The organism is Parafannyhessea umbonata, assembly GCF_012844235.1.
In the GTDB taxonomy this organism is placed as follows: Bacteria; Actinomycetota; Coriobacteriia; order Coriobacteriales; family Atopobiaceae; genus Parafannyhessea.
Window position 1 is genome coordinate 57,672 of sequence record NZ_JABAGR010000004.1, and the last position, 57,671, is coordinate 115,342.

The window sequence follows — 57,671 nt, forward strand, 5'->3', positions numbered from 1 at the left end:
TTGCAGGTTACACCGCTGAATTGACAGAAGAGGTAAACATGCTCCAGGAGCACATCAGGAACATCGCAATCATCGCGCACGTCGACCACGGCAAGACGACGCTGGTTGACCAGATGCTGAAGGCGACGCATGCCTTCCGCGAGAACCAGCAGGTTCAGGAGCGCGTGCTTGACTCCAACGACCAGGAGCGTGAGCGCGGCATCACGATTCTTGCGAAGAACATCTCCATCGAGTACAAGGGCGTGAAGATCAACGTGATCGACACGCCGGGCCACGCGGACTTTGGCGGCGAGGTGGAGCGCGTGCTGAAGATGGCCGACGGCGCCGTTCTGCTGGTGGACGCGGCCGAGGGCCCCATGCCGCAGACGCGCTTTGTGCTTTCGCACGCCATCGCGGCGAACCTGCGCATCATGGTGTGCATCAACAAGATCGACCGCGAGGGCGCGAACCCCGAGAAGGCGCTGAACGACTGCCTCGACCTGATGATGGACCTGGGCGCCGACGACGACCAGCTTGAGTTTGCCATGGAACACGTGGTGTACGCGTCTGCCGTGAACGGCTACGCGCGCCTGGATCCCGATGACGGCAACATGGACATGTACCCGCTGCTTGACATGATCGTGGACGCGCTGCCCGCGCCGGACGTGGACGTGGACGGCCCGCTGGCCATGCAGTGCGTGACCGTGGATCACTCCGACTATGTGGGCCGCATCGGCATCGGGCGCATCTACTCTGGCACCATCCACGCGGGCGACAAGATCCTGGTTGTGAAGAACGACGGCTCGCGCGCCATGAGCCAGGTGAAGCAGCTGTTCACGTTTGACTACCTGGGCCGCAAGGAGTGCACGCAGGCGGAGGCCGGCGACATCGCGGCCGTGGTGGGCCTTGACTCCACCGACATCGGCGACGTGTACACCGACCCCGAGAACCCCGTCGAGCTCGACCCGATCGAGATCGACCCGCCCACGCTCTCCATCATCTTCGAGCCCAGCACGAGCCCGCTTGTTGGCCGCGAGGGCGACATCGTTGGCGGCCGCCAGCTTAAGGAGCGCCTGGAGCAGGAGCGCGAGAACAACGTTACCATGCGCATCGAGGAGACCCCGGACAAGACCGGCGTCGAGGTTGCGGGCCGCGGCATCCTGCACCTGTCCGTCCTGATGGAGCAGATGCGCCGGGAGGGCTTCGAGTTCCAGGTTGGCCGCCCGAAGGTCCTGTTCAAGAAGGACGAGAACGGCAACAAGCTCGAGCCGATCGAGGAGGCCGTCGTCGAGTGCCCGAACGAGTGCTCCGGCAAGGTCATCGAGGTGTTTGGCAACGCCGGCGGCACGATGAGCAACATGAGTGCAGGCATCCAGCAGACTCATCTTGAGTTCCACATTCCCACGCGCGGCATCATGGGCCTGAAGACCCGCATCATGAACGTGACGCACGGCGAGGCCGTGTTCTATCACAACTTCCTGGAGTACGGCCCGTTTGCCGGCGAGATCGGCGGCCGCCAGAACGGCGCCATGATCTCCATGTCGACCGAGAAGGCCGTCGCGTACGCCCTGGGCACCCTGCAGGAGCGCGGCCAGCTGTTTGTGTCGCCCGGCGACGACTGCTACGAGGGCATGCTCGTGGGCGAGCGCTCCAAGCCCGGCGACATGGTCGTGAACGTTGCCCGCACCAAGCAGCTGGGCAACCAGCGCTCCTCCACCGCGGACATCGCGGTGCAGCTGACGCCGCCTAGGACGTTCACGCTCGAGGAGGCCCTGGAGTACATCATGGACGACGAGCTGGTCGAGGTAACTCCGAAGAGCGTCCGCATGCGCAAGCGCATCCTCTCCGAGACGGAGCGCCGCAAGTGGCGCGTCAGGAATGGCCTGGTGAACAAGTAAGGCCTGCGATAGACAGGACGCTGCGCGCGCAGGGCTGCGACAACGCGAGAGACAGGTGCAAGACTTCGCCGCCGAGAAGGGCATGGGGCTCTTCTCGGCGGCGTCTTCGTGAGTGCGACGATGTTCGGGCGGCACTGATGGGGCCGCGCTAGGAGCGCTGCCGCTTGTTGCCGACGCTCTGCGGCGAGGGGGCGTACGGGGCCGCATCCTCGGAGACGTCGTCCTCGATCTCTATCCTGTCGATCACGCGCGTGCGGGGGGCGTGCGCCTGGCCGGGTTTGGGGCGCGCGTCGTCCGGGGAGGGCTGCTGCACGTAGGTTATCTGGTAGCCGTCGCGCCCCTCGAACTTGCGAAGGATGCGCCTGGAGTTCTCTCTTCCATCTTCCTGCGCGAGGTGGTAGATGACGCGAACCTTCTTCTTGACCACGGGCGCGAGGTCCACGTTTGCCGGGGAGAGTATGTTGAAGTGCAGCGACAGCCGGCGCATGAGGATGACGACGGAGACGCTGATGGCCGTGGCCCACTCGCCGGTGACGTTGGCGTGGATGACGAGCATGTAGAACGCGATGGAGCCCGCGACGGCGCAGATGGCATAGAAGTTGCTGCGCTGGAAGATGCGTGGCGTGTTGCCGAGGAAGATGTCGCGGAGCATGCCGCCGCCGACGCCGGTGACGGTGCCCATGAGCACGACGGCCCACGGGTTCATGTGGTACACGATCGCCTTGTCGGAGCCGGCGGCCACGAACAGGCCGACGGAGATGATGTCGACCCACTCGATGAGGTGCGGGAACCGCGTGAGCAGGCTGGGAAACAGGAAGCCGCCGCACCCGACGAGGACCGTCATGGGGATGGCATACGGCGAGTTGACCATGTAGACGTCGTTGTGCTGGATGATGAGGTCGCGGATGAGGCCGCCGCCCAGGCCGCCGAGCATGGCGAGCACGATGAAGCCCACGAGGTCGAGCTTGCGCTCCGTTGCGACGAGGACTCCGGAGACGGAGCCTACCGCCACGGCGGACGCGTCGAGCCATGCGGGGATGGCAACGGCGGTGACGTCTGGCCCAGAGGAGGATATGAGCTCGGGAATCACGTTCTTCTCCCTGCGTTGTTGGGTGCGTATCGATGCGAACTACGAATATAGCCGTTCTTGTGCGAGGGGGGTGCCGGCGCACCTTGCCGGGCGCTCGGGCGGCGCGGTCTGCCGCGCCTGGGTTCGTGGGCAAAAATTGTAGAAATAATGGGCTTCACACAAGGGGGCAAAGTAATGTATACTTGCTTCCGCGGTTTTGAGGAGAGTTGTCCGAGTGGCCGAAGGAGCACGATTGGAAATCGTGTATACGCCTAAAGCGTATCCTGGGTTCAAATCCCAGACTCTCCGCCAGAATAGTCCTGTGGCGCCTTCGGGCGCCACTTTTAGATAGCCAATACCCCACGGAGGGGTGGCAGAGTGGTTGAATGCGGCGGTCTCGAAAACCGTTTACCCGCTTCGCGGGTACGAGGGTTCGAATCCCTCCTCCTCCGCCATTAGATGCTTTACGGGTGGAACCTTGGTTCCGCCCGTTTTTTATTGAGCGCAAGAGTACCGCACGCTCTAGATCACATCTGCCTTGCGCGCATCTTGACAGTCGAGCGCGCCGTGCAAAGATGTAACGAGTCGTATGCGACAATCATTTGCAAGCGAGCCTCGCTGCCGGCCAGCAGGCCGAAAGGAGACCGATATGAGTGCTCAGAGGGAAGCGTACTACTCCAGGTCGTGGGCGCTGCTCACGCGCGACAAGGGCTGGTGGAAGGTGCTGCTGGTCGCGGGCATAGCGAACTTCGTGCCCATCGTTGGGCCCCTGGGCGTGTTTGGCTACGCGCTGGAGTGGGCGAGGCTCACGGCGTGGGGCGTGGACGCATCGCCCAAGCAGAAGGGCGTCCGCGTGGGCGAGTGCATCAAGAGCGGCTGGCGCGGCTTTGTGGCGTGCCTGGGCTGGCTCGCCGTGTGGGAGGCGATCTCGCTTATCCTTATGCGGCTGACTCATAACGACGACGTGATGAACCTGCTCGTGTCCATCGCCTCGCTCTTCGTGAACGTCATCCTGTGCGTCGTTGCGCTCCGTGCGGCCGTGTACCAGAGCTTCAAGGCGGGCTACCAGGCAAATCGCCTGTGGGACATGCTGAAGGCGGACTTTGGCGGCATCGCGAAGATCACGGGGATCACGACGCTGGCATCGCTTGTCATAGGCTTCGTGCTGAGCGTCGTTGGCCTCGTGGCGATGATGCCCTCCGTCGCCCACGTGATCGGCTTTGCGGTTTCGGCCGGCTCCTCCGCGGACTACCGCGCGTTCGTGAACGTGCTTGCGGACGCGATTGCCGGCATCTTCCCCCTGGTCATGTTCATGGCGTACCTCGCGAGCGTAGGTCAGGCCTTCGTCACGTTCATCCAGGTCACGGCCGTTGGGCTGTGGATGAGGAACTTCAACGTTCCTGCGTGGGGAGCGAGCGCAGACCCGCTCCCGGCCTCCGTCGCCACCCTTCCGCAGCCGCAGAACCCCGCAGACCCCGCGGAAGGCGACGCCTTCGTGCGGCAAGGCGCCTCCACTCCGGCTACCTCGCAGCAGCCTGCGCCCGCGGCGGGCGAGAAGAACGAGCCCGCGGGGCAGGAGGGCTCAGCCCAGAATACGGAAGGCGCAGGTGACGACGGCGTGAAAAGCCTGCCCGCCTCCGGCGACACGTACGATTCGCCCCGATTCTTGTAGAGTCCGTGTCGAGGCCTGGGTGAAGTGGCCTCGCGTTTCTCGTCTTCAGGCGTTTTACGTGCACATACGTATCCCCGGGCAGGTATCTGCAGCCCGGGGATATTTTTCTGCAAGCACCGCCTGCTACGCTTCTTGTGTGGGGAACGTATGGGGAGTCGCGTTTGAGGCGTGATGACGAAGAGTTTGGACGCATCTGTGTTACGATACCAAATCGACCTTTCCTGCTCCGGATGCACCTTCACTAACCGGAGCCGTTAGCCCAGAGGAGGTGACCACATGAAGGCTTATGAACTGCTGTATTTTGTCGATCCCGCGGCCACTGAGGAGGCTCGCGCCGGCGCCTCCAAGCGTATTGACGTCGCTGTCACCGAGAACGGCGGCAAGATCGACAACGTCGAGGACTGGGGCAAGCGCAAGCTCGCCTTTGAGATCGACAAGCTCACCGAGGGCGACTACACCCTCGTCGACTTCCACGCAGACCCCGCTCAGATCGCCGAGCTCGATCGCGTTCTCCGCATCAACGATGCGGTGAAGCGCCACATGATCGTGCGTCGCAACGACAGGGACTAGTTTTGGAAGTGTGGACGTGCGCGTCCACGGACGAGAGGCGTAAGCAAGCATGAGTATCAACAGGGTGAACATTTCCGGTAACCTCACTCGTGACCCGGAGCTGCGTTCGACCGCCGGCGGAACCCAGGTTCTTACCTTTGGCGTTGCCGTCAACGACCGTCGTCGCAACCCGCAGAGCGGCGAGTGGGAGGACGTTCCCAACTACATCGACTGCGTCGTGTTTGGCAACCGTGCCGAACCGCTCTCCCGTTTCCTCTCAAAGGGCATGAAGGTTGCCATCGAGGGCAAGCTTCGCTGGAGCTCCTGGGAGCGCGATGGGCAGAAGCGTAGCAAGATCGAGGTAATCGTTGATGAGGTCGAGTTCCTCTCGCCGAGGAACGGCGGCCAGCAGGGCGGTGGCTACCAGCAGAACAACGGCGGTAACTACCAGAACTACTCTGCTCCCGCACCCGCTCGTGCTCCCGAGCCCTCCCGTCCCCCCGTCCAGACCCCGCCCAGCGCGGACATCTACGACGAGGACATCCCGTTCTAGGATTCAAGAAGGCGGCCAGCGAAAGCACGGTCGTCGTAAGAAAGGCAAAAAGACATGGCTAAGCAAAGGCAAGTTGAACAGCGCCAGCCGCGTCGCAAGTATTGCCAGTTCTGCAAGGAGGACGTCGAGTTCATCGACTACAAGGACACGCAGCTCCTCCGCAAGTACATGACCGACCGTGGCAAGATCAAGCCCCGTCGCGTCACTGGCGCCTGCACGCAGCATCAGCACGACATCGCGGTCGCTATCAAGCGCGCCCGCGAGATGGCACTCCTGCCGTACACCGTCACCGTGGTTTCCAGCCGTGGTGGCCGCAACCGCGGCTAGGTAGCCTCTAGAGAAGGACGCAGCTCTTTTGAACGACACTTCCGAAAACGGTCGTCCGGTGGCTCCCGAGGGGTTTGACGGCTCCAAAGGCGCGCACGACGCCCGAGAAGTGGCGGAAGGACCGAGTTCCACCCAAGGTGGTCTCGCCTGGATTCTGGTCGGCGCGGCATGCATGCTCGTGGGAATCGATTTCGCGTGTGTGCTCGTTGCGTACGGAATCGGCCTTTCGGAATCGAACGGGAAAGGGGCCAGGCGGACGGCGTTTGTCGTTGCCTGCCTCGCCTCCATCCTCGTTTGCGTTCTGGTCGATCCCAAGCAGATACCCTATGTGCTCATCGGGTGTCTGACGGCCTGGGTCTTCTCTGCAGACGGTTCGGATGCAGAGGCCTCCACTGGCTGGAAGTGCTTTGCCGTCGCGGCGATAGCGCTTGCGATGGCAGGTACCGACGCGGTGTTCGCCTACCTGAACAACACGTCTCTTCCCGCCGCCATGGACGGCGCGATACGGACGTACGCGAGGGAGGCGGGACAGTCTGCGAGCGCGAACATGCGCGAGCAGCTGACCGCGGTGGTGGCGTTGGCCAAGACCTACTGGCCGATGGCGTTCCTGAGCAACGCCATCGTCGAGGCGCTCTGCTCTCACATTGGCGGGAGCCTCGCGGCAAGAAAGAGGAACGCGCGCACCAATCGCACGTTCTCCTTGTTTGACGTGCCGGCATGGGTCGCGGTGCTCTTCATCGTCGGGGTTGCGGCGAGCCTCCTAAGCTCGCAGCTGCCTGCCTGGTCCTCCCAGGTGAAGATGGTGGGGGAGAACGTCCTCACGGCAGCCAGGGTGGCCCTGTTCCTACAGGGCGCGGCCGTGGCGACGTGGTACACGAAGAAGGCTGGCTTCGGCCCCATAACGCAGGGACTGACGCTTGTTGCGGCGTTCTATCTTGAGGTGTCATTCTTGTTAGTGAGCGTTGTGGGATTGGTCGACGTAGTCGCGGCGAACTTCCGCGGCCTTCCGCGCAAGCGGGGGAATGCGCGGCCAAAGGATCCCAAAGTGAGCAAAGAGTCGGCCTAGGCCGACCAACAAAAGGAGTTCCCATGAAAGTCATCCTTCTGGGTGAGCTCAGGGGCAAGGGCGGCGAGGGCGACATCGTAGAGGTCGCTCAGGGCTATGCGGAGAACTATCTGTTCCCCCAGAAGATCGCTCAGCCTGCCACCCCGGGCAACATCAAGCAGCTTGAGGAGCGCCGCCACAACATCGAGAAGCGCGAGGAGAAGCGCATCGCCGATGCCAACGCGACGAAGGCCAAGCTCGACGACCAGACAATCGTGATCGACGCCAAGGTTGGCGAGAACAACCAGCTCTTCGGCGCCGTTACCGCAGCGCAGATCGCGGACGCCATCAAGGCCCAGCTCGGCGTCGAGGTCGACCGCAAGCGCATCGCGACCGGCGGTGCCATCAAGACCGCCGGCGCCCACGTCGTCGACGTCAACTTCTACCGCGAGATCGGCTCCAAGGTCACCGTCATGGTCGGCACCCCCGTCGAGGAGGAGCCTGCCGAGGAGCCCGAGGCCGAGAAGGCCGAGGACGCCGAGGCCACCGAGGCACCTGCCGAGGAGTCTGCGGAGTAGCGTTCCCGCACCCAGGCCCGATTGACGGCCCTAGCAGGGGATTTCAACAATACTTGCAGGTAGAGGGGTTGTCGTGAGAGCCTGGCCAGCACATACGTGCGCCATACGGGCCGCCCGAACATGCTTTCGTTCGGGCGGCCCTTTTCTCGCCGCGAGGGCATAACGCGCCGTCTACCTGCAGAAATGTCCTGTTTTCGCAGGTAGAGGGTGGTGTATGGGGAGCCAGGGCATTTCTCGCCCGGAGTCCCGCCTTGTGAGGAGAAATGTTGAAAACGCAAACCTCGAAAATTTCCCAAATTTGTTGAAAACTAAGAAAAGTGAAGAAAGGCCCGCTCGTGGCGCCTAGCTATCAACAAATTGGGTCGTAGCCCCCGATGGTGGCCGCAGACGGGCTTGACAAATCTCCGAAGGCTTCACTCAACCTCAATCTGCGGACGGACGGCTACGTTCTAGAATGAGTGGACCGTGGCAATCAGACGAGGAGCGCAGGGACATGTCCGACAACCAATACGACAACTACTCCGGCTCCGGAGGTCCGCTTCCGGGTGGGGGCGTGATGCCGCAGGACCTTGCCGCCGAGAAGAGCATCCTCTCGGCGATGCTGCTCTCCCAGGAGGTGCTGCAGGAGTGCCTCGTCGCGCTGAACGAGGACGACTTCTACCTCTACTCGCACAAGGCGATATTCCGCGCGATGAACGAGCTGTTCGACCGCGGCCAGGTGGTGGACCCCGTATCCCTTGCGGACCACCTCAGGAGCACGGGCAACCTGGACAAGGTCGGCGGGATGGCGTACATCCTCGACCTCAACACGAACTCGTTCTCGCTCGCGAGCTGGCAGCACCACGTCGAGATCCTGCACAGGGACGCGACGCTGCGCGCCATCATCGACGCCTCCTCCAAGATCACGGCGCTTGCGTTTGACGCGCCGGAGGACACGAAGGAGGTCGTGGACACCGCGGAGAACCTGCTCCTTGGAGTCACGAACCGCGAGATCGGCGACAGCTACTCCACGCTCACGGAGGTCATGGGCGACCTCTACACCGAGCTGGGCGAGATGTGCCAGAACCCGGACGGCACGCTGGGAGTCTCGACGGGCTACCCGGGAATCGACGCGTGCCTGCAGGGCCTGCGACCCGGGCAGATGGTCGTCATCGGCGCGCGACCCGGCGTAGGAAAGACGTCGTTCGCGCTGAACCTCGCCGTCAACGCGGCGGCCGCGGGCGCGAGCGTCGCGTTCTTCTCGCTCGAGATGAGCAAGACCGAGATCGCGCAGCGCCTGCTGTCCGCGCAGGCCAAGATCCCGCTTTCCGCCATCCGCGGCGCGAAGATAAAGGACGACCAGTGGGGCACCATCCTGGACGCGACCCGCGACCTTTCCCAGCTGGACATCCTGATCGACGACACGCCCGGCACGACGGTGACGGAGATCCGCGCGAAGGCGCGCCGCATGCTGAAGGACAAGCCCAAGGGCATGGTCATGGTCGACTACCTGCAGCTGCTCTCGCCGCCGTCCGGGGGCCACCGCGCGGACAGCCGTGCGACCGAGGTCTCGGAGATGTCGCGTGGCATCAAGATCATGGCGAAGGACCTCGAGGTGCCCGTCATCGCGCTGTCGCAGCTGAACCGTCAGGTAACGGACCGCAAGGGTCAGCGCCCGCAGCTGTCCGACCTGCGCGAGTCCGGCTCCATCGAGCAGGACGCCGACATCGTCATCCTGCTTGACCGCTCCATGACCGAGGAGGAGGCCGCGCGCGACGACCGCCCGGACATGAACGTGACGGAATTCATCATCGCGAAGAACCGCTCCGGCCCGCTGAACATCGTGCCGCTCATGTTCCTGCCCGGCTCCACCAAGTTCGTCGAGGTGGACACCAGGCACGGCGACTAGTGGCCCGGCCATCCGTAGAGATGCGTTGAGAGTCTCAAACATAGGTAACGAGAAGAACGGGAAGTCCTTCTCGTGGCCTATACTGAGACTGCCGGCGCCACGGCGCCGCGACACGTGAACATGACCCGACAGGGAGGATGCAATGCCTGCAACAGTTCTGGTTGGCACACAGTGGGGCGATGAGGGCAAGGGTAAGGTCACGGACCTTATCTCCGGCGACTACGACGTCGTCTGCCGCTACGCCGGCGGCGCGAACGCCGGCCACACAGTCATCGCGAACGGGCACAAGCTCGCCCTGCACCAGGTTCCCTCCGGCGTGATGTACAAGGGCACCTATCCCGTCATCGGCAACGGCTGCATCGTCGACCCGGAGGTCCTGCTCGGCGAGGTCGACGTGCTCGAGGGCCAGGGCATCTCGTGCGCAGACCTCAAGATCTCCGGCAACGCGCACATCGTGATGCCGTACCACAAGGACCTGGACGGCGCGCACGAGAAGAAGCTCGGCAAGAACCTCATCGGCACCACGAAGCGCGGCGTAGGCCCCTGCTACATGGACAAGATGAACCGCACCGGCCTTCGCATCCAGGACATGCTGGACGAGAAGATCTTCCGCGAGAAGCTGGACGCGGCCCTTGCGTACACCAACCCCATCCTCGAGAAGGTCTACGACCTCCCGACCTACACGGTCGACCAGATCTGCGAGTCGTACCTGCCGTTTGCCGAGCGCATCCGCCCGTACATCGTGGAGAGCTCGCTCTTCCTGAACGAGCAGCTCGAGGCCGGCAAGAACATCCTGTTCGAGGGCGCGCAGGCCACCATGCTCGACATCGACCACGGCACCTACCCGTTCGTCACCTCCTCCAACTGCACCGCGGGCGGCGCGGTCACGGGGTCCGGCGTCGGCCCCACCCAGATCAAGCGCGTGCTGGGCGTCGCGAAGGCGTACCTCACCCGCGTGGGCTCCGGCCCGTTCCCGACGGAGCTGTTTGACGAGGTGGGCGACAAGCTGGGCGAGGTCGGCCACGAGTATGGCGTGACCACCGGCCGTAAGCGCCGCTGCGGATGGTACGACGGCGTCGTCGTGAACTACGCCGCCCGCGTCAACGGCCTCACGGACCTCGCGATCACGAAGCTGGACGTCCTGGGCTGCCTGGACGAGATCAAGGTCTGCGTCGCGTACGAGTGCGACGGCAAGCGCTACACCACCGTGCCGGAGCACCAGAGCGTCTTCTATCACGCGAAGCCCGTGTACGAGACCCTCCCCGGCTGGAAGTGCGACATCTCCGGCGTTCGCAACTTCTACCAGCTCCCGCGCGAGGCGAAGGACTACGTCGACTTCCTCGAGCAGCTCGCGGGCGTGCGCGTCTCCATCATCACCGTCGGCCCCGATCGCGACCAGACGATCGACCGCTACTGGAAGTAGGCCAGCGTGACCGCCAGCACTTCCAACAGAAAGTTCGCGATAGTGTGCGATAGCGCGTGCGACCTCCCCCTCTCCACGCTGGAGAGGGCGGGGGTCGCCCTCGTACCGCTCATCGTGCGCATGGGGCACGAGCAGTACCGCGACTGCCTCGACATCGACACCCCCACGTTCTACCGCGAGTACACCAAGCACCGCGGCCAGATCAACACCTACTCGCCGTCCGAGGTCGACTTCCTGACCGTGTACCAGGCCCTTGCGGAGCAGGGGTGCGAGCACATCGTCTCGCTGCACGTCTCGTCCCAGATGAGGGACGTGTGCGAGGTCGCGCGCAGCGCCGTCTCGAAGGTGCAGGGCGCGCGCGTCACGGTGATCGACACCCACGCGGCCTCGGCGGAGTACGCGCTCGTGTTCGCGCGGCTCGTGCTGGACAGGAACGCCGGTATGGACTCCTACGAGGCCGTGGAGCGCGCGCAGGCGTTGTCCGCGGCGTCGCGCATGCTCATGGTCCCCACGGCGGACGCCAATCCGTCAAACGGCATCGGCCACAAGCGCGGCGGCATACTCGGCCACATGAGCCAGCTGCAGCGCCGCGCGCTCGGCGTGCGCGGCCTCGTCAAGATCACGCCCGACGGCCAAGCGGAGGAGATCACCACCTCCTCTGACACGGCGCGTCTCGCGGGCGTGCTCGCGCGCACGCTCAGCCGCTACTCCGCAAAGGTCGGGCCCATCACGTACGCCGAGGTCTACTCCGGCGACCCCAAGGTCCTGCAGAAGCTCGAGAAGCCGCTCGACACGAACGAGTTCGAGTCCGCCTGCGCCACGCGTCTCAGGGCCAACCCCTCCACCTGCGCCCAGATCGGCGTCGGCGCCGTGGGAATCGCCTATGCGCCCGCATCGCTCATCACCGCCGAGGAGGCATCCTCGATCCTTCAGGCACGTCAGGCCTAAGGCCACATTCACGTCTAGCCCAAGGAGGGCACCATGGCTTCACAAGACCACAAGGTAGACATCCTGCTCCTAGGTTCCGGCGGGCGCGAGCACGCCATGCTGGTCAAGCTCGCCCAGTCCCCGCGCGCCGGGAGGCTGTTCGTGGCGCCGGGCAACGGCGGCATGTACCAGCTCGCCCAGAAGGTGGACGTGGACCAGAACGATCCTGCCGCGGTCGCGCGCTTCGCCCGCGAGAACGGCATCGGCCTCGTGGTGATAGGCCCGGAGGCGCCGCTCGTCGCAGGCGTGGCCGACGCCGTGCGTGCGGAGGGCATCCCCGTCTTCGGTCCCAGCGGCAAGGCCGCGCAGATGGAGGGCTCGAAGAAGTTCGCCAAGGACGTCATGGAGCGCGCCGGCGTCCCCACGGCCAGGTACGAGTCGTTCACGGACGAGGCCGCGTGCGCGGAGTACGTGCGCAAGGTCGGCGGCCCCATCGTCATCAAGGCCGATGGCCTCGCCGCCGGCAAGGGCGTCATCGTCGCCCAGACCACCGAGGAGGCCCTCGACGGCGTCCACGAGTGCTTCAACGCGTTTGGCGACGCGGGCTCCCTCGTCGTCGTCGAGGAGATGCTCGAGGGTCCGGAGTGCTCGCTTCTGGCCCTCACGGACGGCAAGACCGTCGTGCCCCTCGCGACCTCCCAGGACCACAAGCGCGCGCTCGACGGCGACCGCGGCCTCAACACGGGAGGCATGGGCGTGTACTCCCCGGTGCCCATCCTGCTGCCCGGCGAGCTTGAGCAGATGGTCCAGATAGAGGAGAAGGTCGTGGCGGAGCTTGCCCGCGAGGACAACCCCTACAGCGGCTGCCTGTACGGCGGCTTCATGCTCACGAAGGACGGCCCGAAGGTCCTCGAGTTCAACGCCCGCTTCGGCGACCCCGAGACCCAGGTCGTGCTGCCCCGCATGAAGGGCGACCTCGTCGAGTGCTTCCTCGCGTGCGACGACGGCACCCTCAGCCCCGACATGGTCTCGTGGGACGACGACTGGGCCGTCTCCGTCGTGCTCACGAGCGCCGGCTACCCCGGCTCCTACGAGAAGGGCAAGCTCATCTGCGGCATCGACGACGCAAACGCCATGGACGGCGTGACCGTCTACCATGCGGGCACCAAGCTCGGCGAGGACGGCGCCGTGTACACTAACGGCGGCCGCGTGCTCGACGTCACGGCCGTGGCCCCCACGTTCGAGGACGCCCGCAACAAGGCGTACGAGGCGTGCGACAAGATCTTCTTCGAGGGCAAGACGTACCGCCACGACATCGGCATCAAGGCGATCAAGGGCCGCGCGAACCTGTAGCGCGCGCCTGGGTACCATGAGCGTGTAGGCCAGCAGTCGCGGCGCCGCGTGGTGCCGCGACTTTTTATCCGGGAGGCAACGCATGTCCAAAGACGAGAAGAATGAGGGCTCTGACGAGGTAGACGTCACGCTGGACGAGGACGACGACGCGCTTCTGGGCGAGGAGCACCTGGTGGCGCTCGACGACGGCACGGCCGGCGCCCTTGACCACGCGATATCGAGCATGGCCGAGGGGGTGGACGCCCTGACGTACGACGGCGACAGGAGCAGGCACGACCACCACTCCGGCGCGCCGGAGCGCAGGCACCTGGTCCTGGGCGACGACGACCCGCGCGACGCGGACCTGAGCGAGCACGTGCTTGCGGAGGACGTGGTGTTCAAGGGGCGCGTGTTCAACATCGACCGCCTGCGCGTGCGGCTGCCGGACGGCGCGGAGGCAGACCGCGACGTCGTGCGCCATCCCGGCGCCGTCGCGATCGTCGCCCTCACGGACGACGGGCGCATCTGCCTCGTGCGGCAGTACCGCTCCGCGCTCGGCCGCGTCACGGTCGAGATTCCCGCCGGCAAGCTCAACCCCGGCGAGGACCCGCTGGACTGCGCGGAGCGCGAGCTTGCGGAGGAGACGGGCATGCGCGCCCAGAAGATGGCGTTTCTCACCACGATCGCCACGGCGGCGGGGTTCGCGGACGAGCTCATCCACATCTACATGGCGACGGGCCTGACGCTGGCGGAGTCGAGCCCGGACGCGGACGAGTTCATAAACGTCGACCTCGTGGACCTGTCGGAGCTGGTGGACGCCGTGCTCGACGGCAGGATCGAGGATGCGAAGACCGTGGTGGGCGCGCTCATATGTGATGCGGTTGCGCACCGGCTGTCCCCGCAGGGCGCGGACGCGCGGTAGCAATATACTTAACGGGATTGATTGTAACGGGACCGATTGACGGGGCGGGCGTGGCCCGCGGCAGGAAGAGGCTTCATGGCAAAGTTGGGGGGAAAGGCTCGCAGGCGGGGCACCCTTGACGCCGCAGACGCGGAGAAGCTCTTCTCGACCGTGGACGAGACGGGCCACACCAACGAGGAGACCGCGGCGCGCCAGCGCAAGATGCGCAGCCAGGGGCGCCATGGCGTCGACGTGGACCCGCTTTCAGACAAGGACCCCTCCGGCTCGAACGTGGGCGAGGTCATGACCCGCACCACGACCATCTTCCTCGTGGTGTTCTTCCTGGCCGTCGTCACGCTGCAGGTCTCCTGCGGCGTGGTGCGGCGCGTCAGCACGCGCAGCCTTGGCAACGACGCCAGCATCTCGAGCGTCGTCGCCGCGATGAGCAACGGCGTGGAGTGGGGCAACGGCTACACGCAGTTTCCGGAGGACTTCTCGGTGCAGGAGGCGGACGAGAACTCCCACCGCATCGAGGTGACCGTGACGGACACGAGTTCGTCCGACGTGCTGGGCGTGTTCTCGACCTCGCAGATCCAGGCGGCCGCGCTCGCGACGAACGCCCTCATGAACCCGGACATCAACACCGTCATCTACAACGTGAACGTCCACGTCAGCAAGGCGGGCAAGATCCAGACGTCCAGGTTCTTTGGCTACCTCAAGCCCACGGGCGAGCAGAAGACCCTCATGACGTTCATCTGGACCAAGACGTCGACCGCGCAGGGCGTGCGCTTCAACTGCTCCATCACGGGCGTGGACTCCGCGACGGAGAAGCAGCTGCGCAAGTCCATCACGAACGGCGTGCTCGACCAGGTGTTTGGCCCGAGCGCGGACGACAAGTCCTCAAGCGGCGGGGACGGCGACTCCGGCGGCATACTGGGCGTGCTGACCTCCGGTGCCGACGGCAAGTCCACGGGGGACGCCCCCACCACGGACGACGCCTCGAGCGCAACGGGCGAGAAGGGCGCCTCCGGTGCGGCGACGGGCACGGGCGCTGGAAACTGACGCTGCCGAACCTATACTGTCTGTAGCGACCGTCGGCGCGGGAGCCGGCTGGCGGACGCCTTCCGAAGAGACGAACACGAGACCTTGGAGGTCAAGCATGGCAGAGCAGCCTGTCGTCGGAATCATCATGGGTTCCAAGTCGGACATGCCGGCAATGGAGGCGTGCACGAAGGAGCTGGACGAGCTGGGCGTTCCCTACGAGCTGGTCATCGCGTCCGCGCACCGCGCGCCCGCGAAGGTGCACGAGTGGGCCTCGACTGCGGCAGACCGCGGCATCAAGGTGATCATCGCGGCGGCGGGCAAGGCCGCGCACCTGGGCGGCGTCGTCGCGGCGTACACGCCGCTGCCCATCGTGGGCGTGCCCATGAAGACCTCCGACCTCGGCGGCATGGACTCCCTGCTGTCCATGGTGCAGATGCCGTCCGGCGTGCCCGTGGCGTGCGTCGCCATTGGCGGCGCCAAGAACGCGGCCATCTATGCGACCCAGATCCTGGGCGCGACCATGCCGGAGTACCGCGAGAAGATTGTGGAGCTGAAGAGGCAGATGGCCGAGGCCTAGGCAACGCGAAAGCCGTGCAGCGCGAGGCGCCCGTTTGTGGGCGCCTCGCGTCGTTTGTGGCCGAGCCCGGTCCAAACGTGCAAGAATGGTGCGTTGGAAACGAAGGCGGCGGTGCCTGGCGCCCCGCCGAGACCTTGGTAGGAGTGACGATGGGAAAGCACACGCGAGCTCAAGGGCCCGAGGGCACGGCGCAGGCGCCTGCCGCGGCGCCGGCGATGGAGCACGGCGCCGTGGGCTTCGAGCCGCTGACGCCCACGCGGGGCGCCGCGACGGCCGCCCGCGACGGGCACACCGCCAAGGCCGTCGCCCGCGACGGGCATGGGGCGGCCGGCGACCAGGGCCGCCCAAGGCGCAAGCGCGGACTGCGCAACGTCCTAAGCACCATCTTCCTGGTGGTTGGCATAGCCCTTCTCGCCACGGCAGGATACCTGTACTTCCACGCGCAGAGCGAGTACAGCCACACCCGGCAGAGCAACGAGAAGCTCCAGAAGGTCGCCAACGTCCAGGTGAGCGAGGACAACGGCGCGCCGAAGATAGACTTTGCTGCGCTGGAGGCCGTGAACGACGACATCGTGGGCTGGGTGGACGTCGTGGGGACGAGCATGAGCTTCCCCGTGTACCAGGGCAAGACGAACAACACGTACCTGCGCACGTCCGCGACGGGCGAGTACAGCGTGGGCGGCCAGGTGTTCCTGGACTGCAAGAACACGAAGCCGGGCATGGTGGACGCCCAGTCGCTGATCTACGGGCACCACCTGAACGACGGGCAGATGTTCGCGCCGCTGGACGACCTCAAGAAGCAGGAGAACTTCGACAAGGTGAAGACGGTCTGGTACGTGGACCGCAACAACAAGGCGTGGGAGCTCGAGCCGCTGCTGCTGTACATCATCAAGAGCGACTACGACGACGACCTGCGCACGTTCACGTTTGCCTCGAACGACGACTTCCACGCATACCTGAACAAGACGCTCGCAAAGGCGGTCGCGAAGCGCTCGGACGCGCAGCAGATCATAGGTGGCACGAGCCACGTGCTCACGCTCGTGACGTGCAACTACGACTTTGGCCACGGCCGCGCCGTCATGCTGTGCGTGCCAAAGAGCGAGGCCGCGGCGGCGACGGGCGCGTCTGCGCAGGACGCTTCGGCCTCCGGCACAACGGACGGGGCCTAAGGGGGCGGACGTGCCGTCTGCCTGCGGGCGCGTCGCGTAAACAATGTGCGCGTAAAGCGCCGCGCACGCGGCGCCGCCGTTGGAACTTGATAGACTTGAGACATACGCTGCAGCCGGTGCGCGGGGCCAGCGCCCTGCGCAACACACGGAGGAGAAGAGCATGGAGACTCAGCCCAAGCACATTACCTACGCCGACGCCGGCGTGGACGTAGACGAGGGCGCACGTGCGGTGGACGCCATCAAGGCGGCCGTGAAGGAGACGAACCGTCCGGAGGTCATTGGCGGCCTGGGCGGGTTTGGCTCGTGCTTCAGCATGAGGGGCTTCAAGGACATGGAGGACCCCGTGCTCGTATCCGGCACCGACGGCGTGGGCACGAAGCTCGCGATCGCCCAGCTGCTGGACCGCCACGAGACCGTGGGCGAGGACCTGGTGGCCATGTGCGTGGACGACGTGGTGCCCATCGGCGCGGAGCCGCTGTTCTTCCTGGACTACGTCGCGATCGGCAAGCTGCGCGCCGAGCACGTGGCCAAGATCGTGAAGGGCATCGCGAACGGCTGCAAGAAGTCCGGCTGCGCCCTTGTGGGCGGCGAGATGGCCGAGCACCCCGGCGTGATGGACCCCGACGACTACGACCTGGCCGGCTTTGTGGTGGGCGTGGTCGACCGCCCGAAGATGATAGGGCCGCACCTGGTGCACGAGGGCGACGTGATCCTGGGCCTGCCGAGCTCCGGCATCCACTCCAACGGCTACAGCCTGGTGCGTAAGGTCGCCATCGAGGGCAAGACGGTCGAGGAGCTCGAGACTCCGCTGCCCGAGCTGGGCGGCGAGTCCCTTGCCGACGCCGTGATGCGCCCGACCACGATCTATGCGGGCGGCCTTGTGGCCGCGCTGAAGGCCGGCGCCCCCATCCACGCGATGGCGCACATCACGGGCGGCGGCATCACCGAGAACCTGAACCGCGCACTGCCGGCGGACGTGGACGCCGTGGTGGACCGCGGCGGCGCCGACGGTCCCGCGTGGGACGTGCCGCCCATCATCGACTACTGCGTGAAGGCCGCCGGCCTCACCCCGGACGAGGCGTACAAGACGTTCAACATGGGCGTGGGCATGAGCATCATCTGCGACCCCAACGACGTGGACGAGGTGTGCGAGGACCTGGTGGCGCAGGGCTTCGCGCCGTTCGTGATGGGCGAGTGCGTGAAGGGAGAGGGCAAGGTGACCTACCGATGAGCCAGGAGCGCAGGTCCATACGGCTGGGCGTCCTCATCAGCGGCAGCGGCACGAACCTCCAGGCCATAATCGACAGGATCGCCGCAGGCACGCTCGACGCCGAGGTCGCGATCGTCATCTCTTCTCGCCCCAGCGCGTACGGACTGAAGCGCGCGGAGGCCGCGGGCATCCAGACCATGACCCTGAGCAAGGAGGTGTACGCCGACCCGATCACGGCGGACGAGGTGATTGCCTCCACGCTGGTGCGCGAGAAGGTCGACTACGTGATCATGGCGGGCTACATGCGCATGGTGCACGCGCCGATTCTGCGCACGTTCGAGAACCGCGTGGTGAACCTGCACCCGGCGCTGCTGCCCAGCTTCAAGGGGGCGCACGCCATCCAGGACGCGTTCGACTACGGCGTGAAGGTCACGGGCGTGACCGTGCACTTCGCGGACGACAAGTACGACTGCGGCCCCATCATCGCGCAGCGCGCGCTGCCCGTGCAGGAGGGCTGGGACGTGGACACGCTCGAGGCCCACATCCACGAGATCGAGCACGAGCTGTACCCCGATACCATCCAGCTTCTGGCAGAGGGCCGCGTGCACGTGGAGGGCAACAAGGTCGTGGTCGACCCGTCGGCGGGCGCATAGCGAGGCGCGTCAGGCCGGCGCGCGCTGCACACGCCCAGCGCGTGCAGACAGACGAAAGGCAGATGCGAGAGCAGGGCGTCCCTACCAGGACGTCCTGTTTTCGTCCGTGACGGCAAGCGTCTGGTGGTCCACCAGGTAGAAGCCCACGAGCTCCGCATCGCCTTCGCCGTTGGGATACGTGCGCTCCAGCACGAGTTCCTGCGCCGTGCCGGAAGGCTGCTCGGACTCGCCGTTGTCTTTCAGCACGTACTCGACCACGACGACCTTGCCGCCCGCGGTCTGGTCCTGCGTGCCCAGACTTGCATATGCATGGCCCTTTGCGTCGAAGGAGAGCGCGGGCTTGCTTGTGCCGGGCACGACGCCCCTCTTTTGCAGATACCTTGCGACCGCGCGCATCTGGTCTTCGAGCGCAGACGAGATGGCGGATTCTGACGTGTCAGTATCGGACGTGACGGCCGAGCTTCCCGCGGACCCCGTCGCGGACGTCGAGCTATCGGTCGTGCCAGAGCCGGAGTCGCCGCCGTTTGCAATCGTCTCGCGCCATGCCTTCGCGTCATACACCTGTGCCGGCGACCACTCTTGCATCACAAAGGGGTCGCGCGTGCGCCAATACGTGGTGAGGCGGCTCGAACCATAGCTTTCCTCCGTGTCGATCGCGAAGTAGTCGTACGGACGCCCATCGGCAGAATCAAGTCGCACGCCGCGCACGATGACGCGCTCCGTCCCATCCGTTGCGAAGAGCGTCCCGATCGCGACAACAAGCGCAAGGCACGTGACAGCCACGACCACAAGGCACGAGCCCACGACTTGCGCGACCTTGCGCCCGCGCGTTTGCGGCGCATCCCGGCGCGTGCGCCACCGGGCGAGAAGAACGACGCCCACGATTGCGAGCGCCACGATGGACGACGAGGTCAGCAGGCCAGCGACCGTCTGGTATCCCACGTGCAGGCGCCAGCTGCCCGTGGCGTCGACCCCGGTGACGACGCCCGCGAAGAAGAGGCAGTGTGCCAGCATGACGGAGAGTGCGACCACCAGAAGCGGCTTGCGGCGGCGTGGCTGCAGCGCCCTTGCACAGGCATCGTGCAGGGTCGCGTCCTCGGGCGCGCGGCCGTCAGCCGTGGATTGCGCCCAGCCAAGGACCGCGTCTTCGGGCGGGAAGTCCGCGTCCTTCTCGCCTGCGATTCCTGCGTAGCGGATTGCCGCGTCACGGGCGTCTTCTTGCAGCTGTATTGCCGTGACGGTCTGCAGCAGGTACAGGAGCTTCAGGCGGTCTGGGTTCAGATGGGAGGTGTCTACGCGCAAGAGGGCGTCGCCGGCAAGATGGGGTTGCCCCCTGAGGATGTCTAGCCGCGCAAGAGCGAGCAGGAAACGCGGCGTGGTGCTTGCGGAGCGGCGCCCCCTGCGGAACGCGCGCAGCACGTAGTCGTGGCGCGCGTCTGGCGCAAGGCGAAGCGACGCGCGACCAAACGCCGCGCCGGCGGCATACTCGAGGCCGCGCCCGAGGATGAGCGCGGCAAGCGTGACGCACAGGACGGCTATGATTGCGGCACCAAGCGAGGTGGCTGACAGCCACGTGTTCGCGCACCACGCGAGCCCGGCAAACGCGAGCGCTGCCGCCGCGACACGCAGCAGGGCGAGCGTGGCAAGGGCACCGTCCGCAAGCCTGCGACCGCGGGGCTCGTACGGGTAGTCGCGCGGGAGGGGAGTGCCAAGGTCGTAGGGGCTTGCGGTTGCGCGTGCGCCGCTTGCGGCTGCCTTGCGCGCATCTTCCCGTGCGTCGCCACCTCGCATGACAGAACCTCCCGCCCCTTGTGCCGGCTACAGGCCCCGTGGGGGCTGCGGCGCCAAGCCCGCGTCCTTCTCGCCCGGCGCGGCGTCCTCGCGGGCGTCTTGCGAGCCGGGCGTGCCGTGGGCCGCGTGCCGCTTGCGCCGCTTGGGGCACGGTGCGGAAAGGCGGCGCCCACCGTCAAACGTGATGTCGCCCCAAGCATACAGGAACGGGATGGCCGCGATAAGGCAGATGAGCGCCTCGAACAGGGCTCCTGCGTCGCTGAGGGGCGTGTCCCACGCGGCGTGGCTCAGCAGCGGGGCGAGCACGAGCAGAAGCCCGCGCAGGCGTCGGCGCTGGCAGAAGAACAGCCAGACGGCGACGGCCGCGAGCGCCGTGTACGTCCAGTGCGAGACGAGCGCGCCCGAGACGCGGTCTCCGAGCGTGACCGCGACCGCGGTCTCGTACCCGTGGTGCGCCGAGGCAACCTGGTCCACTATGTAGCCCAGGTCCTCGTTGAGCTGGAAGCCCATGCCCACGCACATGCCGCCCACGAGCCAGTCGCGGCCTCCGTGGCGTCCGGCAAGGCCCAGCACCGCCAGCACGGTGAGGAGCTTGAGCGTCTCTTCCACCAGCGGCGCCTCGACGGCATCGCCCCACGTGCTGACGAAGGCCTTGGACGTGGCCGCGCGCAGCAGCACGTCGGCGGCGTCGTTGAGCTCGCCGGCGATCCAGCCGGGGATGAAGAGTCCGCTTGCGAACGCCAGCACCACAAGCCAGCGCGGTACGCCCGCGCGCATGCGCGTGTAGCGCACGAACACAAAGAACGGCACCAGGTACAGAAGAAGGAGCGAGAAGCACAGGAGCATGGTCTGGTAGTGCTCCGCGAGCTGCGACGCGTGGTGGATGGTTCCGCGGTCCATGTCGCCGAACATGGCGAGCGGTCCTATGAGGAACAGGAACACGAACGCCGTCAGCCCCACCCACCAGCGGCGCCTGTGGTAGCCAAACGGGTTGCGACTGAGCGTCGCGTTGCTTTCTGGTGCCATGAGAATGCCTCTTTACGTACGAACCGCCAAATATCGGCCCCGGGGACGGGGCCGAAGAAAGGCTGGCACTTTGCGGGGGCATGGGCAATGCCCGCGCGGCAAATCGTCGCAATAATGATGAAATCGCCACGCCGGGCCTAGCGGCTGGCGCGTGCCTGCCGCGCGCGGCGCTGCTAGCGCCGAACGAGCGTGATGACGCTTTCCACGTGCTTCGTGTGCGGGAACATGTCCACGGGCACCGCGGACTCCATCGCATAGCCGTGCTGGCGGAGAAGTGCGAGGTCCCGTGCCTGCGTCTTCACGTTGCAGCTGACGTAGACCACGCGGCTGGGAGCGAGGTGCGCCACGCCCGCCAGGAACTCCGGCGTGGAGCCCGCGCGCGGCGGGTCCATCACCACAACGTCGAACCCGGCGTCGCGACCCTCGCGCGCGACGCCCTCCATGTAGGCCGTGGCGTCCGCGCGCACAAACTCGCAGCTGTCTGCCAGGCCGTTCGCCCTCGCGTTGCCGCGCGCCATCCGCACGGCGCCCGCCACCTGCTCTACACCCACTACGCGCACGTTAGCGCCGGCTGCCTGCGCCTGCGACGCCGCGCAGATGCCGATGGTGCCGCACCCGCAGTACGCGTCCAGCACTCGCATGCCACCGCTCAGCCGCGCGCCGTCTATGGCCAGCTGGTACAGGACCTCCGTCTGGCGGGGGTTCGTCTGATAGAAGCTCGTGGGCCCAATGCGGAACGTGCAGCCCAAAAGCGCGTCCTCCATGGTGCCGGGACCCATGAGCGTGCGGCACTCGCGTCCCAGGATCGCGTTGGTGCGGCGCTGGTTCACGTTCAGCACGATGGACGTGACCTCTGGGTGCAGCTGCGCCATGCGGCGCACGAACTCTTCCTCGCGCGGCAGGCGCTGCCCGTTTGCCACCACGGTCAGCAGCACGTCGTCCGTGGCGTACCCGCAGCGCACGACGGCGTGGCGCAGCGTGCCGCGCCCGCGGTCCTCCTGGTACGGGCGTATGCCCAGCTCCTGCGCCACGCGCGCAACGTCCTCCAGGATGCCGCGCGCCCTGGGGTCCTCCACCAGGCAGCTGCCGCACGCCACGATGCGGTGCGTGCCCGCGCTATAGAATCCAGAGCGCACGCGCCCGCCCTTGCCGGGCGCGAACGGCGTCGCCGCCTTGTGGCGGTACGCTACGGGCTCGTCCATCCCGCGGATGGCCGCCACGCGGCACCCGTCCTCGCGCGCCATGCCGCCCAGCAGCCCCTCCACCAGCTCCTGCTTGCGCCGCAGCTGGATGGGGTACGGAACGGCAAGCCACTCGCAGCCGCCGCACGACTTTGCGATGGGGCAGGTGTAGGTCTTGTAGCCCATGTAACCTCGCGAACGTACGTGGTCCTTGCGGGCGCGTGCCCGCGTTCTTCTCTGCAATTGTAGCGGCGCGCCGGGTTAGGGGGCCGCGGCCTTGCCCCGGATGTGTGCGGGCCGTGCGCCGCCGCCATCGCACCGCTTAGGAACGTTTTGGGGCATCTTAAGGTCGCGTTTGGTAACCTGCAGGCCAACTATTGGATAATTCCACCATCTAACCTGGACTCTAGAGGTTCCGGTACGCGGCCGCGGGCGTGCGGCCCATTTGCAAAGGAGGAGTGATGACCGAAGGATGTGAGGAGGGCGTCGCACCACGAAGCCGCGTCATGCGCGCGGCGGTGGGCGCGGCGCTGGGCCTTGCGCTCGCGCTGGGCTCGGCGGCACCTGCGCTCGCGATACCCGCGTACAACCAGCCGGTGAGGGTCGCGCAGCCCGATGGGTCCACCGCGAGCATCACGACGCACGGGGACGAGTGGTTCCACTACGCCACGAACTCCGCCGGCGTGGTGGTGCAGCGGGACCCGGACAGCGGCACGTGGCGTCAGGTGGTGGGCTCCGGCTCCGGCCTTGCGCTTGGGTCTGACGCGCAGGCCGCCGCGGACGCCGGCGCAATCGACGCAGACGCACTTTCCGGTGACGCGGCCCGTGCGGCGTACTACCAGCTGGGCGGCCACACCTACTCTGGCAAGACCGGAAGCGACGCGACGGCGTCCCAGCCCATCACGGTTTCGGACGTCCGGAAGACTCAGGGCACGACTGCCCCGACCGCGCCGAAGAAGCTGATGAGAAGCGCCGCCCCCAAGGCGAGCACCTCGCTTCCGCTCCTGACCATCGTGGTGGGCTTCAAGGACGAGCCCTACCGCGACGACTACGACTGGAACAAGACGTTCTTCACGGGCGAGTACAGCGTGTCGTCCCTGTACGCCACCTCCTCCGAGGGCAAGTTCACCTGGCGTCCGGCGGAGGAGTCCAGCGCCTACGGCAACGGCGGCAACACGAACTCCGCCGACAGGGCGAACGACGGCGTGGTTCACGTGACGCTAGACCGCGACTACGGCAACCCCGACCCGTTCACCCCGGGCGACGCGGACTACATCGCGGACATGCAGGAGGCCGTGAAGGCTGCGGCCCAGTACGTGGACTTCTCGCAGTACGACACTGACGGGGACGGAAAGGTCGAGGCGAATGAGCTTGGCCTGGGCGTCGTGTTCGCCGGCTACGAGGCCGCGACGAGCTCCATCCCCGAAGGCCACCACGGCATATGGTCGCACCAGTACTCCTTTACGGAGGAGACGGGCGCCCCGTATGAGGTGACCTGCGCAAACGGCAAGACGGTGGGCGTGGACCGCTACATCGTGCAGTCCGAGAGCGAGTCGATGGCGGCGGGAGAGGAGCACCAGAGCGGCATTGGAGCCCTTGGCCACGAGCTCGGCCACTTCCTGGGCATGCCGGACCTCTACTCCACGACGTATGACAGTGGCGCGTGGGACAACTATTCCACCATGTACCTCTCCATCATGGACTACGGCTCGTACGGCAAGACCACGAGCGGCGAGTACCGCCCGACGTTCTTCGACCCGTACGACCGCTACCTGCTGGGATACGTCACTCCCGAGGAGATCACGAAGAGCGGTACCTACACGGCGACGTCCGAGACCGACCCGGCGGGCTACAAGTGCTACATCATCCACGTGAGCGACGACGAGTACTACCTGATCGAGAACCGCCAGTACGCGTCGTTCGACGCCGGCATGGAGCCCATGTACATGAATGGCGACAACACGATCAAGAACCCGACCGGCGGCATCGTGGTGTGGCACGTTGACAACGGCATCGCGACGAAGTGCGGGTATCCCGGCATGACAGGCGTCGAGGCCGGCCTTGCCAACACGGTGAACGTGAAGACGCACCGCCCCGGCGTCATGGAGAACTACTTCGAGTGGTCCGCGGGCTCGCCGAACCTGTACGCGCCGTTCCTGAACGCGACGGAGCACGCGGCGTACGGCGCGAGCAAGCTCTCGCTCTACAAGGGGTCCGACGACCCCGCCGCGAAGACGGACACCGGCATCAGCGTATATTCCACCGACGAGGGCTCGACCTCGATGAAGTTCGTGGTCAGCTTTCCGATGTCCATCACGAAGCAGCCGGTGGGCGCCGAGTACAAGGTGGGCGACGCGGCAACGCCGCTTTCCGTCGAGGTGGCGAATGCGACCGGCAGCGTGACCTTCAAGTGGGAGAAGTCCACGGACGGCAAGACCTGGGCTGGCGCCCGTCCCGCGGCGAAGGCTCGTGACGCTGCCGACGGCGCCACGCTGGTGCCCGACACGTCCCATGCCGGCACGACCCAGTACAGGGTCACCGTCACCGACGAGGGTGGCCACACCCTGACGTCCGATGCGGCGACGGTGAAGGTGACGTCGAGCCTTGAGGTGGTTGCCCCGAAAGACGTCACCTACGACGGCAAGGAGCAGCGTCAGCCCGTGACCGTGAAGGATGCGAAGACGGGCGACGTGCTTGCGGAGGGCACTGACTACACGCTTGCGTATGGCGGCGACCTGACGAACGCTGGCCAGGTGACCGTGACCGCGACTGGCAAGGGCAACTACGAGGGCGACGCAACGGCGTCCTACCAGATAAAGAAGGCTCCGCTTACGGTGAGGACCGAGTCTGCCACCACGACGCGCAACGGCAAGGTCCTGACGGCGAAGGGCACGATATCCGGCCTCGTGAACGGAGAGAGTGCGACCCTGAATGTGACGGGCGGCCAGAAGGAGGTCGGCACCTCCCAGAACACCGCGACGGTCGTGTGGGACGGCACGGCAAAGGAGTCCAACTACGACGTGACGTATGACATGGGCACGCTCACGGTGAGAAGTGCCGACGAGCCGGCACCGAGCGCCTCTGGCAAGACGCCGTCCGCGCCTGCGGGCAGGGCCACGTCCGTGGTGAGCAGGGCGGCGAGTGCCGTGCGTTCCGTGCTGCCGAAGACCGGCGACGCCAACAGCGCCGCGATGCCTGCGGCGCTTGGCACGCTTGGCGCGCTGGCCGTGGCGCTGGGCCTCGCGCGTCGCCATCGCGAGCGCAGGGGGTAGGCGCGACATACGCGTCGCCGGAGGCTCGCGCCTGACGCGGAACATGCGCGAGTAGCGGGGAGGGCTGCCTAGGCGACCCTCCCCGCACCCGTATGGCGCGAAGGGAACCGCGGGCGCGCCGCGGGGGAGCGCCCGTGATTTTCTCGCCCGCGCGATTTGTGGTGGCTGAGGCAACATTTGTTGCCAATCGTGCGTGTGTGTACGTTGCATGGCGATTTGGGTAGTAGTAAGCTAGGCAAAGTTTTTGAATGGGAGTCGAAAACTGGGGCAGTGCCCGGGACTCCCGAAGGAGAGGAAGTGCCTATGCAGTCCAAGATCGCGCACGCTGCGGAGCGCAAGGCCTTCAGCGTGGTGCTCGACAAGATCATTGCGAGTGCCTCCGGCGAAGACCGCGAGAAGAACATCGACCACCTGATCGACATGGCGGAGAAGCTCCTGAAGGACACCTCGCCCGGCGCCATCCGCGGCCTGAGAAAGGGCCTGCGTCCCGGCTCCAAGTGGGAGAAGTTCCTGTTCAGCGTGATTGACGAGACCGACCCCCACGTGCTGAAGACCGCGATTCTTAACGGCGGCTACGAGGCGGCGTTCCGTGGCCTGCGCAACACCACCGCCAACGCGGACAAGTACCAGTGCAACGTGCCCTGGATCATCCTGTTTGACCCGACGAGCGCGTGCAACAAGCACTGCGTGGGCTGCTGGGCCGCCGACTACGGCAACCGCCTGAACCTGACGTATGACGAGATGGACAGCCTGGTGAGCCAGGCCGAGGACCTGGGCACCCACCTGTTCATGCTCACGGGCGGCGAGCCGCTGGTGCGCAAGGAGGACGTGCTGAAGCTGGCCGAGAAGCACAGCACCAGCCTGTTCAACATCTTCACGAACGCGTCACTGGTGGACGACGCCTTCTGCGAGAGGGTGCAGAAGCTGGGCAACATCGTGTTCAGCGTGTCGCTGGAGTCCTACGAGCCGAGCGTGAACGACGGCCGCCGCGGCGACGGATCGTTCCAGGAGGTCATGGACGCGTTCGACCGCATGCACAAGTACGGACTGCTGTACGGCACCTCCACGTGCTACACGCGCGCGAACACCGAGCGCGTGAGCTCTGACGAGTTCTTCAAGCTCCTCATCGACAAGGGCTGCCGCTACGCCTGGTACTTCCACTACATGCCCGTGGGCGAGGGCGCGAACGCGGACCTCATGCCCACCGTCGAGCAGCGCGAGTACATGTTCAACCGCATCCGCTGGGTGCGCTCCGTGGGCGACGAGGGCTACCCGATCTTCGCGATGGACTTCCAGAACGACGGCGAGTTCGTGGGTGGCTGCATCGCCGGCGGCCGCGTGTACTGCCACGTGAACGCCCGCGGCGACGTGGAGCCGTGCGTCTTCATCCACTACTCCAACGCGAACTTCAAGGAGAACGGCAACTGGCTCGAGTGCCTGCACCAGCCGATCTTCCAGGCATACCGCGCGCACTACCCCTGGAACGACAACCTGCTGGAGCCGTGCCCCATGCTCGAGAACTCCGGCCTGCTGACGCAGATCGTGGACGAGGCGGACGCGAAGTGCACGGAGTACGTGACGCCGGAGTCCGCGGCAGACGTGTGCGCTCGCACGAAGCCGTATGCGGAGGCATGGGCGCCGAAGGCCGAGGAGCTGTGGCTGAACATGTATCCCGACGGCAAGAAGCACTACGAGGACGCCATGTCCCAGGAGAAGATCTCGGTCAAGGCCAAGGTCATCGCCGAGGAGGACGCCCAGAACGAGGCCGTCGTCGACTAGCGACGCGCCTGCCTTAGGCGTGCCGGCATGAACCCCGGGGGCATCCCCAGGGGAGAAGAGCAACGCACGGGACCCGGTGCCAGACATGGCGCCGGGTCCTTCTCGTCTGGACGCCCTTGGGCGGCGCCGGCCGTGCGCGGCGTTACGCGCGGTGTGCGGCGATTTAACACGTCGCTATCAACTCCTGTAGCGCCTCGGTAACATGCGCGCGGGAAGCTTGTGCCGTACGATGCGACCAGAGCGGAGGCAGCATGGCAGACGGCGTAGATTCCCTCATGTACGACCTCGGGGCCGGCAAATCGGCCATTCGCGAGGTGTTCGAGCAGACCATGGAGCTCAAGCAGCAGGGCGTGACCGACTTTTGGGACTACTCCATAGGCAACCCGAACGTGCCCGTGTCGCCGCAGGTGACGGAGGCCATTCGCGAGGCCCTTGAGGAGTACGAGTCCGTCGACCTGCACGGATACCCGCCAAACAACGGCTACCTCACCACGAGGCAGGCCGTGGCCGCAAACCTCAACCGCAGGTTCGACGCGCACGCGCGTGCCGGCGAGATTGCCATGACCGCGGGCTGCGCGGGCGCCATAACCTCGACCATCGCCGCGACCACCAGGGCCGGCGAGGAGGTCATCATCCCCACGCCGTACTACGCGGAGTACCGCATGTGGGTGCAGGCGTGGCACTGCAACGTGGTGGAGGTCCCCACGGAGCCCGAGACCTTTCAGCTGGACATCGACGCGATCGAGGAGGCCATCAACCCCAAGACGCGCATGGTCATCATCAACACGCCGAACAACCCCACGGGCGCCGTGTACACGAAGGACTCCATAATCGCCCTGGCCGCGCTGCTGCGGCGCAAGTCGAAGGAGCTGGGACAGACCATCTACCTGCTTTCCGACGAGCCGTACCGCGAGATCGTGTACGACGGCAAGCAGAACCCGTGGATTGCGGCGTACTACGAGAACACCATCGTGTGCTACAGCTGGTCGAAGTCGCTGTTGCTTGCGGGCGAGCGCGTGGGCTACGTGTGGGTGCCCGGCACCGTGCGCCACGCGGAGCGCGTGTACGACGCGATCCTGGGTGCGCAGCGCGTGACGGCGACGGTCATGAACAGCCTGTTCAACCGCGTGTTGGAGAAGTGCGTGGACCTTCCGGCCCCCGTGGACGAGTACGCGCGCAAGAGGGACCTACTCTACGGCGGCCTCACGGACATCGGCTACGACGTGGTGCATCCCGACGGGGCGTTCTACCTGTGGGTTCGTGCGCTCGAGCCCGACGACGACGCGTTCCAGGCGCGTGCGGCGAACGAGCAGAGGCTCTACGTGGTGGGCTCGCGCGACTTTGCGTGCCGCAGCTACTTCCGCCTGAGCTACTGCGTGAGCGACGAGTGCATCAAGACGTCGCTCCCGGCGTTCCAGAGGCTGTTCGAATCGTACGGCGGCTACACCTGGTAGCGTCCACGGAGCGGCAGGCGGCGTTTGCCCGATGAATCGCTCGGCATCCCGTTGCTTATGGGTATGGTGATTCCACGACGCTTTATGCGTGGCTCGTTATGGCGCGGTGGTCCGCCGTTGCGACTGCGGCGAGGCCGCCGCATGATGCGGCTCGAGGAGGAACCATGGCTACAAGCACTGGGAAAGTGAAGAACCTCGCACTCGTAGGCCAAGGCGGCGTGGGCAAGACCATGCTGGCCGAGGCCATGCTCCACCTTTCGGGCAAGACGTCCCGCCTGGGTGGACACGCCGGCACCAAGCCCACGCTTGACTACGACAGCGAGGAAAGCGAGCGCGGTTTTTCCATCTCCACCACTATCGCCCCGGTAGAGTGGGAGGGCACCAGGATCAACGTGCTCGACGCGCCGTGCTACCCGGACTTCGTGGGCGACGCGTACGGTGCGCTCGCCGCCGCGGAGACGGCCGTCTTCGTGGTGGACGCCGCGTCCGGCCCCGGCACCATCACCACGCGCCTGTGGTTTGCGGCCGAGGACCTGAGCATCGCCCGCGCGCTGTTCATCAACCGTCTTGACAGGCCGGACGCCGACTGGGACACCGCGCTTCTGACCGCGCAGGACCGCTATGGCAACCGCCTTGTGCCCGTGACGATGCCCATGGGCTCCGGAGAGGCGTTTGGCGGCATCATCGACGTCGTGCACATGAAGGCGCGCCACATGGTGGACGGCAAGCCCGTGGTCGAGGACATCCCGGCGGATATGCAGGAGGCCGCCGAGGCCGCGCACGCGCAGCTGGTGGAGCTTGCGGTAGAGGCCGACGACGAGCTGATGATGAAGTACCTCGACGGCGAGGAGATCACGCAGGAGGAGCTCGAGGGCCTTCTGGGCAAGGCCATCACCAATCGCGTGATCGTCCCCGTGTTCGCGGGCTCCTGCGTGCGCGAGGAGGGCGTCATCTCGCTCATGAGCGACGTGGCGGAGTGGTTCCCGACCATGGCGGACTACGGCCGCGTGCCGCTGGTGAACGGCGAGGAGCTCGACATATCGCCTGACGACGACCGCCCGGTGGCCTTCGTGTTCAAGACGCTGCAGGACCAGCAGAACGGCAAGCTCTCGTTCGTGAAGGTGCTCGCGGGCACCGTCACGCCCGGAACGGAGCTCATCAACGCGCGCACCCGCAAGAGCGAGCGCCTGGGCCACCTGTACCAGATGTGCGGCCACGACATGCAGGACATGAAGTCCGTCGCGTCCGGCGACGTGTGCGTGGTGCCGAAGCTGGACGCCATGACCGGCGACACGCTCTCCGTCACGGGCAAGGTCGAGGCCGCGGAGTTTCGCTTCCCGAACTCCCTGTACCGCGTCGCCATCGAGCCGGACGCGCGCGGCAGCGAGGGCAAGGTCTACGCGTTTCTCGAGAAGGCCGCGGACGCCGACCCCACGATTTCCGTCTCGCGCGACGAGGAGACCGGTCAGACCGTAATATCCGCCATTGGAGAAGCGCAGGTCTCCGTGCTGCTTGACCGCCTTGAGGAGCGCGCCGGCGTGACGGCCCACACCGTGAAGCTCGCGATTCCGTACCGCGAGACCATCCGCCGCGTTGCCAGCGCCCAGGGCCGCCACAAGAAGCAGACCGGCGGCGCGGGCCAGTACGGCGACTGCTGGCTGCGCGTGGAGCCAAACCCCGGCGGCGGCTACGAGTTCGTGGACGAGGTCGTGGGCGGCCACGTGCCGAGGAACTTCATCCCCGCCATCGACAAGGGCGTGCAGGAGACCATGAGGGACGGCGTGCTTGCCGGCTTCCCGATGATCGACGTCAAGGTCGCCGTGTACGACGGCTCGTACCACCCCGTGGACTCCAACGAGATGGCGTTCAAGACCGCGGCGCGCATTGGCTTCCAGAAGGCCGTGGCGCAGGCCGAGCCCGTGCTGCTTGAGCCCATGGCGCACCTGAGCGTGACCGTGCCCGACAGCTACGCCGGCTCCGTGATGGGCGACATCAGCGCGTCGCGCGGCCGCGTCGAGGGCATGAACGCCGCGTCCGGCGCCGCGGAGAGCGGCTACACCACGATCGACGCGACGGTGCCGTACGCCGAGGTGACCGACTACGCGACGCGCCTGCGCTCGCTCTCGCGCGGCACGGGCGAGTTCGAGCTCGAGGTCTCTGGCTACGAGCAGGTGCCGCACGACGTGCAGCAGAAGCTGGCGGAGGAGTACCAGGAGAAGCGCGCCTCCGGCCAGAAGTAGCGTAGCCGCGGGCGTGGAAGAGGCGTTAGGCCTCGCGCACGCCGCGGCGACATGAGGCAGGGGATGGGCCCTCGGCGCCGTGCGCGCCGGGGGCCCTAAGCGATGCGGCGGGTGCGGTGCCCCCGGCGCACGGCGTGCGCAAAGGTTGCCATTGGCTTAACGTGCCGGCCACGGCGGCGGCACTTCTCGCCCCGCTGGGGTACCATGCGCTCACGAGCGACTACGAAGGAGGGCCCATGACCGAGATTCCCGCCGGCTACTCGTCCGAGCTGGACACCTATGACACCCAGCGCGCCATCGAGCGCATCAAGCACATCTTCCTGGCGAAGCTGTGCGCCGCGCTGCACCTGGTGCGCGTGACCGCGCCTTTGGTGGTTGACCCCACGACGGGCGTGAACGACAACCTGAACGGCGTGGAGCGGCCCGTAGGCTTTGACGTGCCCGCCATCGGCAAGGATGCCGAGGTGGTGCAGTCGCTGGCGAAGTGGAAGCGCGTGGCGCTGAGGCGCTACGACTTCAAGGTGGGCAAGGGCATCGTGTGCGACATGAACGCCATCCGCCGCGACGAGGAGCTGGATAACCTTCACTCCATCTACGTGGATCAGTGGGACTGGGAGAAGGTCATCGACGTTGACCAGCGCACCCCGGAGTACCTGGAAGCGGTGGTGTGCCGCATCGTGACGGCGATATGCGGGACGCTGGACGAGCTGAAGTGGGCGTACCCCCAGCTTGACGTTGAGCTTGATCGCGACGTGACGTTTGTGGGCGCCCAGGAGCTGGAGGACCTGTACCCGGACCTTGCGCCCGAGGAGCGCGAGCAGCGCTTTGTGCGCGAGCACCACACGACGTTTGTGCGCGGGATCGGCGGCAAGCTGCGCAGCGGGAAGCCGCATGACGGCCGCGCGCCGGACTACGACGACTGGGACCTGAACGGCGACCTGCTGTTTTGGGACGAGACGCTTGGCCGCGCGCTCGAGGTGAGCTCCATGGGCATCCGCGTGAGCCCGGAGTCGCTGGACCGCCAGCTGACGCTTGCGGGCTGCGACGACAGGCGCGAGCTTCCGTTTCACAAGGCGCTCCTGGCCGGCGAGCTGCCGTACACCATTGGCGGCGGCATAGGCCAGAGCCGCCTGTGCATGCTGCTTCTGGCGAAGGCGCACGTGGGCGAGGTGCAGGCGTCCATCTGGGACGAGCAGACGGTGGCCGCGTGCGAGGCGGCGGGGGTCATGCTGCTATAGCGGGCCGCCCGGGGGGACCGTGGCCCAGGTGCGGCGGTGCCCTTCTCGCCCGCCGCGCGGCGCGTAAGATGTCGTATCATCTTGCTGTCTAGGCGACGCGGCGCGCCTTGCACGGCAACGCGGGCGCGCATGCAAACGAGAGGGGTTCCCCATGCTGAGTGCGGTTCAGATAAAGCCCGACGTCTATTGGGTTGGTGCCGTCGACTGGAATGCCCGCAGCTTCCACGGCTACAGCACCGAGGACGGCATCACGTACAACGCGTACCTGATCATGGACGAGAAGGTCACGCTGATCGACACGGCGAAGATCACGTTCAAGGACGAGCTGCTTGCAAGGATCTCGAGCGTCATCGACCCGTCGAAGATCGACATCCTGGTGTGCAACCACGTTGAGATGGACCACTCCGGCAACGTCCCGACCATCAAGGGGCTGAACCCGAACGTGCGCATCCTGGCTTCCGCGCCGCAGGGCGTGAAGGGCCTTACCGCGCACTACCACGACCTTGGCTTCGAGGGCGTGAAGACCGGCGACACGCTCAACATCGGCAAGCGCACGCTGACGTTTGTGCAGACGCCCATGGTGCACTGGCCGGACAACATGGTCACGTACGACGCGTACGACAAGATCCTGTTCTCGAACGACGCGTTTGGCCAGCACTTTGCGAGCTCGAAGCGCTTTGACGACGAGAATGACCTGGGCGAGGTCATGAAGCAGGCCCGTAAGTACTACGCGAACATCGTGCAGCCGTACCGCATGCAGGCCTCGAACGCGGTGAAGGCCGTGCGCAAGCTTGGCCCGGACGCCATCGACATCATCGCACCTGCGCACGGCGTGTGCTGGCGCAGCCACGTGGCGGACATCCTGGACGCGTACGAGAACGTGTACACCTCTGGCAAGCTGAAGGAGAAGGCGCTGGTGGCGTACGACTCCATGTGGGGCTCGACGGACAAGATGGCCCACGCGATCGCCGACGGCTTCCTGGCGGCCGGCGTCCCGGTGCGCCTGATGGACGTGAAGTGCAACCACATATCCGACGTGATGGAGGAGTTCCTGGACTGCAAGTACGTGGCCGTGGGCTCGCCCACGCTGAACAGCCAGATGATGCCGCCGATGGCGGAGCTGCTGACGTACATGAAGGGACTCTCGCCCAAGAACGAGGGTCGCGTGGGCATCCCGTTTGGCAGCTACGGCTGGGCGCCGCTTGGCCCGAAGAACATCGCGGCCGAGCTCGAGGGCGTGGGCTTCGACCTGCCGCTGGGCACCCTGGCATGCAACTGGATTCCCGACCAGGCCTACCTGGACGACCTGCGCCAGAAGATCGTGGACCTGGCGAAGTAGGGGGCTGCGGGCCAAGGCTGGCAGGATCGTATCGAGCTTGAGAAGACGGGCGGCTTCCGCGTTGCGGGGCCGCCCGTGTGTTTGGGTGCGACTTGGCGCCGTCCCGTGCGCTTGCGCGAATGGATGCCAAAAGTGCCATGAGAGCGGTACGCATTTGCCCGTTGTGGGAATTCGCCGCAAATACGTGGCGTTACCCCACGTGCAATGCGGATAACGGCGTCTGCACGGATGCGGCTCGGGTAGAATTGTCACTACTGCGGCCCAAGTCGCATCGCGCCGCGCTCGGCGGCGCTTGGCATCTGGCTAGGAGGTTGCGCGGACGCGCATGGACATAGCACTCTCGATTATCGTCACGTTCCTGCTCACACTGGTAAACGGCTACTTCTCGATGTCCGAGATGGCGCTCTCGACTGCGAAGAAGGTCCTCCTCGACCACGAGGCCGAGGAGGGAGACCCGAAGGCGGCCAAGGCCGCGGAGGTCATCGACGACCCCACGGGCTTCCTTGCGGCGATCCAGGTGGCGATCACGCTCGTCGGGTTCTTCTCGTCCGCGTTTGCCGCGACGAACCTCTCCGGCCCGCTCGCAGGGTGGCTCGAGGGCTTCGGCATGTCCTCGGGCGGCGCTAACGCGCTGGCCACGGTGCTCATTACGTTGATCGTCTCGTACTTCTCCATCGTGGTGGGCGAGCTTGTGCCCAAGCGCATCGCCATGAGCGAGGCCGAGAAGGTCTCGAAGAGCGTGGCAGGCCCCATCGGCGGGTTCGCGACGGTCGCGCGGCCGCTGGTATGGCTCACGGGCGCAAGCGCGAACGGCCTTGCGAAGCTCATGCACGTGAAGAGCCCCGAGGACCGCCAGGACGTGTCCGAGGACGAGATCCGCTACATGGTGACGGACTCCGACGAGCTGACGGACACGGAGAAGTCCATGATCCACGACGTCATCGACCTGGGTGACGCCATCGCGCGCGAGGTCATGGTGCCGCGCGTGGACATGACGCTCATCGAGGACACGGCCACGCTGGGCGAGGCCCTGGACGTGATGCGGCGCACCGGCTACTCGCGCCTGCCCATCTACCACCGCTCCGTGGACCGCGTGGTGGGCATCGCGCACATCAAGGACATCATCGGCCCCATCCTGAACGGCGCGAAGGACGAGCCCATCGTGCGCCACATGCGCGAGGCGGACTACGTGCCCGACACGAAGGACATCATCCCGCTGCTGTCCGAGATGCAGACCGCGCACGATCAGATGGTCATCGTAGTGGACGAGTACGGCGGCACGGCCGGCATCATCACGGTGGAGGACATCGTGGAGGAGGTCGTGGGCGAGATAGAGGACGAGTTCGACCCGGACAACAAGTACCTGACGCAGCTTTCCGACAGGGAGTGGCTCGTGGACGGCAGGTTCTCCATCGACGACGCCATCGAGCTCGGCTGGCCCATCGAGGACAGCGAGGAGTACGAGACCATCGCCGGCTTCGTGCTCGAGCTTGCGGACAAGCTGCCGCGCCCCGGCGACGTGTTCCACAAGGACGGCTACACGTTCCGCGTGCAGTCCATGCGCGGACGGCGCCTGGCCATGCTGCGCGTGACGGCGCCGGAGCCCAAGCAGGAACCCGCGGACGACGCCAAGGGCGAGAAGGACGCGCGCCGCGCCAAGGGCGAGAAGGACACGGACGCGTCCGACTGACGCCCGTCCGCAAACCTGGCGCCTTTCTGCGCAGGTACGCGCAAGACCTGCGTGCCGCGCCCCAGTTTTACTACAATGAGAGTCACGTTCGAGTGAATACAGGCGGAAGGTCAAACCCGATGGCACAGCTCATGGACATCCAGCGCGTAGAGATTGGGCCAGAGAACCTCACTGCGCGCGTGCGCATGGCGGACGGCGCCCCGCTCATGACGAGCGAGGACCTGCAGGGCACCACGCGCGTCTATCGGCTTCTTCCGCACATCATCGAGCACGCCTGCCTGGGCGATGCCGGCGACACGTTCAAGGCGTGCATGGGCAACACCGAGCTCGCCCACCTGCTTGAGCACGTGACCGTGGAGCTCCTGGCGCAGACGGACATCGCCGGCGACATCACTTCCGGCCGCACGTTTCCCATCGAGGGCGACCCGCGCAGCTTCGACGTGGAGATCTCTTGCAAGGACGACGTGCTCACCGTCGCGGCGCTCTTGAGCGCGGTGTGGATTCTGGACTGGGCGTACACGGACGGCGGCGACCCCGTGCCGGACGTGGACGCGACGGTCGACGGCCTCAGGAACCTTGTCGCGTCGCTTGGCGACGAGCCCGGAACCTCTTACAAGGAGAAGGTCAAGGGCGAGATCCTGGCAGACGTACAGCGCGAGTACCAGGAGGCGCTCGCGATGCGCGAGCAGGAGATAGCCCAGCGCGAGGAGGAGATCGAGGTGGCGCGCTCCGAGGCGGAGGCCGCGGCGCGGGAGCGTGCGGAGCAGCGTGCCCGCGAGCGCGCGAGGCTCGAGGAGGAGCGCCGTCGCGCCGAGGAGGAGGCACGTGCCGCTCAGGAGGCCGCACGCCAGGAGGCGGAGCGTGCCCGCCGCGAGCAGGAGGAGGCTGCGGAGGCCGCCCGTCGCGCGGAGGAGGACCGCCTGTTCGAGGAGGTCGCCCGCGAGGCCGAGCGCCGCACCACCGTGCTCATGCCGGACGAGGGCCGCGAGTCGCCGGAGGCCGTGCAGGCGTCCCGCGACCTGCCGGACGCGGCCGTCATCGAGTGGCAGCCAAAGGGCGTCGCGCCTGCGCCGCAGGCGGAGCCCGAGCCCGACACCGAGCCCGAGCCCGAGCCCGACGTCGAGCCCGAGCCTGACACCGAGCCAGACGCCACGCCTGGCGCGCCCGACGCGGGCGAGAAGGACGCGGCCCCGGCGCCGCATCCCGCCCCCAACGACGAGCCCGCCCCAGAGCCTGAGGCCCGCTACGCGGCGCCGTGGGAGGACGAGCCCGGCCAGCCGGCGTCGCCCGCGGATGCGGAGCCGCTGCCCGATGCGGCGAACACTTCGGAGAGCGAGGGGCATATTCCCGGTCCCCAAAGGGTACGATAGAGAAAACCTGCGCAGGCGGCGTCCTACGGTCACCACGTGTGCGGTAGTGCAGTAGTGCAAGGCTCGTTTGGATAGTAGGATGACTGGCACATGCCAGGTTCTGAAGGAGGACGACATGAGCGCAAAGGGCGCATTCGGATTCGTTGCGGGTGGCATTCTTGGTGCGGCGGCTGGCGTGGTGGCGGGCATCCTGCTGGCACCGCGTTCCGGCGCGGAGAGCCGGGCCATGGCCGCAGACGCCATGAACGATGCCTGGGACACCGCGGTCGACTCCTACGAGCGCGGCTCCCGCGTGGTGAGCGAGAAGATCGGCTCCCGTCCCGGCATGGACGTCACGGCAGACGAGCTCCGCGCGAAGGTCGACCTCGCGCGCGAGCGCATGGAGCAGCTGCGCGATTCGCTGTCCGATGCGGTGACCACCACGTCCTCCCAGGTGCAGGACGTCGTCAACACCGCGGCGGACAAGGTCGTCTCCGCAAGCGACCACGCCGCTCCCGCCGGCGAGACCAAGGCGGAGGGCGTCCACGTCGAGGTAGTGGACGGCAACGCCGAGGAGTAGCCCTTCTCGTCCAAACGTACAGGAAGTCGGGCGTGGTGCGCACCCTGCACCACGCCCGCTGCATTAGGGCGCGGTGCCCGCATGGGGCGATGCGCATGGAGGTTGGTTCGATGCTTCGCGTCGCAGACGTCGTCGGTCTCAAGGTGTTCAAGGGCAAGAAGACCCGCAAGGGCGAGGAGAAGTACTCCAAGCTTGGCAAGGTGCACATGGCGGTGTTCTCGCCGGACGGCATGAGCGTCGTGGGCTTCACCGTCAAGCGGCCGGACATCGCCGGCATGGTCAAGCGCCCGGACTTCTTCATGGCGCGCGACGCGTTTGGCGTGATCGAGAAGGGCCTGCTGCTCACCAACGAGCGCGACGGCGTGGACGATCGCGCGCGCGAGCGCCTTGGGATCGACTGGGACGCGTGCATCATGTGGACCGGCATGGACGCCCGCACGTCGGACGGAAAGGACCTTGGCTACGTCAACAACGCCGTGTTCGACGCGCAGACGGGCAAGGTGCAGAAGTTCTGCGTGGGCGACGGCAGCGTTGCGCAGTCGCTTGTGGGCTCGCTCGAGATCCCCGCGGACATGGTGCGCGGCTACAGCAAGGGCTACATGATCGTCGACCCAGAGGCAGCCAACCTCAAGCTCAGCGGAGGCGCGGCTGCCGTCGCGGGCGAGGGCTACGCAAAGGCAAAGGTGGCTGGCAAGAAGACCGCCAAGAAGGCCGGGGCCGCCGCGTCCGTCGCCGTGGACAAGGGGTCGTTCGCGCTCGGCCGCGCGCTTGGCAAGGCAAAGCGCGCCATAGACGACGCCCGCGCCGATGCCGCGCAGGAGGGGGCGCCGCAGGAGCAGCTCCCCGCAAGGCAGGCGGCAGACGTGAGCGTGGCCGCCCCCAGCGCTCCTGCGTCGCTGCGCATGTCGCAAGACGAGCGCGAGCAGCGCGCGGACCGCGTGAAGACGTACACCCCTGCGGGCGAGAAGGGCACGGCCTCCGCCGCCGGCGCACCCTCTGCCGCGGAAGCCGCCACAAAGCCGCAGCCCGCAAGGCAGGCATCCGCAGGCAAGCCGGCGGCAAAGAAGGCGCCCGCGAAGCCTGCCAACAAGAAGAAGTCCACCTCTGACGCGGCCGCACGCGCCGTAGGCAAGGAGCTGGGTAAGATGGGCAGCATGTTTGGCTCGTTCATGGACGAGTACAAGAAGGCAAGCAAGTAGCAGGCGACGTGCCCGCGGGCAGGCGACGCGCCCGCGCCGCCTGCTAGAACCCCAGCGCCTGCAGCACGAACATGATGATGGTGAACACGGTCACCGCCACGATCGTGAGCCAGGTCAGGCCGTTCCACACGCGCCCGTTTGCGTGGCCGCGCATCACGTGGCGGTCGCTTGCGATAAACACCATGCACACCAGCAGGATGGGCAGCATCACGCCGTTGATGACCTGCGAGACCATCATGATGCCAAACAGGCTCACGTTGGGAACCATGATGATGACGGCGGAGAGTATGGTGATGGCCGTGATGATGCCGCGGTAGACCGGTGCCTCGCGCCACGTGCGGTCCGCGCCGCGCTCCCAGCCAAACGCCTCGCACACCGCGCTCGCGGTGATGCCCGGCAGCACGCATGCCGCAAGGAACGAGGCCCCTACCAGGCCAATCGCAAACAGGAGCGACGAGTACTGCCCCGCGAGCGGCACAAGCGCCTTCGCGGCGTCCGCGGCGGTGTCGATCTTGATGCCCGCGGGAAACAGCACCGTTCCCGTGGTGAGGATGATGAACCACGTGACGATTTCCGCCGCGATCGCGCCCGATATGTTGTCCACGCGCTGGCCGGGGATGTCGCTTGCGTCCAGGTTCTTCTCCACCACGTTGCTCGACACCATGAAGATCATGTACGGCGATATCGTGGTGCCGATGTTCGCCACCAGAAGCGACACGTAGTGCGGATCGCTCGAGAAGCTGGGCACCGCGGTCGCGTGCAGCGCCGCGAGCCAGTCCGGCCTCGCCAGGAAGCCAGCCGCGATGTAGGTCAGGAAGACGCAGCTCAGCGCAAGGAGCACCTTCTCGATCCTGCGATACGAGCCGCTCATGGACAGCATCCACGTCACAAGCGCGCTCACGGGCACGCTCACCTGCAGAGGCACGCCAAACAGCTGCATGCCAGAGGCGATGCCCGCAAACTCGGACAGCGTGACGGCAAAATTCGACACAATAAGCGAAAGCATCGCCACGGCGCTCACGCGCACGCCAAACCGCTCGCGAATGAGCGACGCAAAGCCCTTGCCCGTGGCGCAGCCCATGCGCGCGGACGTCTCCTGTACCACGATGAGCAGCAAGCACATGATGGGCACGGTCCAGATCATGCCAAGCCCGTAGCTTGCGCCCGTGGTGGAATACGTCGCGATGCCGCCGGCGTCGTTTCCCGCAAACGCGGTCAGGAGTCCCGGCCCCATGGACGCAAGTATGGCTGCCAGCTGCGTCTTCCTGCGCGCGTCCGTCTTGCCCGCCATGCTATGCACCCCAGACGCCCAAAAGGACGCAGCAGACAACTGCAAACACCACAAGCGCGATGACCATGGAGACCAGGGAAAGCGTCATACCCGAGGTCTCCAGGTTCTTCTCGTCACGCTTCCTCAGCACCGTGAGGTAGACGGGAATGCTGGCGAAGGATATCAGTATGCTCACGACGGCGGCGCTCACGCCCCTGGACGTAGCGGCAAACGCGCCGACGGTGTTGCCGAGCACGTTCGTCACGAGGGCCATCCCCACAAGGCCCACCAGCGCAGAGAACACGATGCCAAGCCCCAGTCCCTTCAGCACGAAGCCCAGGGTGGACGGCGTGTCCTCGTCGTCCGGGTCGTACTCCAGAAACGAACTCGTCGCGTAGCTCGCCGCGTCGTTCGCGGCGATCACAGCCACGGGCAGCGCCGTCGTCAGCAGCAGCGCGTTCGCGGCGCCCAGGGTGGGCGAGAAGAACGTGGCCAGCGCGGCCGTGCCCACCATCCAGAAGAAGAACCACGCCTCGTTGCGCATGAGCCATACCAGGCCCTCGAGGCTGCGGTGGTCGTCGGAGTCGCTCGTGGTGGCGCCGGCGATGCGCAGGTCCTCCGCGTGCTCGTCCTCCAGGACGTCGAGCGCGTCGTCCACGGTCACGATGCCCAGCAGGCGCTTGTTGTCGTCAACCACGGGCAGCGCCACCAGGTTGTACTTGGCGATGTCCTCCGCCACGTCCTCCTGGTCCTCGTCCGGGCTCGCGGTGATGAGGTCGTCGTCGATCGCGATGGCGGAAAGCCTGTCCGTGGGGCTCGCGATCGCGAGCGCCTTCAGGGTGACGACGCCAGAGAGACGGCCGTCCTCGTCCGTCAGGTAGATGTAATAGACGGTCTCGAAGTCATCCTCCAGGTTGCGGAGCTTCTCGACGGCGTCCGCCGCGGTCGCGTCCTCCGGAAGCGACACCACCTCGGACGTCATGATGCGGCCAGCGGTGTCCTCGCGGTATCCCAGCAGCTGGCGAATGGCCTTCTGCTCCTTCACGCCCATCAGGCGCAGCAGCTTCTCGGCCTTGTCGTAGTCCAGCTCGCTCACGAGCTCCGCCGCGTCGTCCGGGTCCATTTCGGACAGCATGCGCGACGCGTCCGTCTCCTCCATGTCGCCCATGATCTCGGCGGCCATGGCGTCGTCGTCGAACTCGGCCATCGTCTCGCTGGCCTGCTCGTCGTCCAGCTGGGCAAACACCTGCCCGCGCAGGCGCGGGTCAAGCCGCTCCAGGATGTCCGCGATGTCCGCGGGGTGCATGTCGTCCAGCGTCTTGTGCGATACGGAAAGCTTCACGTTGGAAAGGTCCCTGTCCAGCAGGTCCATGTAGTTCCACGCGATGATCTTCTCGGGAATGGGCTTTCCCAGTGCGCGAGAGATCTTCAGCACCACGCGCTCGAAGCCGGGGGAAATAGAGCGCAGCAGCCCGCGGATGCCCACCTCCGCGCCCAGCAGGCGCAGCTGAGAAGAGCTCGTGTCGCTCAGCTTCAGGTCGTTCACGCGCACGACGCGCAGGCCGCGCGTGTCGACGATCTGCTTGTTCAGGAGGTCTCGCGCCACGAGGACCTCGTTCGGCTGCAGGTACGAGAACCTGATGTCGGTCGCGACCACCTTCAGCTGCACCTTGTCGTCGTCGAACGAGTCCACGTACTTGCGCCAGCTGATCATGAGCGGCGTCTTGCCGGGGCCCTCCACGGCAAGCGCCGTCACGCGCGGAAACACCTCGCCCGTGGCGATGCCAAGGTCGTTCACCTTGCCGATCTTCTCGCCGTCGAGGTCGTAAACGGGATTGCCCAGCATCTGGGACAGATAGATCATGCGTGCTCCTTAGTTGGTATGCAGCGCGCCGGAAGCGCGGCGCGGCGACTCCAGAACCACCCTCCGGCGCTACCAACTGGGCACGCCCGAGGGTCATCGACTGTGAGGTCGAGGTTTCATCAATGACCCTTCTCGTAGACTGCAGATGCGCCCGCCTGTGTGGCGAGCCATGAAAACCGTACGTATTGTACACGCGAACGGGCAGGTTTCTGCAACGGTAGTGCAAGCAGAATGCAAGGTGCACAAAACCGCACGCAAAAAGGGGAGAAGAACGGCCGCGGCGGCTCGTCCTTCTCCCCTTGGGGAAAGCTTGATGCGATTGCGACGCTGGTATTGCGACGCTAGAACTTGACCTGCGGGGCCTGGCGCGCGGAGGCGTCCGTCACCTCGAAGCCCTGGCGCGTCTTGAACTTGGAGCCGGCCACGATGTTGCCGGGGAAGGTCTCGATCGCGTTGTTGTACTCCAGCACGCAGTCGTTGAAGCTCTGGCGCGCATAGACGATCTTGTTCTCCGTCTCTGCGAGCTCTGCCTGCAGCTGCTGGAAGTTGGCGTTCGCCTTGAGGTCTGGGTACGCCTCTGCCACGGCAAACAGCGACTTCAGGGTGCCGCTCAGGACGTTGGAGGCCTCCATCTTGCCCTCGGGCGTGGTCGCGCTCATGACGGCAGAGCGCGCCTGCGTCACGGCCTCGAGCGTCTTGGACTCGTGCGCGGCGTAGCCCTTAACGGTCTCCACCAGGTTGGGGATGAGGTCGTTCCTGCGCTGCAGCTGGGCGTCGATGGTCTGCCACGCGTTGTCGCAGCGGTTGTCCTTCTGGACGATCCCGTTGTAGAGCGAGATGAACCAGAGCGCTAGCACGACCACGATCGCGATGATGACAATGGCAAGCGGCATGGGGCTTCCTTCCTGTGGGAGGTTGGTCTGTAGGCAGAGTATACCCAGACTGGACGCGTTGGTCTTGCGGGCGAAAAAACGTCTTCGGCAGGGGGTTGGCCCGGCGATGGAAAGCGTTTCCGGACGCTACGCCAAACGCGCTCCCTTGGCCTTTGCAAGGGCCCTGAGCTTGGGATCTTCCCTCTCCATGAACACGGTGTCAAAGTCAGAGGGGCTTGCGTAGCGATGTGTGCCCCGCATGCCGAACTTGCTGCTGTCTGCCAAGAGGAAGCGATGCGCGGAGTTGCGCATGACCGTCTGCTTCACAAGGCGGTCGTCCATGTCGAAGGTGCTCACGGAGCCACGCGCGAGGTCCACCCCAAGCGCGCCCAGGAACGCCTTGTCGAAGCTGATGGGTTCGAGCATCGCGCAGGTCGCCGCGCCCAGAAACCCGTTGAACTCGCGGTTGACGCTGCCGCCGGTGCCGATGACCGTGAGCCCCTCGTTGGCGGAGAGCTCCTGCAGCGCGTCGATCCCGTTGGAGACCACGACGCAGCGCCGGTGGCCTTGTGCCAGCAGCCGCGCGAGCGCGAGCGTCGTGGTCGAGATGTCGATGAAGATGGTCTCGCCGTCCACGATCTGCTCGTACGCCTTGAGCGCGATGGCGCGCTTCTGCTCTGGCCGGACGCCCAGGCGCCCCCGCAGGTCGTGCTCCGGCGCGGTCGCGACGCTCGTGGCGCCGCCGTACACGCGTCGCAGCATACCCTCCCCGTCGAGCCGGCGCAGGTCCTTGCGGATGCAGTCCGGCGTGACGCGGAAGTTCTGCGCAAGCTCCGACACCGTGACGCGCCCGCGCTGCGAGACGAGTGCGACTATGGCGTCCTGTCTTTCTCGCGCGAACATGGCACCTCGATACAAAACAATAGAAAACGATAGTCACGTACAGACAAAAGATAGCAGAAGTAAAGGAATGAGCGAGAAAAACGCAGGTGAAGCTATACGAAAATCAACCTTGAAACGTAGCGCAAACCGATTGAAAGCAATATAGAATGGGGCTGAGAAAGCGCATGAGGCGAAAGGCGAACGAAAGGGAGGACCCCGTGGACGACTTCGAGCTCTACCTTGACACCGCGGACATCGACGCAATCAAGGAGCTGGACCAGATTCTGAACGTGCAGGGCGTCACCACCAACCCAAGCATCCTGGCGAAGACCGGCGAGGACCCGCTGGTTGCCGTGCAGAAGATAATCGACTACTTCGATCCGGAGCAGAAGATCTTCATGCAGGTGGTGTCCACGGACCTGCAGGGCATCCTGGACGAGGCGCACTTCATAGCGTCGCTCAGGCCCAAGAACATGTGCCCGAAGATCCCCGTGAGCCACAACGGCCTCAAGGCCATCAAGCAGCTGGAGTCCGAGGGCATCCAGTGCCTGGCGACCTCGATTTACAGCGCGGACGCCGGTTTCATGGCGGCGCACAACGGCGCGGAGTACCTGGCGCCCTACGTAAACCGCATGTGCAACTACGGCGGCGGGATGCAGGACGTCTGCGACCTGGTGGACATGCTCGCGATGCAGAACTCCAAGACGAAGGTGCTTGGCGCCTCGTTCAAGAACACGGACCAGGTGCGCGCGCTGATCGCGGCGGGCATGCAGGCCGTGACGCTGCCGGTGGACGTGGCGTACAACATGATCGGCCACCCCGGCGTGAAGATCGCGGTGGACGAGTTCACCGCCAACTGGCAGAAGGCCTACGGCCGCACGACGCTTCGCGCGTAGACGCTGCCGCACATATATATAAAGCGCAAACCAACGGGGGCCTGCCGAGTGCGGGCCCCCGTTGGTTTGCGCCGCGGGCGGGGGCTACAGGGGGAGCGAGCGGTACGTGGGTATGCCCATGCGCCGGAGCGAGTCGAGCACGACGGGGTCTTTGGAATCCGTGACCACGGCGGAGAAGTCCTTGAGCGAGGCAAAGCGAAACAGGCCCTTGACCTCGAACTTTCTTGCGTCCGCAAGGAGGAACTTGTAGGACGCGTTATGAATGACGCGCTCCTTTACGGAGCCGCTGTCGATGTTGTTGCAGGTGACTGCCGCGAGGTCCAGGTTGACGCCGCTTGCGCCGATGAACGCCTTCGAGAAGAGCAGCGGCTCTAGCATGCTGATGGTGGTGTCGCCCACGAAGCCGTTGAGCTGGACATTGAGGTAGCCGCCCGTGCCGAGGGCGGTGACATGCTTGAGGTTCGAGAGCTTCTGCAGCACCTCGATCATGTTGGTGGTGACGATGACCTGCTTGTCGCCGCGGGCGATGAGGTCGGCGAGGAAGGTGTTCGTGCGCGATATGTCGAGGAAGATGGAGTCGCCGTCGTGAATCTCGAGGTAGGCCCTCTTCGCGACGGCAAGCCTGCCGGCGTCCTCGTCGCTCAGCGAGGCGACGGGCATCTGGGGGATGGCGCCTTGCGTGGCACCGCGGTCGCCCTGCGGCGAAGGCGCCTCGTCCTTCTCGCCAATGCGCGTGGCGCCGCCATACACGCGGTTGCACTTGCCTTCCTTCGCAAGCGCCTGCAGGTCCTTGCGGATGCTGTCCACTCCCACGCCAAAGCGGGACGCGAGGTCGTCGACCTCCACTCGACCGTAATGGTCGAGAAGGTCAAGAATCTTTGCGCGACGCTCGCCTCGGAACAAGGGACACCTGCCTCTCTGGAAGCCTTAGGAATAGTAGCGTGTCGCCCGCCAGAGACATAAAGACGACACTTACAGCTTAAAACTGGAACAAACTTGGAACAAGCGGAAGAAACTGGAAAAACTAGGTTGCAAATCTGGAAAAACCTGGAATAGAATATGGACGTTCTAAGAAACGTGCAGGATGAAACGAAATTGGCCAATGAGGAATTATGATGCCTTCAAATTTCATCCACACGGAAACGAAGGAGTTCACATGGCGCTCACTATGTCGGACATGCTCAAGCGCGAGAACGTTCAGATCGTCGACTCTTGCAAGGATTGGGAGGACTCGGTCCACGTGGCGGTTCAGCCGCTCGTCGACGGTGGCTATGTGAAGCCCGAGTACATCGACGGGATCATCCAGAACGCCAAGGAGCTTGGTCCCTACTTCGTTCTGGTCCCTGACCTGGCGCTGCTGCACGCCCGCCCCGAGCAGGGCGCGATCAAGAAGCAGCTCGCCGTCACCGTCGTCCGAAAGGGCGTCGAGTTCAAGAAGGGCGAGCCGTGCCGCGTGCTCGTCACCCTGGCCGCGGAGGACTCTGACTCGCACATCGACGTCATGAGGATTCTGGCCAGCATGTTCGCGGACCCCGCGAACATCGAGAAGGTCGCTACCGCCGAGACTGCGGACGACGTCTATAGCCTGTTCGTCAATTTCCCCGCTGCATAACGAGGACGGCTGGGAGTTGGTGTAGGGAACTGTAAGTAAGTACGAGTTAAAAAGGGGGAATCATGGCAGTACTTGGGTTTATTGTCAACATTCTGTCTACGCCGGCAATTCTTGTCGGCCTGCTCGCCCTTCTCGGTCTTGTCCTTCAGGGCAAGCCTGCGGAGGACGTGCTCAAGGGTACCATCAAGACCATCGTTGGCTTCCTGGTCCTTGGTGCAGGCTCTTCGTTCCTGCAGTCCGATTCGCTGCTGGCCTTTGGCCAGGTCTTCAACTACGCCTTCAACATGCAGGGCGTCGTTCCCAACAACGAGGCGGTCGTCGCTGACGCACTGAAGAACTTTGGCTCCGACTCCGCCATCGTCATGGCCTGCGGCATGGTGCTCAACATCGTCCTCGCGCGCTTCTCCCGCATGCCGTACATCTTCCTGACCGGCCACCACACGCTGTACATGGCCTGCATGCTCACCGTCATCCTCGGTGGCGCAGGCGGCCTCACCGGCCCCGCGCTGTGGCTTGCGGCCGGCAGCATCCTTGGCCTCATCATGGTGCTGTCCCCGGCCTACTGCCAGGTCACCTATCGCAAGGTGACCGGTGGCGACGCGATCGCGCTTGGTCACTTCGGCGGCATCGGCTACTGGTTCGCGGGCGTGATTGGCAAGCTCTTCGCCAAGGATCCCAACCGCAAGAGCACCGAGGAGATCAATTTCTCCAAGCGCCTCATCTTCCTGCGTGACACCACCGTCTCCATCGGCATCACCATGTTCTTCCTGTTCCTCATCGTGACCGGCGTTGCCGTCGCCCGTGGCATCCTCAACGTCGACCCCACGAACGAGGCCTACTCCCACCTCGGCGTCCTCCTGAACTACAACCAGGAGACCACGACGAACTGGATCGTCTGGTGCATCACCGCCGGCCTGTCCTTCTCTGGTGGCGTCTACATCATCCTGTCCGGCGTCCGCCTGATCATCGGCGAGATCGTCCCCGCCTTCAAGGGCATCGCTGACAAGCTCGTCCCCGGCGCCAAGCCCGCCCTGGACTGCCCCGTCGCCTTCACCTACGCTCCCAACGCCGTCATCATCGGCTTCCTGTCCTCGTTCGTCGGCGGTATCGTTGGCCTGCTCATCCTCGTGGGCGTGAACGCCGCGATCCCCGTTGCCCTCATCCTCCCCGGCGTCGTTCCTCACTTCTTCTGCGGCGCCACCGCAGGCGTCTTCGGCAACGCCGAGGGTGGCCTGAAGGGCTGCATCGCCGGCGCCTTCGCACACGGCCTGCTCATCACCTTCCTTCCCGCCATCTGCATGCCCGTCTTCACGAACCTCGGCTACACCGGAACCACCTTCTCCGATGCCGACTTCTCTTGGCTGGGCATCGTGTTCGGCAACCTCGTCCACTTCGCCGGCGGCGCCGTCCTGGTGGCCATCTGCGTCGTGCTCTACCTGCTGCCGATCATCTACAACTTCGTGGCTCCCAAGAAGGAGGCCAAGGAGGCGTAGTCTGCCGATGCGCTCGGTAAGGCGTCTCTAGCTCTCGCGAGCTTCCGGGGCCGGGGACCTCAGGTCTCCGGCCCCTTCTCACGCTTTTGCGGTGGCTCGATGGCGGCAGGCGGCAGCCGCTCGCCATCGGGGACACAATGGGTAAGATAGGTTTCAAATCCGTTTCGCTGCCACAGGGGCGGCGAAGGTTCTCAAAAGGAGAATGCAAGATGGCTATCCACAAGATTCTGTGCTGCTGCGGATCTGGTCTGGGCTCCAGCCTCATTGTCCACATGAACACCGAGGAGGTCGTCAAGAAGCTCGGCCATCCCGAGATCGAGGTTGACCACTCCACGATTTCCGACATCCACGAGGGCGCCGCGGACCTGTTCGTCGTTGGCGGCGACCTGGCCGACTTCGTCAACAACGTTCCCGACGACAAGAAGATCGTCCTCAAGAACATCCTCGACAAGAACGAGCTCGAGGAGAAGCTGAAGGCCCACCTCGGATAGCGGCGCTTTCAAGGCCAGGCACCCAGGGCGCCTGGCCGCTTTGTGAGAAGAGCAAAAGGAGTGAAAGTGGAAGAAAAGCAGTACAACGACATCAAGCTGCTTGCGGCCAAGGTGCGCCGCGACGTTGTCGCGATGCTCCAGCACCGCGGCTACGGCCACGTCGGCGGGTCCCTCTCGCTGGTCGAGGCCTACGCGGTCCTCTATGGCAAGCAGATGAAGTACGATCCCAAGAACCCGAAGTGGGAGGAGCGCGACCGCATCGTCCTGTCGAAGGGCCACGCCGGCCCTGTGGCGTACTCCACCCTCGCCGAGGTCGGCTTCTTCCCGACCGAGTGGCTGTACACCCTGAACGACGGCGGCACGAGGCTCCCGTCCCACACCGACCGACTGAAGACCCCGGGCATCGACGCGACCACGGGTTCGCTTGGCCAGGGCACCTCCGAGGCCGTGGGCATCGCGCTTGCGCTCGACAAGAAGGGCTCCGACGTCTACACGTACCTGTTCGTGGGCGACGGCGAGCTCAACGAGGGCCAGTGCTGGGAGTCCTTCCAGTTTGCCGCGGCGAACAAGCTGCACAACCTCATCGTGTTCATCGATGACAACAAGCGCCAGCTCGACGGCTGGACGAAGGACGTCATGAACCCGTTCGACATCGCCGAGAAGATGCGCGCGTTCGGCTTCAACACCCAGAAGGTCGATGGCCAGGACATCGTCGCCGTGGACGCGGCCATCACCGAGGCGAAGCAGAACAAGAAGTCCGCCAACTGCATCGTCCTCGACACCGTGAAGGGCGCGGGCATCCCGTACTTCGAGAACACCGAGTCCAACCACTCCATGAAGTGGAACAACGACGAGATCAACGCCGCGACCGACGAGGCGATCAAGAGGCTCAACGAGGAGATCGAAGGGGGTGAGGCGTAATGTTCAAGCTCGCAGAGGACTTCGGCGCCGCAGGCACCCCGTATCGCGACGCCTTCAACAACACCCTCATCGATATCATCAAGAACGACGACAGGGTGTACATGCTCGAGGCCGACCTCGGCGGCGCCTCCGGCACGCTCAAGATCCAGAAGGAGTGTCCCGGCCACTTCGTCGAGATGGGCATCTCCGAGCAGGACATGATGGGCACCGCGGCGGGCATGAGCTCCGAGGGCCTGATTCCTTTCGTGCACACCTTCGGCCCGTTCGCGACGCGTCGCGCCTTCGACCAGGTCTACCTGTCCGGCGGCTATGCGCACAACACCATCAACATCTGGGGCTCCGACCCCGGCTTCACGGTGGGCGCAAACGGCGGCACCCACACCACCTGGGAGGACATGGCACTCATGCGCACCATCCCCGGAGCCGTCGTGTGCGACGCGGCGGACCCCGTCCAGATGGCCTGGATCGTTCGCGAGTTCGCGAAGACCCCCGGCATCAACTACGTGCGCGCCGGCCGCAAGGCGTCGTACAAGGTGTACGCGGAGGGCTCGACGTTCGAGCTCGGCAAGGGCAACGTCATCAAGCAGGGCTCCGACGTGCTCGTCGTCTCGCAGGGACAGCTGCTGAAGGACGCGATGGAGGCCGCGAAGTCCCTGGACGAGCAGGGCATCTCCACCGAGGTCGTCGACATGTTCTGCGTGAAGCCGCTCGACGTCGACCTGCTCCTGAGCGAGGCCGCCGGCAAGAGGGCAGTCGTCACGTTCGAGAACCACGGTGTCATTGGCGGCCTGGGCGACGCATGCGCGTCCGCGCTTATGGAGGCCGGCGTGTCCGTGCCGTTCAAGCGCCACGGCGTCATCGAGAGCTTCGGCCAGGTTGGTACCATGGACTGGCTGCAGAAGGAGTTCAAGCTGACCGCAGCCGACCTCGAGCAGACCGTCAAGGCCCTTCTCGCCTAGGCGGAAGTTGGCACTGCGCCCGCGTGGCGCAAGGCATATGCAAGACAAGTCGGGGCGTCGTCCGCTGTGGACGGCGCCCCGACTCAAGAGCCCGGCGGAGCCGGGCGGTGTGGCAATGGCGGAGGGAGAGGGATTCGAACCCTCGGTACGGGAACCCGCACGGCGGTTTTCAAGACCGCTGCATTCAACCACTCTGCCATCCCTCCGTGGTCAAGTGGATATATCCTAACGCATAAGGTTAGAAAACGTAAGCGAGGATGCGGTGGTGGACAAGAGGGACGCGACTCCCGCGGCAGAGGCCGCTACCCCGGACGAGGGCTTCATGCGGCTGGCGCTTGACGAGGCGCGCGCGGCGGCCGCGGAGGACGAGGTGCCCATTGGCGCGGTCGTCGTGTGCGACGGGCGCGTGGTGGCGCGCGCCCACAACCGACGCGAGCTGGACGAGGACCCCTCCGCGCACGCCGAGTTCAGGGCGATGGTGGATGCGTCGCGCGCACTGGGGCGCTGGCGCCTGACGGGCTGCACCGTGTACGTGACGCTGGAGCCGTGCCTCATGTGCGCTGGGCTCATGGTGAACGCGCGCGTGGACCGCTGCGTGTACGGCGCGCCGGACCCAAAGGGCGGCGCGCTGGGGACGCTTTACGACGTGAGCCACGACGCGCGGCTGAACCACGAGTTCCAGGTGACGCCCGGCGTGCTGCAGGGGGAGTGCGCGTCGGTGCTGCGCGAGTTCTTCCGCGCGAAGCGCGCCGCCCGCAAGGCCGCCGCGCGCCGTCCGGATGCCGGCGACGCGGGCCACGATGCGTCCGTTGGCGAACAATAGGCGCATTCCGCGGTACGAGAGGTTTCGTTCTTCTCGGATATCCGCTATCTTTCTTTTATCTTTGTGCGTGCGACGAAGGGGTATGGATGAAAGAGTGGTTCGATGCGCAGGACGTTCGCGAGGCGCGCGAGAGGATCAGCCCGTGGGCGCGCGTGACGCCACTTGAGCAGTCCATCTACCTTGACTACGCGGACCGCAACTACCAGTTCAAGCTCGAGAGCCAGCAGCTGGGCAAGAGCTTCAAGATTCGCGGCGCGTTAAACACCATCTCGCAGCTGTCTGACTACGAGAAGCGCCACGGTGTGGGCACGGTCTCGACGGGAAACCACGGCGTGGCGGTGGCCATCGCGGCCCACGTGCTGGGCATTCCGGACTGCTCCGTGGTGGTGCCGCTGGGCACGCCGCACGCGAAGACAGACCGCATCCGGTTCTATGGCGCGCGCTCGATGATGCTAGGCGCGGACTACGACGACGCCCTGACGCTTGGCATCAACTACATCGACCGCGCAGAGATGTTCTACGTGGACCCGTTTGAGCACGACACGCGCGTGTATGCGGGCCAGGGGACCATCGGCCTCGAAATCATGGAGCAGAACCCGGACGTCGACACGATCGTGGTGCCCATTGGCGGCGGCGGGCTGTGCACGGGCATCGCCGTGGCCGCGAAGTCCGTCAACCCCAACGTGCGCATCGTGGGCGTGCAGACGGAGGCCTGCCCCGCGATGGTGGACTCCATCCGCGACGGCGTGTGTTACAGCCGCTTCCCCACGGAGGGCGACACGGTGTGCGAGGCTATCGTGGGCGGCATCGGCGAGATCGCCTTCGACATGCTGCCGAGCCTGATCGACGACATCGTGGTGGTGAGCGAGAAGAGCATTCGCTCCGCGTTCAAGTTCATGATCGAGCGTGAGCAGCTCTCCGTCGAGGCGGGGAGTGCCATGGTGGTGGCCGCGGTGCGCGAGTTTCCGGAGCGCGTGGGCGGCAAGAACGTTGCCCTGGTGATCAGCGGCGGCAACCTGGACATCAACATTCTTACGAGCGTGCTTTCGGAGGACTTCGAGGAGTAGCGCCGCCTAGAATGAGTGGCTCCGCCTACACGATCTGGAAGATGAAGAAGTCGAGGTAGTGGGTCTGCGGCACGCCCCACAGGATGGGGTGGTCCGGCGCCTGCTGGCGCTCCTCAACCTGCTTGAGCTGCACGTTTGCCTGATGGGCGGCCTCGGCGATCGCCTTGGCCAGAAGGTCGCGCGTCATGAAGTGGCTGCAGCTGCACGTGGCGAGGTAGCCGCCGCGCGGCAGCAGGCGCATGGCCTCGTAGTTGATCTCCCGGTAGCCGTGGCTTGCGTTGCGCACGGTCGAGCGGCTCTTGGTGAACGCGGGCGGGTCGAGCACGATGAGGTCGAACGGGCCGCCCTCTTGGCGCAGCGCCTGCCGGTCCTGGCGTAGGCGCGGCAGGTACTCGAGCACATTTGCGCAGGTGAACGCCATGCGCTCGCTGCCGTCGGGCGCAAGCTCCAGGTTGTTTGCCCGGGCGTTCTGGCGTGCGAGGTCGATGGCGGTCTGGCTCACATCCACGCAGCGCACGAACTGCGCGCCGCCGGCCGCCGCGTTCAGGCCGAACGGGCCTACGTGGCAGAAGCAGTCGAGCACCCGCCTTCCGGCCGCGATGTTGCGCACGGCGCGACGGTTGTACTTCTGATCAAGGAAGAACCCGGTCTTCTGGCTGTTCTCGATGTCCAGGTCGAAGAGGATGCCGTTCTCGCGCGCGAGCACGCGGGCGCTGTCCGGTACGGCGAGCCGTGGCACGTCAAGCCCCTCTGCCACGGCGCCGGGCGCCGCGAAGTCGTAGAAGCCCTTGTGGAGCGGCAGGCCCTCCTTCGTGCGGGCGGGGGAGTCGTTCCTCTCGTAGACGCCGCGGATGGCGACGCCGTCCGCCTGCAGCACCTGCACCAGCAGCGGGTAGATGGTGGGACGCAAGAGCTGCATGCCCACGGTTCCCACCTGCGACACCAGCACGTCCTCGTAGCGGTCAACGATGAGCCCGGGGAACCCGTCCGCCTCGCTAAAGATCACGCGGCAGCAGTTGGTGTCCGGCTCGCAGCCGGGCAGCGCGAGCGAGCCCATGGCGACCTTGCGGTGCTCCCACGCCCACTCGATCTTGCGCCGCCAGAACGACGCGTCGAAGCGGTCGTTCGCGTTTCTGCTCACCACGCGCACGCGGATCTTGCTCTGCTGCGAGATGAGTCCGGTTCCCTGGTAGGTGCCGTTCTCCTCAACCACGTCCACCACGTCCCCGTTGGCGACGGCGCGCCCGTCCGAGGGCGCGGGCTCGACGCGCAGCACTTCTCCCTCAAACACCCAGGGGTGGCCGCCCTTGAGCGAGCGGGCCGCCTTGGCCGTGACGACTACCTGGGGATACGGGCGAAGCTGCCTCATGTGACGGGCCTTCCTGTGGTTGGGTGGCTATGGGGCGCGCCGCCGCGGCGGATGCTGGCTGCGGCGGCGCGACGAGCGGTGCTGCGGGCGGGGTGCCGCCTAGTAGTGACGGCCGTAGCGGCCGCCCTGGATGCCGCGGCCGCGTGCGCGCGAGCCGTTGAACAGGCTGCGCGTGGGCTTGGTCGTGCTGCGTCCGGGGTTGGGGACGATGCGCGCGGAATCGTACTCGAAGCCGTCGAGGTCCCACACGGGCACGAGCTTCTTCGTGAAGTACTCGATCTCGCGCAGGGGGCTGATCTCGTCCGGCGCCACGAACGTGAACGCGAGGCCCTCGTGCCCGGCGCGGCCCGTGCGGCCGATGCGGTGCACGTAGTCCTCCGGGTCCATGGGCACGTCGAAGTTCACCACGGCGTCGATCCCGGATATGTCGATGCCGCGGCTCATGACGTCGGTCGCCACGAGCACCTGCACCTCCGCGGAGCGGAAGCGTGCAAGGGCCCGCTCGCGCTCGCCCTGGTTGCGGCCGGAGTGCATGAGGTCGCACTTGAAGCCGCCGCGGCGGAGCATCTGCGCAACCTCGTCCACGCGGGTCTTCGTGCGGCAGAACACCAGCACGCGCTCCGGCGAGTAGCGCCTAAGCAGCGCCTCGAGCAGCTGCAGCTTCTGGCCCTGCGTGACGGGGCACAGGTGCTCCTCCACCGTGTCGGCCGTCTGTCCCACGCGCGCGATCTCGACCGTGGCTGGGTCCTTGAGCATGGCGTCCACGGTGCCCTTGATGGAGGGTGGGATCGTGGCCGAGAAGAGCAGGGTCTGCCGCTCGCGGGGCAGTGCGGCGACGATGCGCCTGACGCTGGGCCAGAAGCCCATGTCGAGCATGCGGTCCGCCTCGTCCAGCACGAGGACCTTCACGTCGGCAAGGCTCAGGTGGCCGTGCTCCATGAGGTCGAGCAGGCGCCCGGGCGTGGCGACCAGAAGGTCGCAGCCGGCCTCGAGCCTGCGGATCTGGCGGTCGAGCTTCGTGCCGCCCATCACGACGACGGCCGTCTGGCCCGTCTGCTCGCACACGACGGAGACGACGTCCTCTATCTGCTGCGCAAGCTCGCGCGTGGGGGTGACCACCAGCGCGAACGGACCAAACGGGTGCGCGTTGGGGTTTGGCGCGAGGTTTGCGCCGCCCTTGCGGCCGCGCTTGCGCGAGCGGCGGCGCCCGTGGCCGTCCGCCTTGCGGTCGTCCCGGGGCTTGCGGTCCTCCGTCGCCTTGCGGCCGGCGAGCGACTTCGCGCCGCGTCCCGCGCACGCCTTTGGCTTGCCTGCGCCTAGCTCGCGCGCGCCGTCCGCATCGCGCGCGCCGTCCTGCGACGCGGCTTCGGGCTTGGCCGCCGCCTTGTGGTGGCGACGACGTGGCCGGCGGGCGGGGCGGATGTTGCCGTCCGCGTCCACCTTGGCAGAGACGGAGGCGCTGCCATCGGGCGCGTCGTCCGCAAGCACGTCGGGACCGTCCGCCGCGTCGCCAGTGTCCGCCGCGTCCTCGTTCGCAAGGCGCTCCTGCTCCTCGCGCGCCGCACGAGAGTACGGCTCGATGAGCTGCAAGATCGGCAGCGCGAACGCTGCCGTCTTGCCCGTGCCCGTCTGCGCGGACGCAATGACGTCACGGCCGGCAAGAACCAGCGGAATCGCCTGTTCCTGCACGGGTGTTGGTGTGGTGAAGCCCAGGGCGTCGATGCCCCGGAGGATGTGCTCGTCTAGCCCGAGCTCGGCAAATGACTTGTTCATGCACCCTAGTATCCACCAACTGGGCGAATCTTGCACGAACATGCGCGCGCGGCAGCGCGTGCGCACACAATATGCGCAGGTCAGGCGTGCGCCGCGCTTCGCTTATGCACGGGGACGCCCCCCTCGCCGCCGCGACTCGCCCCCCGCGAATGCCGCCGCGCGCCATCCCGTTCCATAGGTACACTGCTTCTGGCACCGCACTCGTGGCGCCGCAGGGGGTTGACGCGCGCGTTTGTCACGGGCTTTTGCCCGTCCGGACGCTTCTGCGCAAGAGAGGTGACATGCATGGAGAAGATCCTGGTCACGGGCTTCGAGCCCTTCGGCGGGGAGCAGACAAATCCCTCGTGGGAGGTGGCGAGCACGCTACCCTCGGCCATCGGCGGGCGCGCCGTGGTCTGCGAGCGGATTCCCGTGTCGTTTGGTCGCGCCCCGGCCGCCGTCCTCGCGGCGATCCGGCGCGAGGACCCCTCCATCGTGCTTTGCCTGGGGCAGGCGGGCGGCCGCGCCAAGGTGACGCCGGAGCTCGTGGGCATAAACTACGCGGACGCGCGCATCCCCGATAACGACGGCGCCCAGCCGCGGGGCGCGCGCCTTCTGGAGGACGCGCCGGACGCGCGCTTCTCGACGCTGCCCGTTCGCGCGATGGCGCAGGCAATGGTCGACGCCGGCGTGCCTGCGGCCGTCTCGTACACCGCGGGCGCCTTCGTCTGCAACGCCGTGCTCTTCTCGGTGCTTCATGCGCTCGCGGAGTCCCGGCCCTCGGTGCGGGCGGGCTTTGTGCACGTGCCGTACTCTCCGGAGCAGGCGCGCCGTCTGCCGGGGGAAACGCCCAGCATGCCCGTCGCGCTCATGCGGCGGGCGATCGTGAGCGGCCTGGAGTGCGCCTGCGCGCGGGGGTGACCCCGGAGCACAAATCGCGCGCCTGCCGGTCCGGAAAGTTGCTAAGGTAGTAGGCGCCCCGCGGCGCGCGGTCGCGGGCGGATAGGGAGAGTTCGGTATGCTCGAAAAAGCGAAGGCGTTGTCGGCTGGCACGGCGTTTCGAATGCGCTAGCGTCACGCAAGGTGGGCCCCACTGCGTGACGGAGCCGGGGCGGGCCGCCTGACCAGGGACCGGGTCGACATCCTTTGCGCCGTCGTGCGCGTGGCTCGGTCTTGCAACTGCTTTACTTTGGAGAAGAACATGCCCATCAACATCCCAGACGGCCTTCCCGCCAAGAAGATTCTGCACCAGGAGCGCATCTTCGCGCTCGAGGAGGAGGCCGCTACCGAGCAGCAGATTCGCCCGCTTTCCGTGGCGATTCTGAATCTGATGCCCACCAAGATCGAGACCGAGACCCAGATCCTGCGCCTGATCTCAAAGTCCCCGCTGCAGGTGAGCTGCGACTTCATGCGCGTTTCGAGTCACGAGTCCAAGAACACGTCCGAGGACCACTTGGTCAAGTTCTACCAGACGTTCGACGAGCTCAAGTCCAACAACTACGACGGCCTCATCATCACGGGCGCGCCCGTGGAGCAGATGCCGTTTGACGAGGTCGACTACTGGGACGAGCTCTGCCGCATCATCGACTGGAGCCAGGAGCACGTGCTTTCGACCATGTTCCTGTGCTGGGGCGCGCTCGCCGGGCTCTGGCACCTGTATGGCATCCCCAAGAAGCAGCTGGGAAGCAAGCTGTTTGGCGTCTTTCCGCAGCGCCTGTGCGACGAGTACAGCTTCCTTACGAACGGCTTCGACGAGGTCCACAACATGCCTCACTCGCGTCACGCCGCGATCGACACCAACGAGCTCGCGAAGCACCCCGAGCTCCACGTTCTGTCGGAAAGCTTCAAGACGGGCCCGGCGCTTCTTGCCACGCGCGACTTCCACGAGATATACGTGACGGGCCACTTCGAGTACGGGCGCGACACCCTTAGCAACGAGTTCTGGCGCGACTTCAAGAAGGGGCTGCCCATCAAGATTCCCGAGAACTACTTCCCGGACGATGACCCCGAGCAGCAGCCGCTCTTCACGTGGCGCGCCCACGCCAACCTGCTGTATCGCAACTGGCTCAACTGGGTGTACCAGATGACGCCGTACGACATCGACCAGATTCCCCAGGCCATCGCACGGCTGCGCGCGTCGAGCGACGGCATGGTGGACAAGTTCGAGGCGTAGCAAGCCCATGCGGCCCACTTATATAGCAGCTTATTCAATCACTTATTCACTTGAATAAATGGTAGATAAACAAGTAGATAAGCTATGCGCCCGCGACGCCGGCCGCCAACCTCCGAAGCACCATACGCACGATGCGCATCGCGCGCCCAATCGCGCACGTCAGGCGCCGCACAACGTCTAGACTGTTGGGGTGGCGCGCCGGCGCCATCGCCATGCGGGCCTAGTGCGGCCCAGTCCACGCTCGCCAAGGAGGACAGATTGACCATCGTCGACATGCTGCGTCACAACGCGGCCG

General features: G+C 65.8%; 49 protein-coding genes and 3 tRNA genes (1 of these 52 only partly in view). 40 read left to right on the plus strand and 12 right to left on the minus strand.

Going from position 1 to position 57,671, the window contains the following annotated elements:
- Positions 1-38 precede the first annotated feature (38 nt).
- Entirely contained in the window at positions 39-1,877 is a 1,839-nt protein-coding gene (gene typA / locus HF885_RS04950; protein WP_170103829.1) for a translational GTPase TypA, read from the plus strand.
- A 148-nt stretch (positions 1,878-2,025) separates the two neighbouring features.
- Here typA and HF885_RS04955 read toward each other — a convergent pair whose 3' ends face one another.
- Positions 2,026-2,967, minus strand: coding sequence for a trimeric intracellular cation channel family protein (locus HF885_RS04955; RefSeq protein ID WP_170103830.1), 942 nt, complete (start codon positions 2,965-2,967; stop codon positions 2,026-2,028).
- A 200-nt stretch (positions 2,968-3,167) separates the two neighbouring features.
- Here HF885_RS04955 and HF885_RS04960 point away from each other — a divergent pair.
- The 18 genes from HF885_RS04960 to purN all read left to right on the plus strand — a co-directional run bounded on the left by HF885_RS04960 (position 3,168) and on the right by purN (position 18,794).
- Positions 3,168-3,258 (plus strand) — tRNA-Ser (locus HF885_RS04960).
- Positions 3,259-3,310: 52 nt separating this feature from the next.
- Positions 3,311-3,401: transfer RNA gene (locus HF885_RS04965), tRNA-Ser, on the plus strand.
- 194 nt (positions 3,402-3,595) lie between these two features.
- Positions 3,596-4,618, plus strand: a complete 1,023-nt coding sequence (locus tag HF885_RS04970; protein WP_170103831.1) for a DUF4013 domain-containing protein — start codon at positions 3,596-3,598, stop codon at positions 4,616-4,618.
- Positions 4,619-4,894: 276 nt separating this feature from the next.
- Entirely contained in the window at positions 4,895-5,188 is a 294-nt protein-coding gene (gene rpsF, locus HF885_RS04975) for a 30S ribosomal protein S6 (protein ID WP_170103832.1), read from the plus strand.
- A gap of 49 nt (positions 5,189-5,237) precedes the next feature.
- Complete coding sequence (locus tag HF885_RS04980; RefSeq protein ID WP_170103833.1) at positions 5,238-5,720, plus strand: single-stranded DNA-binding protein; 483 nt, start codon at positions 5,238-5,240, stop codon at positions 5,718-5,720.
- Between the two features lie 54 nt (positions 5,721-5,774).
- Positions 5,775-6,047, plus strand: coding sequence for a 30S ribosomal protein S18 (gene rpsR, locus HF885_RS04985; RefSeq protein WP_090847281.1), 273 nt, complete (start codon positions 5,775-5,777; stop codon positions 6,045-6,047).
- A 172-nt stretch (positions 6,048-6,219) separates the two neighbouring features.
- The gene (locus tag HF885_RS04990; RefSeq protein WP_170103834.1) at positions 6,220-7,113 is read left to right on the plus strand and encodes a DUF2232 domain-containing protein; all 894 of its coding nucleotides are present in this window, start codon (positions 6,220-6,222) and stop codon (positions 7,111-7,113) included.
- Between the two features lie 23 nt (positions 7,114-7,136).
- Positions 7,137-7,670, plus strand: coding sequence for a 50S ribosomal protein L9 (gene rplI, locus HF885_RS04995; RefSeq protein WP_170103835.1), 534 nt, complete (start codon positions 7,137-7,139; stop codon positions 7,668-7,670).
- Positions 7,671-8,163: 493 nt separating this feature from the next.
- Positions 8,164-9,558 carry a replicative DNA helicase gene (gene dnaB / locus HF885_RS05000; protein ID WP_170103836.1) on the plus strand — a complete coding sequence of 465 codons (1,395 nt, stop codon included), beginning with the start codon at positions 8,164-8,166 and terminating at the stop codon, positions 9,556-9,558.
- Positions 9,559-9,700: 142 nt separating this feature from the next.
- Complete coding sequence (locus HF885_RS05005; protein WP_170103837.1) at positions 9,701-10,981, plus strand: adenylosuccinate synthase; 1,281 nt, start codon at positions 9,701-9,703, stop codon at positions 10,979-10,981.
- Between the two features lie 6 nt (positions 10,982-10,987).
- Positions 10,988-11,929 (plus strand): DegV family protein, encoded by a 942-nt coding sequence (locus tag HF885_RS05010; RefSeq protein WP_170103838.1) that lies wholly within the window; start codon positions 10,988-10,990, stop codon positions 11,927-11,929.
- Between the two features lie 33 nt (positions 11,930-11,962).
- On the plus strand, positions 11,963-13,261 hold the full coding sequence (purD, locus tag HF885_RS05015) for a phosphoribosylamine--glycine ligase (RefSeq protein WP_170103839.1): 1,299 nt from the start codon (positions 11,963-11,965) through the stop codon (positions 13,259-13,261).
- A gap of 223 nt (positions 13,262-13,484) precedes the next feature.
- Positions 13,485-14,162 (plus strand): NUDIX domain-containing protein, encoded by a 678-nt coding sequence (locus HF885_RS05020; RefSeq protein WP_235927327.1) that lies wholly within the window; start codon positions 13,485-13,487, stop codon positions 14,160-14,162.
- A 75-nt stretch (positions 14,163-14,237) separates the two neighbouring features.
- Entirely contained in the window at positions 14,238-15,203 is a 966-nt protein-coding gene (locus tag HF885_RS05025) for a hypothetical protein (RefSeq protein WP_170103841.1), read from the plus strand.
- A 97-nt stretch (positions 15,204-15,300) separates the two neighbouring features.
- Positions 15,301-15,762 (plus strand): 5-(carboxyamino)imidazole ribonucleotide mutase, encoded by a 462-nt coding sequence (purE, locus tag HF885_RS05030; RefSeq protein ID WP_154541691.1) that lies wholly within the window; start codon positions 15,301-15,303, stop codon positions 15,760-15,762.
- Positions 15,763-15,911: 149 nt separating this feature from the next.
- Entirely contained in the window at positions 15,912-16,931 is a 1,020-nt protein-coding gene (locus HF885_RS05035) for a class B sortase (RefSeq protein WP_170103842.1), read from the plus strand.
- 160 nt (positions 16,932-17,091) lie between these two features.
- Positions 17,092-18,162 carry a phosphoribosylformylglycinamidine cyclo-ligase gene (purM, locus tag HF885_RS05040; protein ID WP_170103843.1) on the plus strand — a complete coding sequence of 357 codons (1,071 nt, stop codon included), beginning with the start codon at positions 17,092-17,094 and terminating at the stop codon, positions 18,160-18,162.
- Entirely contained in the window at positions 18,159-18,794 is a 636-nt protein-coding gene (purN, locus tag HF885_RS05045) for a phosphoribosylglycinamide formyltransferase (RefSeq protein WP_170103844.1), read from the plus strand. The genes purM and purN overlap by 4 nt, the downstream gene beginning before the upstream one ends.
- 81 nt (positions 18,795-18,875) lie before the next feature.
- Here purN and HF885_RS05050 read toward each other — a convergent pair whose 3' ends face one another.
- From HF885_RS05050 to rlmD, 3 genes are all read right to left on the minus strand, one after another.
- Positions 18,876-20,585, minus strand: coding sequence for a hypothetical protein (locus HF885_RS05050; protein ID WP_170103845.1), 1,710 nt, complete (start codon positions 20,583-20,585; stop codon positions 18,876-18,878).
- A 27-nt stretch (positions 20,586-20,612) separates the two neighbouring features.
- Positions 20,613-21,611 carry a PrsW family glutamic-type intramembrane protease gene (locus HF885_RS05055; RefSeq protein WP_170103846.1) on the minus strand — a complete coding sequence of 333 codons (999 nt, stop codon included), beginning with the start codon at positions 21,609-21,611 and terminating at the stop codon, positions 20,613-20,615.
- 173 nt (positions 21,612-21,784) lie between these two features.
- Positions 21,785-22,978 (minus strand): 23S rRNA (uracil(1939)-C(5))-methyltransferase RlmD, encoded by a 1,194-nt coding sequence (gene rlmD / locus HF885_RS05060; RefSeq protein ID WP_170103847.1) that lies wholly within the window; start codon positions 22,976-22,978, stop codon positions 21,785-21,787.
- Positions 22,979-23,253: 275 nt separating this feature from the next.
- Between rlmD and HF885_RS05065 the strand changes: the two genes are divergently transcribed.
- The 10 genes from HF885_RS05065 to HF885_RS05110 all read left to right on the plus strand — a co-directional run bounded on the left by HF885_RS05065 (position 23,254) and on the right by HF885_RS05110 (position 38,932).
- Positions 23,254-26,064 carry an immune inhibitor A domain-containing protein gene (locus tag HF885_RS05065; RefSeq protein ID WP_170103848.1) on the plus strand — a complete coding sequence of 937 codons (2,811 nt, stop codon included), beginning with the start codon at positions 23,254-23,256 and terminating at the stop codon, positions 26,062-26,064.
- Between the two features lie 303 nt (positions 26,065-26,367).
- Positions 26,368-27,843 carry a radical SAM protein gene (locus HF885_RS05070; RefSeq protein ID WP_170103849.1) on the plus strand — a complete coding sequence of 492 codons (1,476 nt, stop codon included), beginning with the start codon at positions 26,368-26,370 and terminating at the stop codon, positions 27,841-27,843.
- Between the two features lie 251 nt (positions 27,844-28,094).
- A complete protein-coding gene (locus HF885_RS05075) occupies positions 28,095-29,297 on the plus strand; it encodes a pyridoxal phosphate-dependent aminotransferase (RefSeq protein WP_170103850.1) in 1,203 nt (400 codons plus the stop codon).
- 164 nt (positions 29,298-29,461) lie between these two features.
- Positions 29,462-31,537: an elongation factor G gene (locus tag HF885_RS05080; protein ID WP_170103851.1), complete on the plus strand. Its 2,076-nt coding sequence runs from the start codon at positions 29,462-29,464 to the stop codon at positions 31,535-31,537.
- Positions 31,538-31,773: 236 nt separating this feature from the next.
- Positions 31,774-32,775 (plus strand): aspartate--ammonia ligase, encoded by a 1,002-nt coding sequence (asnA, locus tag HF885_RS05085; protein WP_170103852.1) that lies wholly within the window; start codon positions 31,774-31,776, stop codon positions 32,773-32,775.
- Positions 32,776-32,926: 151 nt separating this feature from the next.
- Positions 32,927-34,114 (plus strand): FprA family A-type flavoprotein, encoded by a 1,188-nt coding sequence (locus tag HF885_RS05090; RefSeq protein WP_170103853.1) that lies wholly within the window; start codon positions 32,927-32,929, stop codon positions 34,112-34,114.
- Positions 34,115-34,439: 325 nt separating this feature from the next.
- Positions 34,440-35,804: a hemolysin family protein gene (locus HF885_RS05095; protein WP_170103854.1), complete on the plus strand. Its 1,365-nt coding sequence runs from the start codon at positions 34,440-34,442 to the stop codon at positions 35,802-35,804.
- A 119-nt stretch (positions 35,805-35,923) separates the two neighbouring features.
- Positions 35,924-37,174, plus strand: coding sequence for a cyanophycin synthetase family protein (locus HF885_RS05100; protein WP_170103855.1), 1,251 nt, complete (start codon positions 35,924-35,926; stop codon positions 37,172-37,174).
- A gap of 115 nt (positions 37,175-37,289) precedes the next feature.
- Positions 37,290-37,733 (plus strand): YtxH domain-containing protein, encoded by a 444-nt coding sequence (locus HF885_RS05105; RefSeq protein ID WP_170103856.1) that lies wholly within the window; start codon positions 37,290-37,292, stop codon positions 37,731-37,733.
- A gap of 110 nt (positions 37,734-37,843) precedes the next feature.
- Positions 37,844-38,932 carry a PRC-barrel domain-containing protein gene (locus tag HF885_RS05110; RefSeq protein ID WP_170103857.1) on the plus strand — a complete coding sequence of 363 codons (1,089 nt, stop codon included), beginning with the start codon at positions 37,844-37,846 and terminating at the stop codon, positions 38,930-38,932.
- A gap of 43 nt (positions 38,933-38,975) precedes the next feature.
- Here HF885_RS05110 and HF885_RS05115 read toward each other — a convergent pair whose 3' ends face one another.
- From HF885_RS05115 to HF885_RS05130, 4 genes are all read right to left on the minus strand, one after another.
- Positions 38,976-40,223 carry an Nramp family divalent metal transporter gene (locus HF885_RS05115; RefSeq protein ID WP_170103858.1) on the minus strand — a complete coding sequence of 416 codons (1,248 nt, stop codon included), beginning with the start codon at positions 40,221-40,223 and terminating at the stop codon, positions 38,976-38,978.
- 1 nt (position 40,224) lies between these two features.
- Positions 40,225-42,066, minus strand: coding sequence for a magnesium transporter MgtE N-terminal domain-containing protein (locus HF885_RS05120; RefSeq protein WP_170103859.1), 1,842 nt, complete (start codon positions 42,064-42,066; stop codon positions 40,225-40,227).
- Positions 42,067-42,407: 341 nt separating this feature from the next.
- The gene (locus tag HF885_RS05125) at positions 42,408-42,959 is read right to left on the minus strand and encodes a LemA family protein (RefSeq protein WP_170103860.1); all 552 of its coding nucleotides are present in this window, start codon (positions 42,957-42,959) and stop codon (positions 42,408-42,410) included.
- 126 nt (positions 42,960-43,085) lie between these two features.
- On the minus strand, positions 43,086-43,841 hold the full coding sequence (locus tag HF885_RS05130) for a DeoR/GlpR family DNA-binding transcription regulator (protein WP_170103861.1): 756 nt from the start codon (positions 43,839-43,841) through the stop codon (positions 43,086-43,088).
- 164 nt (positions 43,842-44,005) lie between these two features.
- Here HF885_RS05130 and HF885_RS05135 point away from each other — a divergent pair, with 164 nt between their 5' ends.
- Complete coding sequence (locus tag HF885_RS05135; RefSeq protein WP_170103862.1) at positions 44,006-44,716, plus strand: transaldolase family protein; 711 nt, start codon at positions 44,006-44,008, stop codon at positions 44,714-44,716.
- Between the two features lie 84 nt (positions 44,717-44,800).
- Here HF885_RS05135 and HF885_RS05140 read toward each other — a convergent pair whose 3' ends face one another.
- The gene (locus HF885_RS05140; protein WP_170103863.1) at positions 44,801-45,619 is read right to left on the minus strand and encodes a DeoR/GlpR family DNA-binding transcription regulator; all 819 of its coding nucleotides are present in this window, start codon (positions 45,617-45,619) and stop codon (positions 44,801-44,803) included.
- Positions 45,620-45,872: 253 nt separating this feature from the next.
- On the opposite strand from HF885_RS05140, the gene HF885_RS05145 reads away from it, so the two are divergent.
- The 5 genes from HF885_RS05145 to HF885_RS05165 all read left to right on the plus strand — a co-directional run bounded on the left by HF885_RS05145 (position 45,873) and on the right by HF885_RS05165 (position 50,192).
- Positions 45,873-46,328, plus strand: a complete 456-nt coding sequence (locus HF885_RS05145; protein ID WP_229769713.1) for a PTS sugar transporter subunit IIA — start codon at positions 45,873-45,875, stop codon at positions 46,326-46,328.
- A gap of 62 nt (positions 46,329-46,390) precedes the next feature.
- Positions 46,391-47,821 (plus strand): PTS ascorbate transporter subunit IIC, encoded by a 1,431-nt coding sequence (locus tag HF885_RS05150; protein WP_170103864.1) that lies wholly within the window; start codon positions 46,391-46,393, stop codon positions 47,819-47,821.
- A gap of 209 nt (positions 47,822-48,030) precedes the next feature.
- Positions 48,031-48,312: a PTS sugar transporter subunit IIB gene (locus tag HF885_RS05155; protein ID WP_170103865.1), complete on the plus strand. Its 282-nt coding sequence runs from the start codon at positions 48,031-48,033 to the stop codon at positions 48,310-48,312.
- 66 nt (positions 48,313-48,378) lie between these two features.
- The gene (locus HF885_RS05160) at positions 48,379-49,233 is read left to right on the plus strand and encodes a transketolase (RefSeq protein WP_328804332.1); all 855 of its coding nucleotides are present in this window, start codon (positions 48,379-48,381) and stop codon (positions 49,231-49,233) included.
- Entirely contained in the window at positions 49,233-50,192 is a 960-nt protein-coding gene (locus HF885_RS05165) for a transketolase family protein (protein WP_170103867.1), read from the plus strand. The genes HF885_RS05160 and HF885_RS05165 overlap by 1 nt, the downstream gene beginning before the upstream one ends.
- Positions 50,193-50,308: 116 nt before the next feature.
- Here HF885_RS05165 and HF885_RS05170 read toward each other — a convergent pair.
- Positions 50,309-50,398, minus strand: a tRNA-Ser gene (locus HF885_RS05170).
- Positions 50,399-50,457: 59 nt separating this feature from the next.
- On the opposite strand from HF885_RS05170, the gene tadA reads away from it, so the two are divergent.
- Positions 50,458-51,015, plus strand: a complete 558-nt coding sequence (gene tadA / locus HF885_RS05175; RefSeq protein ID WP_328804333.1) for a tRNA adenosine(34) deaminase TadA — start codon at positions 50,458-50,460, stop codon at positions 51,013-51,015.
- Between the two features lie 86 nt (positions 51,016-51,101).
- Positions 51,102-52,082, plus strand: coding sequence for a threonine ammonia-lyase (locus tag HF885_RS05180; RefSeq protein WP_170103868.1), 981 nt, complete (start codon positions 51,102-51,104; stop codon positions 52,080-52,082).
- A 25-nt stretch (positions 52,083-52,107) separates the two neighbouring features.
- On the opposite strand, the gene HF885_RS05185 is transcribed toward HF885_RS05180, so the two are convergent.
- Positions 52,108-53,451: a class I SAM-dependent rRNA methyltransferase gene (locus HF885_RS05185; protein ID WP_170103869.1), complete on the minus strand. Its 1,344-nt coding sequence runs from the start codon at positions 53,449-53,451 to the stop codon at positions 52,108-52,110.
- Positions 53,452-53,550: 99 nt separating this feature from the next.
- Positions 53,551-55,224: a DEAD/DEAH box helicase gene (locus HF885_RS05190; protein WP_170103870.1), complete on the minus strand. Its 1,674-nt coding sequence runs from the start codon at positions 55,222-55,224 to the stop codon at positions 53,551-53,553.
- Positions 55,225-55,509: 285 nt separating this feature from the next.
- On the opposite strand from HF885_RS05190, the gene pcp reads away from it, so the two are divergent.
- The 3 genes from pcp to HF885_RS05205 all read left to right on the plus strand — a co-directional run.
- On the plus strand, positions 55,510-56,124 hold the full coding sequence (pcp, locus tag HF885_RS05195; RefSeq protein WP_170103871.1) for a pyroglutamyl-peptidase I: 615 nt from the start codon (positions 55,510-55,512) through the stop codon (positions 56,122-56,124).
- A 280-nt stretch (positions 56,125-56,404) separates the two neighbouring features.
- Positions 56,405-57,376, plus strand: a complete 972-nt coding sequence (locus HF885_RS05200; protein WP_170103872.1) for a homoserine O-succinyltransferase — start codon at positions 56,405-56,407, stop codon at positions 57,374-57,376.
- A 258-nt stretch (positions 57,377-57,634) separates the two neighbouring features.
- On the plus strand, positions 57,635-57,671 hold the 5' portion of the coding sequence (locus HF885_RS05205; RefSeq protein WP_235927318.1) for a class I adenylate-forming enzyme family protein. The gene runs 1,604 nt beyond the window's last position; 37 of the gene's 1,641 nt are visible here — the first part of the coding sequence; it begins with the start codon at positions 57,635-57,637; its stop codon lies beyond the right edge, outside the window.

Coding starts and splice junctions, on each gene's coding strand:
- typA (WP_170103829.1), top strand. CDS start 39: ATGCTCCAGGAGCACATCAGGAACATCGCAATCATCGCGCACGTCGAC.
- HF885_RS04970 (WP_170103831.1), top strand. CDS start 3,596: ATGAGTGCTCAGAGGGAAGCGTACTACTCCAGGTCGTGGGCGCTGCTC.
- rpsF (WP_170103832.1), top strand. CDS start 4,895: ATGAAGGCTTATGAACTGCTGTATTTTGTCGATCCCGCGGCCACTGAG.
- HF885_RS04980 (WP_170103833.1), top strand. CDS start 5,238: ATGAGTATCAACAGGGTGAACATTTCCGGTAACCTCACTCGTGACCCG.
- rpsR (WP_090847281.1), top strand. CDS start 5,775: ATGGCTAAGCAAAGGCAAGTTGAACAGCGCCAGCCGCGTCGCAAGTAT.
- HF885_RS04990 (WP_170103834.1), top strand. CDS start 6,220: ATGCTCGTGGGAATCGATTTCGCGTGTGTGCTCGTTGCGTACGGAATC.
- rplI (WP_170103835.1), top strand. CDS start 7,137: ATGAAAGTCATCCTTCTGGGTGAGCTCAGGGGCAAGGGCGGCGAGGGC.
- dnaB (WP_170103836.1), top strand. CDS start 8,164: ATGTCCGACAACCAATACGACAACTACTCCGGCTCCGGAGGTCCGCTT.
- HF885_RS05005 (WP_170103837.1), top strand. CDS start 9,701: ATGCCTGCAACAGTTCTGGTTGGCACACAGTGGGGCGATGAGGGCAAG.
- purD (WP_170103839.1), top strand. CDS start 11,963: ATGGCTTCACAAGACCACAAGGTAGACATCCTGCTCCTAGGTTCCGGC.
- HF885_RS05020 (WP_235927327.1), top strand. CDS start 13,485: ATGGCCGAGGGGGTGGACGCCCTGACGTACGACGGCGACAGGAGCAGG.
- HF885_RS05025 (WP_170103841.1), top strand. CDS start 14,238: ATGGCAAAGTTGGGGGGAAAGGCTCGCAGGCGGGGCACCCTTGACGCC.
- purE (WP_154541691.1), top strand. CDS start 15,301: ATGGCAGAGCAGCCTGTCGTCGGAATCATCATGGGTTCCAAGTCGGAC.
- HF885_RS05035 (WP_170103842.1), top strand. CDS start 15,912: ATGGGAAAGCACACGCGAGCTCAAGGGCCCGAGGGCACGGCGCAGGCG.
- purM (WP_170103843.1), top strand. CDS start 17,092: ATGGAGACTCAGCCCAAGCACATTACCTACGCCGACGCCGGCGTGGAC.
- purN (WP_170103844.1), top strand. CDS start 18,159: ATGAGCCAGGAGCGCAGGTCCATACGGCTGGGCGTCCTCATCAGCGGC.
- HF885_RS05050 (WP_170103845.1), bottom strand. CDS start 20,585: ATGCGAGGTGGCGACGCACGGGAAGATGCGCGCAAGGCAGCCGCAAGC.
- HF885_RS05055 (WP_170103846.1), bottom strand. CDS start 21,611: ATGGCACCAGAAAGCAACGCGACGCTCAGTCGCAACCCGTTTGGCTAC.
- rlmD (WP_170103847.1), bottom strand. CDS start 22,978: ATGGGCTACAAGACCTACACCTGCCCCATCGCAAAGTCGTGCGGCGGC.
- HF885_RS05065 (WP_170103848.1), top strand. CDS start 23,254: ATGACCGAAGGATGTGAGGAGGGCGTCGCACCACGAAGCCGCGTCATG.
- HF885_RS05070 (WP_170103849.1), top strand. CDS start 26,368: ATGCAGTCCAAGATCGCGCACGCTGCGGAGCGCAAGGCCTTCAGCGTG.
- HF885_RS05075 (WP_170103850.1), top strand. CDS start 28,095: ATGGCAGACGGCGTAGATTCCCTCATGTACGACCTCGGGGCCGGCAAA.
- HF885_RS05080 (WP_170103851.1), top strand. CDS start 29,462: ATGGCTACAAGCACTGGGAAAGTGAAGAACCTCGCACTCGTAGGCCAA.
- asnA (WP_170103852.1), top strand. CDS start 31,774: ATGACCGAGATTCCCGCCGGCTACTCGTCCGAGCTGGACACCTATGAC.
- HF885_RS05090 (WP_170103853.1), top strand. CDS start 32,927: ATGCTGAGTGCGGTTCAGATAAAGCCCGACGTCTATTGGGTTGGTGCC.
- HF885_RS05095 (WP_170103854.1), top strand. CDS start 34,440: ATGGACATAGCACTCTCGATTATCGTCACGTTCCTGCTCACACTGGTA.
- HF885_RS05100 (WP_170103855.1), top strand. CDS start 35,924: ATGGCACAGCTCATGGACATCCAGCGCGTAGAGATTGGGCCAGAGAAC.
- HF885_RS05105 (WP_170103856.1), top strand. CDS start 37,290: ATGAGCGCAAAGGGCGCATTCGGATTCGTTGCGGGTGGCATTCTTGGT.
- HF885_RS05110 (WP_170103857.1), top strand. CDS start 37,844: ATGCTTCGCGTCGCAGACGTCGTCGGTCTCAAGGTGTTCAAGGGCAAG.
- HF885_RS05115 (WP_170103858.1), bottom strand. CDS start 40,223: ATGGCGGGCAAGACGGACGCGCGCAGGAAGACGCAGCTGGCAGCCATA.
- HF885_RS05120 (WP_170103859.1), bottom strand. CDS start 42,066: ATGATCTATCTGTCCCAGATGCTGGGCAATCCCGTTTACGACCTCGAC.
- HF885_RS05125 (WP_170103860.1), bottom strand. CDS start 42,959: ATGCCGCTTGCCATTGTCATCATCGCGATCGTGGTCGTGCTAGCGCTC.
- HF885_RS05130 (WP_170103861.1), bottom strand. CDS start 43,841: ATGTTCGCGCGAGAAAGACAGGACGCCATAGTCGCACTCGTCTCGCAG.
- HF885_RS05135 (WP_170103862.1), top strand. CDS start 44,006: ATGAGGCGAAAGGCGAACGAAAGGGAGGACCCCGTGGACGACTTCGAG.
- HF885_RS05145 (WP_229769713.1), top strand. CDS start 45,873: ATGGCGCTCACTATGTCGGACATGCTCAAGCGCGAGAACGTTCAGATC.
- HF885_RS05150 (WP_170103864.1), top strand. CDS start 46,391: ATGGCAGTACTTGGGTTTATTGTCAACATTCTGTCTACGCCGGCAATT.
- HF885_RS05155 (WP_170103865.1), top strand. CDS start 48,031: ATGGCTATCCACAAGATTCTGTGCTGCTGCGGATCTGGTCTGGGCTCC.
- HF885_RS05165 (WP_170103867.1), top strand. CDS start 49,233: ATGTTCAAGCTCGCAGAGGACTTCGGCGCCGCAGGCACCCCGTATCGC.
- HF885_RS05180 (WP_170103868.1), top strand. CDS start 51,102: ATGAAAGAGTGGTTCGATGCGCAGGACGTTCGCGAGGCGCGCGAGAGG.
- HF885_RS05185 (WP_170103869.1), bottom strand. CDS start 53,451: ATGAGGCAGCTTCGCCCGTATCCCCAGGTAGTCGTCACGGCCAAGGCG.
- HF885_RS05190 (WP_170103870.1), bottom strand. CDS start 55,224: ATGAACAAGTCATTTGCCGAGCTCGGGCTAGACGAGCACATCCTCCGG.
- pcp (WP_170103871.1), top strand. CDS start 55,510: ATGGAGAAGATCCTGGTCACGGGCTTCGAGCCCTTCGGCGGGGAGCAG.
- HF885_RS05200 (WP_170103872.1), top strand. CDS start 56,405: ATGCCCATCAACATCCCAGACGGCCTTCCCGCCAAGAAGATTCTGCAC.